Annotated in this window: 37 protein-coding genes (1 of these 37 running past the window's edge); 4 read left to right on the top strand and 33 right to left on the bottom strand. The window is 38.3% G+C overall.

The features are described from left to right. A protein-coding gene (gene htpG, locus AC1RJ8_RS11755; protein ID WP_492954188.1) for a molecular chaperone HtpG crosses the window boundary here: on the top strand, window positions 1-338 show its 3' portion. 1,549 nt of this gene lie to the left of the window's left edge; 338 of the gene's 1,887 nt are visible here — the last part of the coding sequence; its start codon lies off the left edge, out of view; its stop codon occupies window positions 336-338. Between the two features lie 146 nt (window positions 339-484). Here htpG and AC1RJ8_RS11750 read toward each other — a convergent pair whose 3' ends face one another. Both AC1RJ8_RS11750 and AC1RJ8_RS11745 read right to left on the bottom strand, forming a co-directional pair. Continuing rightward, the gene (locus AC1RJ8_RS11750) at window positions 485-979 is read right to left on the bottom strand and encodes a type I restriction enzyme HsdR N-terminal domain-containing protein (protein ID WP_057933126.1); all 495 of its coding nucleotides are present in this window, start codon (window positions 977-979) and stop codon (window positions 485-487) included. A 21-nt stretch (window positions 980-1,000) separates the two neighbouring features. Further along, window positions 1,001-1,375, bottom strand: a complete 375-nt coding sequence (locus AC1RJ8_RS11745; RefSeq protein WP_492954189.1) for a hypothetical protein — start codon at window positions 1,373-1,375, stop codon at window positions 1,001-1,003. A gap of 382 nt (window positions 1,376-1,757) precedes the next feature. Between AC1RJ8_RS11745 and AC1RJ8_RS11740 the strand changes: the two genes are divergently transcribed. Next, a complete protein-coding gene (locus AC1RJ8_RS11740) occupies window positions 1,758-2,501 on the top strand; it encodes a LytR/AlgR family response regulator transcription factor (RefSeq protein ID WP_492954190.1) in 744 nt (247 codons plus the stop codon). 10 nt (window positions 2,502-2,511) lie between these two features. On the opposite strand, the gene AC1RJ8_RS11735 is transcribed toward AC1RJ8_RS11740, so the two are convergent. Then, window positions 2,512-2,658, bottom strand: coding sequence for a hypothetical protein (locus AC1RJ8_RS11735; protein ID WP_492954191.1), 147 nt, complete (start codon window positions 2,656-2,658; stop codon window positions 2,512-2,514). Window positions 2,659-2,801: 143 nt separating this feature from the next. Between AC1RJ8_RS11735 and AC1RJ8_RS11730 the strand changes: the two genes are divergently transcribed. Then, window positions 2,802-3,917 (top strand): sensor histidine kinase, encoded by a 1,116-nt coding sequence (locus tag AC1RJ8_RS11730; protein ID WP_492954192.1) that lies wholly within the window; start codon window positions 2,802-2,804, stop codon window positions 3,915-3,917. Here the strand turns inward: AC1RJ8_RS11730 and AC1RJ8_RS11725 are convergent. From AC1RJ8_RS11725 to AC1RJ8_RS11710, 4 genes are all read right to left on the bottom strand, one after another. Then, complete coding sequence (locus AC1RJ8_RS11725) at window positions 3,914-6,712, bottom strand: lantibiotic dehydratase (RefSeq protein WP_492954193.1); 2,799 nt, start codon at window positions 6,710-6,712, stop codon at window positions 3,914-3,916. The two genes, AC1RJ8_RS11730 and AC1RJ8_RS11725, sit on opposite strands and share 4 nt — an antisense overlap. Before the next feature lie 334 nt (window positions 6,713-7,046). Beyond that, the gene (locus AC1RJ8_RS11720) at window positions 7,047-9,047 is read right to left on the bottom strand and encodes an OmpA family protein (RefSeq protein ID WP_492954194.1); all 2,001 of its coding nucleotides are present in this window, start codon (window positions 9,045-9,047) and stop codon (window positions 7,047-7,049) included. An 8-nt stretch (window positions 9,048-9,055) separates the two neighbouring features. Continuing rightward, window positions 9,056-10,057, bottom strand: a complete 1,002-nt coding sequence (locus AC1RJ8_RS11715) for a PorP/SprF family type IX secretion system membrane protein (protein ID WP_492954195.1) — start codon at window positions 10,055-10,057, stop codon at window positions 9,056-9,058. Between the two features lie 37 nt (window positions 10,058-10,094). Continuing rightward, window positions 10,095-23,558: an Ig-like domain-containing protein gene (locus tag AC1RJ8_RS11710; RefSeq protein WP_492954196.1), complete on the bottom strand. Its 13,464-nt coding sequence runs from the start codon at window positions 23,556-23,558 to the stop codon at window positions 10,095-10,097. A 241-nt stretch (window positions 23,559-23,799) separates the two neighbouring features. Between AC1RJ8_RS11710 and AC1RJ8_RS11705 the strand changes: the two genes are divergently transcribed. After that, window positions 23,800-26,391: a hypothetical protein gene (locus AC1RJ8_RS11705; RefSeq protein WP_492954197.1), complete on the top strand. Its 2,592-nt coding sequence runs from the start codon at window positions 23,800-23,802 to the stop codon at window positions 26,389-26,391. Between the two features lie 405 nt (window positions 26,392-26,796). On the opposite strand, the gene AC1RJ8_RS11700 is transcribed toward AC1RJ8_RS11705, so the two are convergent. The 26 genes from AC1RJ8_RS11700 to AC1RJ8_RS11575 all read right to left on the bottom strand — a co-directional run bounded on the left by AC1RJ8_RS11700 (window position 26,797) and on the right by AC1RJ8_RS11575 (window position 57,369). Beyond that, window positions 26,797-27,636, bottom strand: a complete 840-nt coding sequence (locus AC1RJ8_RS11700) for an OmpA/MotB family protein (protein WP_492954198.1) — start codon at window positions 27,634-27,636, stop codon at window positions 26,797-26,799. Between the two features lie 107 nt (window positions 27,637-27,743). Further along, window positions 27,744-28,403 (bottom strand): DUF2461 domain-containing protein, encoded by a 660-nt coding sequence (locus AC1RJ8_RS11695; RefSeq protein ID WP_492954199.1) that lies wholly within the window; start codon window positions 28,401-28,403, stop codon window positions 27,744-27,746. A gap of 78 nt (window positions 28,404-28,481) precedes the next feature. Further along, window positions 28,482-28,880 (bottom strand): DUF983 domain-containing protein, encoded by a 399-nt coding sequence (locus AC1RJ8_RS11690; RefSeq protein ID WP_492954200.1) that lies wholly within the window; start codon window positions 28,878-28,880, stop codon window positions 28,482-28,484. Window positions 28,881-28,884: 4 nt separating this feature from the next. Then, on the bottom strand, window positions 28,885-29,157 hold the full coding sequence (locus AC1RJ8_RS11685) for a hypothetical protein (protein ID WP_492954201.1): 273 nt from the start codon (window positions 29,155-29,157) through the stop codon (window positions 28,885-28,887). 202 nt (window positions 29,158-29,359) lie between these two features. Continuing rightward, window positions 29,360-30,706 (bottom strand): DUF4302 domain-containing protein, encoded by a 1,347-nt coding sequence (locus AC1RJ8_RS11680; protein ID WP_492954202.1) that lies wholly within the window; start codon window positions 30,704-30,706, stop codon window positions 29,360-29,362. Window positions 30,707-30,717: 11 nt separating this feature from the next. Next, window positions 30,718-32,100, bottom strand: a complete 1,383-nt coding sequence (locus AC1RJ8_RS11675; RefSeq protein WP_492954203.1) for a substrate import-associated zinc metallohydrolase lipoprotein — start codon at window positions 32,098-32,100, stop codon at window positions 30,718-30,720. Between the two features lie 8 nt (window positions 32,101-32,108). Then, window positions 32,109-33,572: a RagB/SusD family nutrient uptake outer membrane protein gene (locus AC1RJ8_RS11670; RefSeq protein WP_492954204.1), complete on the bottom strand. Its 1,464-nt coding sequence runs from the start codon at window positions 33,570-33,572 to the stop codon at window positions 32,109-32,111. A gap of 11 nt (window positions 33,573-33,583) precedes the next feature. Continuing rightward, on the bottom strand, window positions 33,584-37,210 hold the full coding sequence (locus AC1RJ8_RS11665) for a SusC/RagA family TonB-linked outer membrane protein (RefSeq protein WP_492954205.1): 3,627 nt from the start codon (window positions 37,208-37,210) through the stop codon (window positions 33,584-33,586). Between the two features lie 342 nt (window positions 37,211-37,552). Continuing rightward, a complete protein-coding gene (locus tag AC1RJ8_RS11660; protein ID WP_492954206.1) occupies window positions 37,553-38,713 on the bottom strand; it encodes a FecR family protein in 1,161 nt (386 codons plus the stop codon). Between the two features lie 62 nt (window positions 38,714-38,775). Then, entirely contained in the window at window positions 38,776-39,375 is a 600-nt protein-coding gene (locus AC1RJ8_RS11655; protein ID WP_492954207.1) for an RNA polymerase sigma-70 factor, read from the bottom strand. A 224-nt stretch (window positions 39,376-39,599) separates the two neighbouring features. Continuing rightward, a complete protein-coding gene (locus AC1RJ8_RS11650; RefSeq protein ID WP_492954208.1) occupies window positions 39,600-40,142 on the bottom strand; it encodes a DUF420 domain-containing protein in 543 nt (180 codons plus the stop codon). Between the two features lie 88 nt (window positions 40,143-40,230). Beyond that, a complete protein-coding gene (locus tag AC1RJ8_RS11645) occupies window positions 40,231-40,926 on the bottom strand; it encodes an SCO family protein (RefSeq protein ID WP_492954209.1) in 696 nt (231 codons plus the stop codon). Then, window positions 40,926-41,279 carry a cytochrome C oxidase subunit IV family protein gene (locus AC1RJ8_RS11640; protein ID WP_215130619.1) on the bottom strand — a complete coding sequence of 118 codons (354 nt, stop codon included), beginning with the start codon at window positions 41,277-41,279 and terminating at the stop codon, window positions 40,926-40,928. The genes AC1RJ8_RS11645 and AC1RJ8_RS11640 overlap by 1 nt, the downstream gene beginning before the upstream one ends. Window positions 41,280-41,304: 25 nt before the next feature. Further along, window positions 41,305-42,018: a cytochrome c oxidase subunit 3 gene (locus AC1RJ8_RS11635; protein WP_492954210.1), complete on the bottom strand. Its 714-nt coding sequence runs from the start codon at window positions 42,016-42,018 to the stop codon at window positions 41,305-41,307. A 31-nt stretch (window positions 42,019-42,049) separates the two neighbouring features. Continuing rightward, window positions 42,050-42,616, bottom strand: a complete 567-nt coding sequence (locus tag AC1RJ8_RS11630; RefSeq protein WP_492954211.1) for a cytochrome c oxidase subunit 3 — start codon at window positions 42,614-42,616, stop codon at window positions 42,050-42,052. Between the two features lie 15 nt (window positions 42,617-42,631). Further along, window positions 42,632-43,540, bottom strand: a complete 909-nt coding sequence (gene cyoE, locus AC1RJ8_RS11625; RefSeq protein ID WP_492954212.1) for a heme o synthase — start codon at window positions 43,538-43,540, stop codon at window positions 42,632-42,634. A 12-nt stretch (window positions 43,541-43,552) separates the two neighbouring features. Beyond that, window positions 43,553-44,611 carry a COX15/CtaA family protein gene (locus AC1RJ8_RS11620; RefSeq protein WP_492954213.1) on the bottom strand — a complete coding sequence of 353 codons (1,059 nt, stop codon included), beginning with the start codon at window positions 44,609-44,611 and terminating at the stop codon, window positions 43,553-43,555. Window positions 44,612-44,693: 82 nt separating this feature from the next. Beyond that, entirely contained in the window at window positions 44,694-46,574 is a 1,881-nt protein-coding gene (locus AC1RJ8_RS11615) for a cytochrome c oxidase subunit I (RefSeq protein ID WP_492954214.1), read from the bottom strand. Between the two features lie 23 nt (window positions 46,575-46,597). Next, a complete protein-coding gene (locus AC1RJ8_RS11610) occupies window positions 46,598-47,830 on the bottom strand; it encodes a cytochrome c oxidase subunit II (RefSeq protein ID WP_492954215.1) in 1,233 nt (410 codons plus the stop codon). Between the two features lie 69 nt (window positions 47,831-47,899). Next, complete coding sequence (locus AC1RJ8_RS11605) at window positions 47,900-49,123, bottom strand: quinol:cytochrome C oxidoreductase (RefSeq protein WP_492954216.1); 1,224 nt, start codon at window positions 49,121-49,123, stop codon at window positions 47,900-47,902. 15 nt (window positions 49,124-49,138) lie between these two features. Beyond that, window positions 49,139-49,744 carry a c-type cytochrome gene (locus AC1RJ8_RS11600; protein ID WP_057931704.1) on the bottom strand — a complete coding sequence of 202 codons (606 nt, stop codon included), beginning with the start codon at window positions 49,742-49,744 and terminating at the stop codon, window positions 49,139-49,141. Further along, the gene (locus AC1RJ8_RS11595) at window positions 49,716-50,252 is read right to left on the bottom strand and encodes a DUF3341 domain-containing protein (RefSeq protein WP_029275887.1); all 537 of its coding nucleotides are present in this window, start codon (window positions 50,250-50,252) and stop codon (window positions 49,716-49,718) included. The genes AC1RJ8_RS11600 and AC1RJ8_RS11595 overlap by 29 nt, the downstream gene beginning before the upstream one ends. A gap of 2 nt (window positions 50,253-50,254) precedes the next feature. Further along, a complete protein-coding gene (gene nrfD, locus AC1RJ8_RS11590; protein WP_057931705.1) occupies window positions 50,255-51,727 on the bottom strand; it encodes an NrfD/PsrC family molybdoenzyme membrane anchor subunit in 1,473 nt (490 codons plus the stop codon). Window positions 51,728-51,753: 26 nt separating this feature from the next. Further along, window positions 51,754-54,786: a TAT-variant-translocated molybdopterin oxidoreductase gene (locus AC1RJ8_RS11585; protein WP_492954217.1), complete on the bottom strand. Its 3,033-nt coding sequence runs from the start codon at window positions 54,784-54,786 to the stop codon at window positions 51,754-51,756. A gap of 48 nt (window positions 54,787-54,834) precedes the next feature. Next, entirely contained in the window at window positions 54,835-56,133 is a 1,299-nt protein-coding gene (locus AC1RJ8_RS11580) for a c-type cytochrome (RefSeq protein WP_492954218.1), read from the bottom strand. A 255-nt stretch (window positions 56,134-56,388) separates the two neighbouring features. Beyond that, a complete protein-coding gene (locus AC1RJ8_RS11575; protein WP_086547898.1) occupies window positions 56,389-57,369 on the bottom strand; it encodes a deoxyhypusine synthase family protein in 981 nt (326 codons plus the stop codon). Window positions 57,370-57,671 lie beyond the last annotated feature (302 nt).

Below are 57,671 nucleotides of genomic sequence, written 5' to 3'. Positions count from 1 at the left end.
TTTTTGAAAAAGCCATTACCAAACCAGGGATGCATATAGAAATTGTGGCTTTACACCCTGAAGAATTACCAGTTACCATTACCATGGACGAATTTATGCGCCGTATGAAAGATATGGCTGCAATGGGTGGCGGAATGGGCTTTTATGGCCAAATGCCAGACAATTATAAGGTTGCCATTAATGGAAACCATAAATTGGTAAGTAAGATTTTAAAAGCTGAAGGAGAAGAGCAAAGCAACCTGGCCAAACAAGCGGTAGATTTAGCACTATTAGCACAAGGTATGTTAACTGGTGCAGAATTAACAGCTTTTGTAAGCAGAAGTGTAGAATTAATTTAATTGCGAAACCCTGCTATAGTTTAAAGGGAGAAACCGAATCGGTTTCTCCCTTTTTCTTTTGCAAAAAAGACATAAAAAAAGTCCTGATCAGATCAAGACTTTTAGGTAAAAATTTTCGGGAACTCTTAGATTAAAATTAATATTGTTTAGCTTGCTATTGGCGCCTGCTTTTGATCTACATTGAAGTAATCTTTATGGTCTTCGATCATTTTAGCAATCGTAGCCGCTTTAGTATCAGTTATTTTAAATTCGAATAATGGTTCTTGATTTTTCTTTGATCTTACCATTTTCTCTGTGTAAAAACGGTATACCAAACCATTGGTTAATAAACCATATTTAGCTTTTGTTTTACGGAAATACTTAGATAAGCGTGAATCATGAATATCTAAATTTTCAGCATGGTGTTTACATTCCACCAAAATTGTTGGTTCGCCATCTTTCATAATGGTGTAATCAACTTTTTTACTTTTTTTAACTCCGAAGTCTAGAACAGCTTCAGATTGAACCTCAGAAGGATCAAATCCTAAAATTTGGATAAAAGGCATAACTAACGCATTCCTTGTTAAATCCTCAGATTGAACTTGTGGAAGCATTTTCTTAATTCTTACGGCAAACTGCCCGATTTCGTCTTTCAATTCCATAATGGTATCTGTTATAGGTAGTTAGTTTTTTAAATTGTATTGGTTAAATACCGAATTTGCAGTGATAATAATTTGATCTAAACTTTGTTTATCAAAAAAATTCCTGTTCAACATATCAATCATATAAGTTAATTTATTGATATCAGTAGCTCGCATGGTAAACTGAAAATTTTTCATACCATCCTTTATTGCTTGCTGAACGTAGTTACGTACAACCAGAAAAGATTTTCTGAATGCGTATTCGCCATCTAATTGGCCCTTAACAAGGTTTTTTCCATCAAGATTGCTATATTCATTTTGCATTCTCTGGTACATATCTGCATTGATTCCTTGATTTTTTAAAATCCCCTTGTAGTAGATTTTATTAAGTAAATACTCGTATTCGTTGTGTTTCATGTGGAGGCTTGGTAGATGTAGGGGAATGTTTCTTTTGCTTTCGGTATTTTTTTGTTTTTAGTTTTTAATATTTTTTTAACCCAGTATTGTATGGCCTGTTTTTAATTTTATTATCTACAGGCTACACAAGATTGGGCAGGCAGATGTTTTTTACAATTAGGAGCTTTCACTGCTAATTATTTTGTTTTTGGCAAACAGTATAAAGATTATAAAAAGAAGGTGCCTAGATAATTTTTTTACATCAACTACCCAGAATATTACACGAAACCTATGTTTTTTTTAGACGAAACCTGGAATAAGTTTTTCGGGTGCATTTGTTAAAATTCAATTCATTTTTATTTAACTTGCGTTCAAATCAAATAAAACAAACATATTTATACTCATGAATCTAAAATGCGTTGTTATAGACGACGAGCAACACGCAATTGAAGTGTTAACTGACCACATTGCGGAAATGCCTGGTTTAACCGTTTTTAAAACTTTTACCAGTCCTGTCCAGGCACTTACTGAAATCAGTATTGAGGACGAAATTGATTTATTGTTTATGGATATTGATATGCCAGGAATCAATGGATTGGAACTGGCGAAAAATATCAGAGAAAAAGCAAAATATTTGATTTTCACTACTGCTCATCCTGATTATGCCCTGCAGGCATTTGATGTACAATCAGATCAGTACTTATTAAAACCTATTTCCTTTGCAAAATTTGCATTAGGTATTGATAGGATTTTAAAAAAGGAAGCAAATAATGCCAAAGTGAGTACGAAAGAAGCTGATCAGGTGGCGGCCCTTTATATTAAAGGCGACCATAAATATGCTTTTTCTAACATCGCCATTGATGAAATACTTTATATCAAAGCGCTACAGAATTATATACAGATTATCACTAAATCGGAAACCCACACTACCTATCTTACACTTAAGGAAATTGAAAAAGCCTTAGAAAACCACCCATTTATACGGGTTAATAAATCGAATATTGTTGCTAAAGCGGCAATTAAAAAAGTAGATGGAAATATAATCCGTTTGGTAAATAACGAGATGATCCAAATTGGCGAAGGTTATAAAGAAGCTTTCTTCGCCTATGTACAGAGCAGTTTGTTAAAATCCAACAGAAACCAGTAGGATGATAATATTAAAGTCCAAATATCCAGGTACCGTTTGTTACTACAGTTTGGCTCTGATCACCAGTTGGGTTGGTTGAAAAATTATTTTGACCTTTAATGTTTTTATAAACGAAAACAGTTTTTTTTGCAAGTTTAGTCGTGTTTTGAGCTTTCATGAGAATAATATTTATGTGTGATTATTATTGTTGTTATTAATTAATGTAAAGGTGCAACTCGAAACACAACCCTACTAGTTTTTTACACAAAACCCCATTTTTAGAAGATAAAAACCCGATTTTAATAGATAACCAGCAATAAAATGACCTTTTCCAACCTCAAAAAATTCCTACAAGATTATAAACTTCATCTCTTTATTTGGGGTATTTATATCATTTATGAGGTATTTATACTTGGTTTGGTATCGAGGTCTTTCAGGCCAACGGGTGTTTACATTATCATCTATGTTAGCAATATAACAGTATTTTATGTTCACGCTTTTTTTCTTAAAAAACTTTTAAATAATAAAAATTCAAAGTTAAAATCGGTAAAGATTTCGTTACTTATCATTCTGATTATCTGCGCCTATACTTTATTTAACTATTACTCTGGATTAGCATTTATCAAATTAGGGATTTTTAAGGTAACTAGACCGGTTTCATTCGACCGTGAGTTTTTCTTTAGCTGTACGTATCGCTCTTTATACTATATCGGTTTTGCAACGGGTTATGTTTATCTAATCAAATCATTTCAAGATCAGAAGAAAGTAGAAGCCTTAGAACGACAAAACCTGGTTACCCAAATAGAAAAACAGGCATTGGAGAATGATCTTGTTCAATCGCAAAACAATTACCTGCGGAGTCAGATCAATCCACACTTTCTTTTTAATACTTTAAACTTTATTTATAACGACGCCCGCAAAAAGGCACCGATGGCAGCCGATGCAATTATGAATCTGGCCGAAATGATGCGTTATGCACTAAAACGTCCCGAAGCATCAGAGATGGTTCCACTAAGTGAAGAAATTGAGCAAATTGAACACCTGATCAATCTTCATAAACTCCGAACGGCTAACACCATTAATCTGGAACTTGAGGTAACGGGCGATATGTTCGGATTAAGATTTCCACCGCTGATTTTATTAACTCTGGTTGAAAACATCTTTAAACATGGAAATGTTTCGCACTCTACTCAACAGGCCCTTATTAAAATTGCTTATCAGAATAACACCCTCAATATCACCACCATAAACATGATTAATGATAATAAGGGCAAACAGACAGAAAGCCATCATGTGGGGATTGACAATATTGGCAAGCGCCTTAGTAATTTTTATGGCAATGATTATGTATTCAAGTACTACAAAGACCCGCTTAACCGCTATATTACAGAAATAGAGGTAACTGTTGTTAATCCCTTGGCCAGGTTAAACCGTTAAGCTTTCATTGCATTTTGACGCTGGATATCTTTTAGCAGAAAATAATACATCACCATTTCATGGGTCCGCTGATCTTTGCTGAAAAGCCTATTTACGTGCATGTGCATCAGATCGGTTAACCGCTTTAGTGCATTTTCTCGAGCACATTGTTTAAGAATTTTGATAAACGAATCTGAAAACCTATCGAACTCCTGCTCCTGTGCTGTTGTTAACGCCGTCCATTCCGTTTTACGAAACTCCTGATAGTGACTGTTTAATTGTTTAAAATCTGCAGCATCTAATCGATGTTCCTCATTAAAGGTGTCAGACATTAGGCTCACGGTCTTATTGATAGCCGGCTTATCTATAATGTTTGATCCGATGATCTTAGCCATCAAAAGGCTACACAATTTGTATTTGTTGAAATCATCAGTCTGCGTTTCTAAAAGCGATAATACAAATTCACTATCTACAGCAAAATGTTTTTCAACATCTTCGATCATGTTGCTGCCATAACGCTCTAACTCACGTTTATAAGTTTTAATCTGCACATCAGACACCAAACCTGAATTTAAAAATAATTCCAGATCATCCATAAGTTTTGATGTTAACAGCTGCCCATCACCTGGATTGTTTAGTTGAACCCTAAACCTGATGTGGTTTCCATTTTCATTGTAGCGGATAAAAAACCACGATTTGACCTGATCGGTATGAGTGGATATGAAGGGTGCAATTACTGCTGTCAAAATCTGATCACCGCGTTGCTGGTGGCAATAAATTTCGAAATAGAGCCATTCTTTACCCGGCAGGAAAAATCGCGTTACTTCAGCATTTGCTGATGTTTTAGCCAAACCACGATAAATTTGTTCGCCATGACCTATACTTAAAACAAATTGAGCTAAATAGGGTTTAGTGGCTTCATCAACCACGATACTGTTTTGAGGCAATAACACTTCTTCGATGTAAGTACTTCCATGTTTTTGCAGGTATTGCAGAAAAGCATTTATATCGTCGTCGTTTTGTAGTGCAAAGCATAATGTTTGATCGGATATACCTGTTTTAAAGTACTCGCTAACACCTAAATTGCTCAGGTATGACTTACAGTTAGCAACGGATAGTGACTTTTGACCGGCACCTAAAAGGGCTTCTTTTTTAACCCTCCATTTATTGCTGCTTAAAACTATATTTTGATATTGTAACCTTGGATAATAATCCAAATCAGGGAAAATGGTATCAAGTGGGAAGGAAAGATTTGTTTGTAAGCCTTGATGTTGCAAATCGCACAGCAACCTAAATACAGAAAGATCTGAACGGATGTAGTTGTAAGCAGAAGCCATTCTCGGTACAAGCCGTTTATTTAAATGTTTAGAGCGAAGAATAATCTCTGTGCCCCGAATTGAAATCTGTATATCATTTAAGGCAAGTGGCGATGCTGAGGTATCAAAATTTAAGATTGATAATTGATGTCCATAAATCAGTTTTCGCCTGTTTACATTATCTACATTGGCCTCTACCATGTAGGCCACATCAAAAAACAGCACTTCAGGATTTGCTTGTTGTTCTGCACCAGCAATTTCTTTAGCGTACTGCGTTACATCATTGGCTGCCATTGTAAATCTTCCGCTTAATGCATTTGAGGTAGCTCCCCCTATCTGTTCGATAAAAATCAAATCGTCACGAATAGACATTACCATGCTAAATGAATTGGGTAAGGCTGCTAATTTCTGATTTGGCGTTAAGGTAAGTTTGTTCAGATAAATGGTTTTACCTTTTTCGAAGTTTTGTTCCGTCAGAAAGGTTTTTAATGCCGTTTTAATATTTTCTACCTCCGCTTTTTTTGGCGGCTTTGTATTGAAGCGTGTAATAAACTCGCTGTTCTGACCAGCTTGCTCCAGCTCATCGTAGCCTACACCCATTTCCGGATCTAGTGCCAATAATAGTGGTACTTCCTGATCTTCGAATTTCTTTTTAAACCTGATCTGAAACTGACTAAGGGCATCACGATCTTTTGCGGGCATTACACTATGGAGCATATTGATCAAACCTGGAATAGCCTGAAGCAAACGTTCATTAATACCGCCCGATAAAGCCGTGCGTTGCGCTATAAGATATTTTGGCAACTCAGCCGTAGCGGTGAGCCCTAAACGTTCAAAATAATCTTCCCCTATAATATTGGGATCGTAGTTGGTAAAAACAAGCTGCAAATCGTGCATATCCTGCAGCAAGCCAAACAGGTTTTCGGTTTCAGCATCATTTAATTTTAATTTTTTTACCAGATCGTTAAGCCTAATTGGCGTTAAACAAGCATCCAATATTTGCTTTACAAAGTCATCTTGATCTAATTCAGCAAGTTCAAAAACGCCATCGGTACAGGCTATATAACGGATGCTGTTAGGTGTTAAATAATAACTGCTATTACTAAATATGAGGCAGTTCTTTCGCAGCACTTCTGCCAATGGCAATTGGATATTATTCTTATAAGGCCAATCAACCAGTTCGCGTACCTTTTGGCTTTCTTCAACTACGATTTTGCTTTCTGATGATTTAATAGCATCACTTAACAAACTAAAACAAGCAAAAGTGCCGTAAGGGGTTGACCGGAATTTCGCACGGTTAAAATATTTCCAGACCGTAAAGTAAACTTTAGGTGGAAGATCTTTTAATTCATTTGCCTTTACTTCTTTTATGGTTTCGTAAAAAGCTGCCGAAGATATGGATATGGCAAGTTTTAATTCCTCCCAACAATCTACAAGTTCAGATTGATATGAAAATTTAGGTGTTCTAAAAATTACAGTTGGTTGGATATTAAGCTTCATTGAATTTAAGTGATGGGTGAAAATTACAAAGATTAATTTAGATTATCAGTTTTCCGCTGGGAGTTTTCAGTTAACAAATCAGTTTCTGGTTCTGTGTTTATCATCTAAAATCAGCGGGAATAAAAGCAAAAAGGTTCCTACAAAGGCAACCATCTAGCGAAAGTATTAAGATTTCCGCCTAAGCGGAAATGACGAACCATATAATCTTTTGCTCATTTAATGGGTTAAAAACCCGCGGTACATAGGTTCGGATTACAAATCTGGACCAACCTAATATAAACTAAAAAGCCATCTTCTTTTTAGGAAGATGGCTTACCGGGATGTTAATTGAATTTTATTTTTTGGTTACTTTAAATTCTGTTCTTCTGTTTTTTGCTCTTCCTTCCGGATTATCTTTTTTCTTGCGTTTAACTATAATTTCGTTTGGTGCAATCGGCATTGATTCTCCATAACCTTTAGAAGTCATTCTGGCAGCGGCAATTCCTTTACTTTCTAAATAATCGGTACAAGATTTTGCTCTTCTGTTCGATAGATCTAAGTTGTACTCATCGGTTCCGATATTATCCGTATGAGAACCCAACTCGATTTCCATTTCTGGATTATCTTCCATGATCGGAATCAAGAAGTCTAATACTTTTTTAGAAGGCTCGGTAAGTTCGGCACTGTTAAATTCATAATAAACGTTATCCAAAGCCATTGGGATACCCAATTTGAAAGGACTTAAGCAATAATCTTTATAAATCAAGGTATCTGCTTTTGCCAATTCTTCGTAAGAATAGTTTTTAGTAATTGCGAAATAATTATCTTTCGCAAAAAGTAATTTGATTGGTCTTTTCGAATCTACTTTAAACTTATATACACCATCAGTGCCAGTTGTAATTTTCTGAGCACCTTCTGCATTGGTAAGGGTTACATTTGCACCTGCTAAAGGCAATTTAGTTTTACAGTCAGTTAAAATACCAGCAATAGAGAAGTATTCTTTTTTCACTTCGAATACCTCTAAACAGCATGATGATTCGCGATCAGAACTGATATATCCTTTTGTTCCCTTATCATCTGTTGCAGTGAAATAAAGATCATCTTTTGATGAGTTAAATGGATAACCTACATTTTTTGGCTTGGTCCAATCTACAAGATCACCTTCTGATTCAAAGAAATCGAGACCACCAAAACCTATTCTACCATCGGTACTAAACAATAACTTTTTGGTTAATGGGTTGTAGTATGGTGCACGTTCATCATCTTCAGTATTAATGGTAGGGCCAAAGTTTACGGCCTGCCCTAAAGATCCATCTTCGCGAACGGTACAATACCAAAGATCGTACTTACCATAACCACCGCTCCTATCGGATGAGAAAAGCAGGAATTTACCATCGCTGGTTATAAATGGTTGAGTTGAATTAAAATCTTTACTGTTTACCTGTAAGCCAACCGGTAGTGGGTCTGCCCATTTATCACCTGTTTTTTTAGAAGAATAAATAGCATATTTTTCTTTATCCTTCCAAGCTGTAAAGTACACTGTATTTCCATCAGGACTAAAAGTAGCCGCAGCAACTTCTATGTTTTTAGGGAAACTGATATCGATTTTTTTCACTGCAATATCAGCCGAAGTTAATTCGCCCTTCGCTGCATAAATATTATTAAGGAATGGATTGCTTTTAGTTGATACCTGAACTTCTCCAGCATCTGTTTTAACCATGTCTTTTTTACTGCCTACAGCAACCGGACGGGATGAAGTAAAATACAACTCGTTGTTGATTTTAACTGGAGCATAATTAGAGCCTAAACCATTTACGTTCCCAGGTACTTTTTTTACTTGTACCATGCGTGGAAAACGCATTTCTTCAATTGCAAACTTACACGACTCAATTTCCTTCTGGGCATCCTTTACCAAAGCATCACCAGGATTTTTTTGGATAAACTGCTGAAAAGCATCGATAGCCATGTTAAATTTTTTATTTGCCCTTAAGCTTTCTGCATAATAAAACAGGGCCTTTCTAAAACGTGTATTGGTAAAGTTGATCGCTATGGCATAATATTTTTCAGCCTCGTTAAATTCCCTATACAACCTACTAGATTCTGCAAGGTTATAAATCGATCCTTCATAATCGTCTATCACTTTATCATCAGTAGCTGATTTCCTTTCCATACCGTATGGTAAAATGGCCTGGGTACTGTCGCCAGTAATTTTTAAGGCTTTTTTATAAAAAGTAGATGCCGCGTAGTAATCCTTATTTTCGAAATAAGTATCTGCAACCTTTTTATAATTCACCACATACTGTGCGTTTGCAAAACCGCCAAATGCCACTAACAAAAAGAGTAATATTTTTTTCATTTGATTAATTATAAACGTGGACAAAAGAAGTTTGGACCAATAAGACCGTTACGGCCAATTAAGGAAATCGAAAGCTCTAAACCACCGTTACTGTTAGAAGCGCGGTTGAAAGTAGAGGTATTAATATCATAACTTAACCCGAAAACCATATTCTTTAACTGTAGGCCAACAAAGGCAATTGCAGCATCTTTATTACGGTAGTTACCACCAAACAAAATGTTTGCTGATGGATTAACGTTAAGCTGTGCATAAGCACCTACCGATACCTCGTTTGTATTACCCTGGTACATAAACAATGCATTGGGTACGATATCCAATAACTCTGAAGCCTTGATGCGCGCACCGCCATGTGCAGTAAAACGAACGGGGATACGTGAATTTGAACCAGAGAAACGATCCATAGGACGGGTTAAGTGTGCTGCACTTGCGCCTAAGAAAATGTTTACACTTTTGTTGGGATTACCATCAAAATACATGATACCTGCATTTACATCAGGAACCAAAGAGGATTGAGATGAAAGTGTTTCGCCGCTCATCATACCACCATCATAACCTGAAATTGGATTAAACTGGTTACCAAACCTGGCCTGAGAGAAATCGAAACTGCGGTTAATTACTCCAGCTTGTAAACCAAAGCTTACCATCTGTAAGCCTTCCATACCAAACCTTAAACGGTAGGAACCCGATACAAGTGCTGATAGATAATTAAAATCTAACTCCCCTGCCCTTTGGTTTAAAATGGTTGCACCAAATGCAAAGTTCTTTTTCGGAGCCATATCGAACGATGCTCCACCTGTTAAGAAAGAACTGTTTAGTGCACTCCATTGTTGTTTAAAGTTTACAGTTGCACGATAATCGCCGTCTATTACCCCGGTTAAGGCCGGGTTAAGATATAACGGGTTTGCATAATATTGTGAAAAATGCGGATCAGTTTGTGCAAAGGACTTAGCTGTACACAGCAGCAATCCTAACACTGCAACATATATTTTTAAAGCCGATAGTATTTTCATGGTCTTTGATTTTATCTGTTTATTATTAATCCTCTTCTTATCTAATCAGCGTTACTGTACCTTTTCTTAATGATGTTGTTCCATTGGTGAATGTAATGTCAACCATGTACACATAAACTCCGGTCGGTTGATTTACCCCTTTGAAAGTTCCATCCCATCCATTTGCAACATTATCTGATTGGAATATCAATTGACCCCATTGTGTGAAAATGCTCATTCTGGCGCTTGATATGGTATTACCATAGATTAAGAAGGTATCATTCTTACCGTCGTTATTCGGTGTAAATGCATTTGGTATGTAAACCTGATCTCCAAAAGGATTAGCTGCTTTACCAGTTACCGGAGTAGAATTTGCACTGGTTTGGCACTCAATCTGACCTCTGGCTCGTACAATAATGGTTACACTTTGATCTGGTTTTAAGCCTGCTACCAAGTAAGTTGTTCCGGTTGATCCGCCTGTTGGGTTTACCCATGTTAAGCCGTTATCTTGAGAAACTTCGTAGGCGGTAGCACCTGCAACAGCAGCCCATGCAAAGGTTACACTATTTGGTGTTGTGCTTTGTACCACTACTACTGGTTTTCCTAATACTGGCAGTACATTAACCGTAACACCCGTTCTTGTTGGACTTGCACAACCACCTACTGCTATTGCTTCTACATAATAGATTGTGGTAGTAGTTAAGTTTGGTGTAGTAAAGGTTATACCTTCTGCCAATACAGACCCACCAGAGCTAGCTGCATACCATCTGTAAACTAATCCTGTTACCGGGTTATTAACCGTTAGTATGGTTGAGCTACCTGCGCAAAGTGTTCCATTTGCTGCTGTTACTGATGCTGGTGCAACTGGCACTGGTAGTGCAATTACATTTACCGGTGTTCTAGATGATGAAATACAAGTTCCGTTTGCTCCCTCAACATAGTAAGTGATGTTTGCATTAACTGCAGGTGTTGTAAAGTTTACGCCTGTTCCTGCTAACGTTCCGCCTATTGCTGCAGTGTACCAATTGTATGTTACACCGGTTTGAGGATTTGTTACCGTTAATACAGCCGGACTTCCTGTACAAACATTAACAGATGTTGCTGCTACTGTTGGCACTGTAGGTTTCGCATTTACAGTTACGGTTACTTTAACACGGCCACCGTTGTTGTTACAACCTCCTGTACCGATTGCTAAGATGTAGTAATCTGTTGTTGCAGCTAAGGCTGTTACATTGAATATTGTACCAGTGAATAATAAATTACCACCAGTTGCTGCATTGTACCATTCGTAAGTAACACCTGCCTGTGCATTGGTTACTGTTAGGGTGGCTCCATCACCCGCACATATGCCTCCATTCGGAACAGATACCACTGGGTTGTTTGGTGATGCATTTACGGTAATGGCTACTGCCCTCGCTGTTGCTGCGGTATTTTCACATTTATTATCGCCTTTAACCGTTACATAATAAGTTGCACTTGCAGTTAATACCGGTGTAGTAAACACTGGGCCAGTAAACACTACGGTATTTAAAGTAGCATCACTGTACCAGGTAAATATTGGGTTCGTAACCGTTGTGCTTGTTGCGGCCAATGTTGCTGCAGTACTTGCACAAACTGAAGTTGATCCGTTTACGGTAATATCTGTTGCCACAGCAATTGGATTAACTGTAACCGTTACTGTTTTCGCATTGGCTGCAGTGTTTTCACATTTATTGGTTCCTTTAACAGTTACATAATAAGTTTTGGTAGCTGTTAATACCGGTGTGGTAAATATTGGTCCGGTGAAAGCAACACTGGTTAACGAAGCATCGTCGTACCAGGTAAATACCGGATTAGTTACTGTTGTTGAGCTTGCATTAATTACCGCAGTTCCAGAACCACATACCCTCGCAGGTGTAGATAGGGTAATGTCGGCCGCTGTTGCAACTGCATTTACATTAACGGTTACCACTTTAGCATTTGCGGCAGAACTTTCGCATCTGTTATCGCCTTTTACGGTTAGGTAATATTTAGTTGTTGCGGTTAATGCCGGTGTGTTAAAGGTTGCTCCAGTAAATACTGGCGTTGTTAAAGCTGCATCGCTGTACCAGGTAAATATTGGATTGGTTACTGTTGTGGTACTGGCAACTAAGCTGGCTGACGATCCTGCACAAATGGTGGCATCTGTTGCAGTAACATCAGTTGCCGAAGCTACCGAGTTAACAACAATGTTAACAGATTTAGCTGTAGCAGCGCTACTTTCGCACTTGTTATCGCCTTTTACAGTTACGTAATAAGTAGTGTTGGTCGTTAATGTTGGTGTGGTAAATACAGCACCTACAAAAGCTACATCAGTTAAGGTTGCGTTGGTATACCAGGTAAATACCGGGTTAGTAACTGTTGTACTACTTGCCGTTAATACTGCATTAGATCCTCCACAAATATTTGTTGATCCATTTACAACAATATCACTTGCAACCGCAATCGGGTTAACTTTAATGGTTACTGCTGCTGCATTTGCTGCAGTGTTTTCACATTTGTTAGCACCTTTTACGGTTACATAATAAGTAGTAGTGCTGGTTAATACCGGTGTGGTAAATATTGGTCCGGTAAAGGCAACACTTGTTAATGAAGCATCATTGTACCAGGTAAATATTGGACTGGTTACTGTTGTTGAACTTGCATTGATTACTGCTGTGCCCGATCCACATACTAGTGTTGGTGTTGATAAGGTAATATCTGCAGCTGTTGCACCTTGATTAACATTAACTGTTACCACTTTTGCAGTGATACCTGAGTTTTCACATTTGTTATCACCCTTAACTGTAACATAATACTTAGTTGTCGCCGTTAATACCGGGGTAACGAATGAGGTACCTACATATGCTACCGAAGTTAAAGCAGCATCGTTGTACCAGGTAAATGTTGGGTTGGTTACGGTTGTTGTACTTGCTACTAAGGTAGTACCAGATCCTGAGCATATTGTTGCATCAGTAGCGGTTATGTCGGCAGCAGTAGCAACCGGGTTAACAGTTATTGTAATTACCCTAGCTGTACCAGGTGCATTTTCACATTTATTATCACCTTTTACGGTTACATAATAAGTAGTAGTGCTGGTTAAAGCCGGCGTCGTATATGTTGCACCAATGAAACTTACATTGGTTAAAGCAGCATCGCTGTACCAGGTAAATACAGGGTTAGTTACTGTTGGCGATGTTGCACTTAATACTGCCGATGATCCTGCGCAAGCAGTTGTGCTTCCACTAAGAATAATATCGGTAGTTGTTGCCAAAGGATTAACGGTTATTGTTACCGCTTTAGCATCTGCAGCGCTGTTTTCACATTTATTGGCGCCTTTAACGCTTACATAATAAGTAGTGGTGGCAGTTAATCCAGTTACTGTGAAAGTTGGACCTGTAAATACTACACTTGTTAATGATGCATCGCTATACCAGGTAAATACCGGTTGAGTAACGGTAGTACTCGAAGCCATTAACATTACGGTAGAACCTGAACAGATTTGAGCATTGCTTACCGCAATATCTGCAGAAGTTGCAAACTCTTTAACGGTTACGGTAACAACCTTAGCATTTGCAGCCAAATTCTCACATTTATTATCACCTTTTACGGTTACATAATAAGTGGTGGTTGCATTAAGCGCAGGTGTAGTAAAGCTAGCACCTACATAAGCCACTGTTGTTAAAGTAGCATCGCTGTACCAGGTAAATACAGGATTGATTACTGTTGTTGTTGAAGCAGACAGTGCAGCTGTAGATCCTTTACATATTGATGCAATTCCGTTAATGGCAAGGTCTGAATCAGTAGCTGCAGGATTAACCGTAATGGTAATCGATTTTGCAGTAGCTGCTGTATTCTCACATTTATTATCGCCTTTAACCGTTACATAATAGGTGGTGGTTGAAGTAAGTACTGGCGTAACGAAGTTTGCACCAGTAAATGCTACTGTAGTTAAAGCCGCATCACTGTACCAGGTAAATACCGGGTTGGTTACAGTTGTGCTTGTTGCATTTAAAGTAACTGAAGAGCCACCGCAAACTGTGCTTGTTCCAGCTAAGTTAATATCAGCTGGAGTAGCAACAGGATTTACCGTTACGGTAACCTCTTTTGCATTACCTGCTGTATTTGCACATTTATTTGTTCCGCTAACGGTAACATAGTATTTGGTAGTTGCGGTAATGGCTGGCGTATTAAATACTGCACCAACAAAAGCAACCTGTGTTAAAGCAGCATCAGTATACCAGGTAAATACCGGACTGGTTACTGTTGTACTGGCTGCAGTAAGCACCGCTGTACCAGAAGCACATAATGATGTTGTTCCGGTTACTGTTACATCCGCAGCAACTGCTGATGGATTAACAGTAATAGAAACCTTGGTACGTGTTGAGTTTGAACAACCCGCTCCACTTATGGCTTCCACATAGTAATCATGTGGTCCTACTGCAAGCGATGCAGGCGTAGTAAAGCTACTGTTGTTAGTTACCAACATGTTGCCGCCTGTAGCAGCATCGTACCAGTTATAAGTAATACCTGCAACAGCCTGTACACTTAAGGTAGCTGGTGAGCCGATACAAGTTGTAGCTGGATTTGTAGTTGATGGAATCGGTGCTACTGCCGGAGGTAAAATAGTTACCGTTACTTTGGTTCCTAAAGTCTCGCAACCATTAGCTGTTGCCGTTACCGAATAGGTATAAGTACCCGCAGTTAAAGTTGGATCTGTTGTGAAAGTTGCTCCATCTTTTCCGGCCTGATAAGTTGTGCCTAAGTACCACTTGTACACTACACCTGCTTGAGGGTTCTGCACGCTCAATGTAGCAGATGAACCTTGACAAGCACTTGCTGTAGCTGCAGTAACTGTTGGCGTGGTGATTACACGTTGTGCATAATCTAAATTAACAGATGTTAATGCTCCTAAAAGACCTGAGCTTAATCTCAATTCTGCCCCATCAAATTTACTTGTTGGAACGAAGGTTAATATAGCCGATGTACCTCCTGATAATAATTTTAAGCTGATTAATGGGTTAGATATAGAAACCGCATCGTTATTGCTGGTTGTACCCTGGAAAGTAGTTACCGTTAAGTTGTTTAACACGCCTACCGAAAGCAATGCACCAGGAGTGGTAATTTTCACTCTTAAAGTATCGCCTACGTTTGATAGTCCTGTAAAGCCAACCTGGTGATAAACAGATGCACCAAGCAATCCTACTGGTATAACCAAACTAGATCCTGTATTGATATCGTTATCAACCGCAAAAGTTGGGTTGAAAACACCAGCCAATACAGCTACTCCCGTTACACCGCTTGCAACTGTTGTTGTAGCCGCTCCACAAGGTGTGGTTATCGGTGTACCGTTAGGAATTACAGTAACGGTTACAGTTGCCCTGCTTGTTGCAGTACAGCCACCAGGAATAGTAGCTTCCACATAATATGTAGTGGTTGCACTTAATTGCGGTGTTACGTAAGTTTCGCCAGTAAATACTGGAACTACACCATTTGCAGTAGTGTACCAGTTAATGGTTGCTCCTGCTGTACTCGACGTTGCTTTTAATACGGCAACAGAACCTTCACTGATGGTTACTGATGGTGGTGTAATTACCGGAACATCAATAGTTCCCATTATAATTTTAGCCTCAGTTCTTGCTGATGAGCTACCACAGCTATTTACTGCTGCTACAAAATAACTGGTATTTGCAGTAATTAAAGGTGTTGTAAAGTTATCACCTGTAAATACTAAGTTTCCACCTGTTGCAGCATCGTACCAGTTATAGGTTGTGCCTACAATTGGATTTTTAACCTGGAAAGTAACAGATGTATTCGGACAAGTATTAACAGATGCTGATAATAAGTCTGGCGTTACCGGTGCAGGGTTTGTAGTTACATTAACTACTGTTTTATAGCTTACACAACCAGTTGCAGAAACCGCTGCAACATAGAATTTAGTATCGCCTGTTAAAACTGGGGTAGTAAATATGATACCGTCTTTACCGGTTAAGTATGTACCTGTAGCATCGTACCATCTGTAGGTTAAGCTTGCTGACGGGTTGCTTACTTCAAGCTGTGCAGTTTGGCCCACGCAAGCCGTAACATTTGCTGATGCTACAGTAGGTGCGACTAAAATGCGTTGCGCATAATTTAAGTTAATAGATGTTAAAGCACCTAATAAACCAGAGTTTAACCTTACTTCTACTCCATCGAAAACATTCGTTGGCACAAAAGTGATTAAGGCCTGGGTATTACCGCTTAGCAATTGAATATTGATTAAGTTATCATTTAACAATCTCGAATCACCATTGCTACTGGTTCCAACATAAGTAGTAATGGAAGCGTTTCCTAATAACGAAAGTGATAGTAGTTTTCCTGGAGATGATACTAAAACACGTACCGTATCGCCAACTTTAGATAATGATCCAAAACCAACTCTTTGATAAACTGATGCACCAAGCGCCCCTACTGGCATTACCAATGAAGATGCGGTTTGTGTATCGTTATCAATAGCTAATGTTGGGTTAAACACGCCCGATAATAAAGCTACACCAGTAACACCACCAACTTGTGTTGTTGCTGCCTCGCAAGGTACTGGGTTTGGAGATCCATTTCCATCAACGGTGATGGTAACTTGTACGCGGCTTGCAGAAGTACAACCGTTGGTTGAAACCGATTCTACATAATAGGTTGTAGTTGCCAATAGTGGCGGTGTAACATAAGTTGCACCAACATAAACTGGTGTGGTTGAAGTGTTAGAAGTATACCAGTTGAAAGTATTGGTTGCATCTGCCGAGCTAGCTGTTAAAATTGCAGTTTGCCCTGCACTCACTGTTGATGAACTTGCAGTTACTACTGGTAAAGCCGGACGAGGATTTACGGATACTGCTGCCGCAGCCCGTGTAGTGCTTGTACAGTTTCCTTGAGATGCTTCTACATAATAAGTAGTTGCTGCTGTTAATGCCGGAGTTGGGAATACCGCGCCAGTGAATACTAAGTTTCCACCGGTTGCAGCATCGTACCATTTATAAGTTACCGCAGCATCTGGATTGGCAACCGATAAAGTTGCTGATGATCCTTCACAAACATTAGCAATTGTGGCCAATACTGGTGTTGGTAATGCTGGTGTAACGGTTACAGTTACCGGAACTCTTGTTACGTTCGGACAACCGCCTTTGCTTACCTGAATATAATAAGTAGTGGTAGCAGTTAAAGCTGGCGTGGTAAATGTTTCGCCAGTGGCCAATTGTGTACCACCAGTTGCAGCATCGTACCAGGCTAATGTTGTACCACCATTTGCTGTTGCAGTTAATGTTGCAGTACTTCCGGAGCAAATGGTTTGTGCGCCCGCTGTTACTGTTGGATTAGGGTAAATTACTGTTGCACCATAAACATCTAAACTGGTTAAAGCCGTAACTAATGCGCCGAAGCTTACCTGTACCCTATCGTAAGCGCCACCTGCTAATATAGTTGCAGTGAAGCGGTTACCTGATAACAGCTGGAGATTTAATAGTCCACCGTTTAATTGTACTGTTTTTACAACTGTAGTACCATTTAATACAGTAACAGTTACATTGTTTAATAAACCAACATCGGCTAAACCGGTTGGTAATGCTAAGTCTAAACGAAGACTATCCGTAGCTGTTCCAGCGTTAGGGAAAATTAATTGTTGGTAACCTGAGCCACCTACACCTACTGCAAGAGATATCCTGGTGAAGTTAGAAGGATCAGCATCAGTAGAATTTCCTGCGCCAGTTATACCGCACAATAAACAAATTCCGTTTATACCAGAGTTTTGTGAATTGGCAGCGTTACATGCAGTACCACCACCGTTATTTAATACGGTAACGGTTACTGGTACGCGGCTTGCACTTTTACATCCGCTGGCATTTGTAGTTTCTACATAATAAGTAGTAGTAGCCGATAATGTTGGCGTAGTAAATGAAGTACCTGCCCCTACCTGTGTTCCACCTGTAACAGCATCATACCATTGAATGGTATTTCCTGCATCAGCTGTTGCTAATAAAGTTGTAGACTGCCCGGCGTTAATTACCTGGCTGTTTGTGGTTACCGTTGCAGCAGTCGCTGGTGGGTTAACCGAAACATTAACTGCAGTTCTCGAACTTACTGCCGTTCCAGATACCGCCTCAACATAAAATACTGTTGGAGCAGTTACCGCAGGTGTTACAAAAACACCTGTATTATTGGTAACTAGCGGTGTACTTCCGGTAGAAGCATACCAGTTATAAGTTACGCCAGCTTGCAAATTGCTTACGCTTAATGTAGCTGGGCTTCCGGCACAAACTGTAGCTGCAGCAACCACTGGCGCATCAACCGTTACAGTTAAGCTATAGGCTGTTGTCGCTTTATTTCCATTTGCATCGGTTGCAGTTAAAGAGATGGTAAAAGTTCCACCTAAAGTTGGTGTTCCTGTAATTTCTCTTGTTGCGGTATTAAAACTTAATCCCGGAGGAAGGTTTGTTGCTAAATAAGTATATGGAGCTGTTCCGCCTGTTACCGCTGGTAAGGTTTGCGTTGGGTAAGGTGTACCCACAATACCGTTTGGTAGTGTTGCACCTGGTAATGATAAAACACCAATTACTTTAAGTGCATAAGTATTACTTGCGGTTCTGCCTTCACTATCTGTTGCAGTTACACTGATCGAATAATTTCCGGCCTGTGTAGGTGTTCCCGAAACTTCTCTTGTTGCTGGATTAAAAGTTAATCCGGCTGGAAGGTTACTTGCTACGTAAGTATATGGACCAACACCACCGGTTGCCGAAGGCAAGGTTTGTGTGGCATAAACTGTTCCTTCAGTTCCATCAGGCAAGGTTGCTGCTGGTAACAATAAAGGATCAACCACTACAATTGTATAGCTATTGGTTGCTGTTTTTCCATCAGCGTCGGTTACCGTTACCGGTACTGTAAAAGTTCCGGATTGTGTAGGTGTTCCTGAAATTGCTCTTGTAGCCGGATCAAAAGTTAATCCCGGAGGAAGACCAGTTGCCGCATAAGTATAAGGTGTTGATCCGCCTGTTGCAGATGGAATAGTTTGTGTTGGATAAACTGTTCCTGTTGTTCCGTTGGCTAAAGTTGCTGCTGGTAAAACCAGTGGATCAGTTACTTTAAGTGTGTAGTTAGAGGTAATGGTATTGCCATTAGCATCTGTTACTGTAACTGGAATGGTAAATGTCCCAATTTGAGTTGGCGTACCGGTAATTTCTCTCGTTGTTGGATTAAAGGTTAATCCTGGAGGAACACCCGTAGCCGAATAAGTATAAGGACCTGTTCCACCTGTTGCAGCTGGAATTCCGTTTGTAGTATAAGGCGTACCTGTTACACCGTTAGGCAATGCTCCAGGAGCCAAAGCCAATGCTGGCGTTACGGTTAAAGTAAAAGTTGAAGTTGTGCTACAGCCTTTGGTATCGGTTGCCACCACATCGAATGTTGGGTTACCGGTTGCAGTTGGTGTTCCACTTACCAAACCACTTGGCGATAAAGTTAAACCAGCTGGCAAAGTACTACCTGCAGCTAAAGTATAAGTATAACCAGGTGTACCGCCAGTAGCAACCGGAAGTTGTTTACTGTAAGGAGATGCAATGGTTGCATTGGTTAAAGTTGTACCTGCAAATACAATTGCCGGGTTAACGGTAATAACCACCGGAACTCTTGTTGTATTTGAACAAGTTCCTTTGCTTACCTGAACATAATAAGTCGTTGTTGCTGTTAAGGCCGGAGTTGTAAAGTTTGCACCTGTACCAACTTGGTTTCCTCCTGTTGGTGCATCGAACCAGGCTAAAGTAGTACCACCATTTGCAGTTGCACTTAATGTTGCAGTGTTACCTGAACAAATAGATTGGGCACCAGCAATAAATGTTGGATTAGGATAAACTACAGTTGCACCGTAAATGTCTAAGCTGGTTAAAGCCGAAACTAATGCACCAAAGCTTACCTGAACCCTATCGTATGCACCGCCTGCCAAAACAGTTGCTGCAAAACGGTTACCAGATAAAAGTTGAAGATTTAATAATCCACCGTTTAATTGTACTGTTCTTACAACTGTAGTACCATTTAATACGGTTACGGTTACGTTGTTTAAAAGACCAACATCGGCTAAACCAGTTGGCAAAGCTAAATCTAAACGGATGCTATCAGTAGCAACACCTGTAGATGGGAAAATTAATTGTTGGTAACCTGTTGCCGCAACACCTACCGCTAGAGAAATTCTAGTGAAGTTGTTGGCATCAGCATCGGTTGAATTACCTGCGCCATTTACAGCACATAATAAACAAATACCGTTAATACCTGTATTCTGACTATTCGCTGCATTACAAGCTGTTGCACCGCCCCCGTTAATTACGGTTACAGTTACCGGAACGCGACTTGCACTTTTACAGCCATTGCTGCTTGTAGTTTCTATATAATAAATTTTGGTTGCAGTTAAAACTGGGGTAGTGAACGAAGTCCCAGTTCCAACCTGTGTTCCTGCTGAAGGTGCGTCAAACCAGGCGATGGTATTTCCAGCATCAGCGGTTGCGGTTAATGTTGTGGTTTGGCCAGCGTTGATTACCTGGTTATTGGTTGTAACCGTAGCCAAAGTTGCTGGCGGGTTAACCGAAACCGAAACCGATGTTCTCGAACTGATTGCTGTTCCGGAAACGGCCTCAACATAAAATACTGTTGCCGAATTTACAACTGGTGTTACAAAAGTGCCGTTGTTACCGGTTACCAATGGTGTACTTCCAGTAGAAGCATACCAGTTATAAGTTACACCTGGCTGAAGGTTGCTAACGGTTAAAGTTGCAGTACTTCCGGAACATACCGTAGCAGAAGCTACAACCGGCGCATTTACTGTTACAGTTATTGCGTACGTGGTAGTTGCTTTATTATTGTTAGCATCTGTAGCAGTTAAAGAAATATTATAGCTACCACCTTGTGTTGGGGTTCCGGTAATTTCCCTTGTAGTTGGGTTGAACGATAATCCCGGAGGAAGGTTCGTAGCTACATAGGTATATGGCGAAGTACCGCCAGTTACCGCAGGTAACGTTTGTGGTAAGTATGAAGTACCAACAATTCCGTTCGGTAAAGTTTTGGTAGGCAAGCTTAACGTTCCAATTATTTTAATTGGATAAGTGTTGCTCGCTGTTTGACCTTGACTATCGGTAACTGTTAGGGTTATTGCATAATTACCTGCCTGAGTTGGTGTACCGGTAACTTCTCTTGTTGTTGGATTAAATGTTAATCCTGCAGGCAGATCAGTAGCTACATAAGTATAAGGACCAACACCACCTGTTGCAGCTGGCAGAACCTGGGTAGCATAAGCTACATTTTCTGTTCCATCTGGCAAGGTTGCCGCTGGCAATGCCAATGGACTATTTACAGTAATGCTATAATTTGTAGTTGCCGTTTTTCCATCTGCATCGGTTACCGTAACTGGTACGGTATAAGTTCCTGGTGTTGTTGGTGTACCAGCAATGGCTCTGGTTGACGGATTAAAAGTTAAACCCGGAGGCAGGCCTGTTGCCGAGTAAGTATAAGGTGTTGTTCCACCAGTTGCACTCGGAATAATCTGTGTAGGATAAGCCACTCCAGTTGTACCATTGGCTAAAGTAGCTGCAGGTAATAACAATGGATCGGTAATCTTGATCGTGTAGTTCGAAACAATGGTGTTTCCATTCGCATCAACTACAGTAACTGGAATAGAATATGTTCCAGGTTGTGTTGGTGTTCCGGTAATTTCTCTTGTTGTCGGATTAAAAGCTAAGCCTGGAGGCACACCCGTTGCACTATAAGTATATGGTCCTGTTCCACCAGTAGCTGCCGGAATAGTCTGCGTTGGATAAACCGTTCCTGTTACACCATCAGGCAATGCGCCTGGAGTAAGTACCAATGCTGCCGTAACAGTTAAATTATAAGTTGCAGTTGCTTTACAGCCTTTACTGTCTGTGGCCACAACATCGAAAGTTGAATTACCCGCTACAGTTGGTGTTCCGGTAATTGCACCAGCTGATGATAAAGTTAAGCCGGCTGGCAATGTACTTCCTGCGGCTAAAGCATAAGTATAACCTGCCGTTCCGCCTGTAGCTGCCGTTAACTGTTTAGAATACGCAAAACCTGGTGTAGCATTCGTTAATGTTGCCCCATTAAAAATAATTTGTGGGTTTACTGTAATTACAACAGGAATCCTTGTCGATTCGGCTGTACAGCCTAATCTTCTGGCAGCAACATAATAAGTTTTAGTAGCCGTTAATGCCGGTGTAGTAAAAGTACCATTAAAAGCAACCGTACTTATTGGTGCTCCACCTTCTATGGCTTCATACCATAGCAGCTCGTTGGTATTTGGCGTAGTTGCCGTTAACGCAACTGTACTATTATAACACGCATCAATTGCAGTGCTTGCTGGTGTTGGCCTGCCCGCAGAGCGGATTACCCCATAAACATTAAGCGTTTGTGTAAGGTTTAAAGTAACTACCGAACCTAGTGTTACCTTCACCCTGTCGTATACTACATTTGCACCTGGTGAAAAAGGAATCGATATCGGCTGTCCACTATTTAAAAGACCCAATAAATCTAAATTTAACGTAGTCGGAACTGATCCTGTATATACCAGGGTGCCGCCATTATATGCGGTTATCGAAATGTTCTGTAAAACTCCTGCTGTTAGCAACGCAGGGGTAGTAGCAAATCTCAGGTTAATATCGTCACCTGGATTTGATGGTGTTGCAAAATAAAAATTTTGGCTAATGGATGAACCAACGCCAAGTATGCCTAAACTAAGCTGAGAAAAATTATTTGGATCCGAATCAATTGCCCTTTCACTATTGGTTACACCTGAGCTACCCAATTGCAAGGCATCGAGCGTAATACCGGTTCCTTCGTACCCTGTAGTAAAAGCCTGTGCACAAGGATCAGTACCTGAAGTATAAAAAGAGTAATAAACCTTTGTACTATTAGTCGTTCCAAGCAAAAGTGCATTGGTTACATCTTTTAGAAACACCCTATCGTAAGCCTGCGTAGGGGTTATCGCTATGTAAAAGAAACCATTTGCATCTTTTACTAAGCGTAAATTATCTGAAGAAAATCCGTCTACACTATTACCACCCGTTGGCGGTACTGCTGTAGTACCATTTCTGGCACCTACCTGAAAAGAATGGTTTCCGAGAACTACTGTGCCACCTACATTAGCCAATAAAGTACCTAAACTACCGCCTAATAACCTGTTCAGGATATCTCCATCAAACTCTATTCTGAGATAAGATGTAACTCCCGCAGCAACCGAAGCCGGATATTTAAGTTCCAGCTCGCCACTATACGAACCTATGCCAACAGCAATTCCACCGTATGAATTTACAGTAGCAAAGTTATTGTTGTTTAATGTTGCATTTGTTGCATTATCAACACGATCCGATTTAGTGACAGTATTTGCAAATATTTTAGTTTGCGAATACGATTTGGCTGAGAAGAGCGTTAATACAATGATGATTGCAATACAAGCATTGCGAATTATCCCTGTTCGGGACGAGAAAGTACGAGTTTTCATCATGTCAGGCGTTATTTTAGGAGACTTACTATGTGCTAATGCTAATGTTTGGTAAAATATTCTGCAGGCATTATATAATTATGACAAATCTAAATCTAGAATAGTATCCTATCCTATCCATTGCTATTCATTTTTATGCAATCCATTTCATTCATTTTATTCATACAGGGCTTTCTTCGTGAATAGATTTCCTCAATTGTGAAATTATGATGACATTAGCGGTAGTCATCCCATCTGTTAATTAATGAATGCTAACGATCTCCTTATCGAACTCAGGAAGTTTGTCCTTATAAAATCTGGTTTGAGAAATATCGACCCAGCTCATTGTAAGATTATTTCTGAGTATGTATTTCAAGAAACCAAAAACTACGTAAGTGAAACAACCATCAAACGATTTTTTGGCTTTGCGAACACTTTACATAAATTCTCTTTATTTACTTTAAATAGCTTATCGCAATACATAGGCTATAATGATTGGGACTCATTTTGCAAGGACAAGGAAAACCAAACGACCTCCGTTCAAAGTATCTGGCAAGATTTAAAGCTAAAAGCGCATGCTGTTACAGAGGTATCGTTAATTGCAAATAAAAATAATTCGGGTGTTCCGTTCAGTACTACTGCCAACAGAAGTTTTTTTTACCCTGATTTTGATTATTTCTTAAAAAACAACTACCAGTTTACAACCATAAGTGCCCAACCTGGCCAGGGAAAATCGATACTACTTGCACACATGATAGAGTATTTTTTCTTATCAGAAAATGCCCTCTACAAAAACGACATCGTTTTATTGGTTAACTCTACCAGTATTAATACTATTATTCAAACTGGAAATACTTTAAAAGACTGGTTTTTAAAAGAATTTAAATTTGGGAGCCTTACCGAATTAATCAGTTTTTTTAAAAAAAATCCCGAAAAGAGAGAAGGCCGTTTCATTGTTATTGTTGATGGTATTGATGAACATTTAGCAAGAAGTAATTATTTTAAAACCTTTATCGACTTTTTATATAGTATTGAAGAAAACAACTTTGTTAAGCTTGCGTTTGGCCTGCGAACGAATAGTTGGATTAATCTTCAGCCTGCTATTTACGGTTCTGCATCTTTAACTAAAGCCTGGTATACGGGCTTATTTTATGATGAGGAAACCCTAAGCAATGTACCATCGTTAAATGTTGATGAGGTACTCTATACCTTAAGCCATATAGAAAGCAAAATTATCAACCGGGCAGATGTAAGCCCTCCCCTATTAACTCAGTTTAAAACACCATTCTGGTTACAGGTTTATTTCAAGCTCAAAGACGAGAACCACCACCTTGAGCTGAGCAACCCTTTGTTACGTTATGAATTAATTAACTATTTCTTAGAGAAACGCGTATTTCTGGCAAAAAAAAGCACAGAAAAAGTATTTCTCCTTAAAAAAATAAGCGATAGCATTTCGGAAGGGAATAAAAAATTAAGGGTTTCTAAAGAAAAAATCCTAAGTTATATCAACTGTTATCCCGAGGCGTACGAAGAACTTTTACATGCCGGGATCATCATCGAAGAAAAAAGGTTAAGTACAGCCATCCCTACAGAAATTGTACGCTTTTTAAACGACGACATTTATACCTATTTCCTATTTATACAGATTACTGATAAGTTTGATTACAGGCCTTGCAAATCATTTTTCGAGCATATATTAAACAGTTTCCCTGGCCAAACCCCTCTGAGAGACTATATACTTAACTGGGCCATTAGGTTCTGCATCACCAGAAATGAGATCGCAGCCTTAAAAAACATTTTCAGGCTGCCATTTACCAACAGTGAAAAAAACAGTGCTTTCGATTTTATCTGTTATGTGTCTAAATACGAACTTGGCAAACCCAATTCTAATTTCAATAAGTTAAGCATTGGTGTTGATTTTATCGATATTATGGCTACAGGGCGAACCATGAGCAACCTGTATAAGGAAACCATCAAAACCATTTCGGAGAACGTACTCAACGAAGACATTCAGATTATGCTCCATGTAATAGAATGCAACGTTAATCTTATTGATGTGGATAAAGTAGCTTTAGCCAATACCATGCAGCTGCTAAAGCGGAACTACAAAAGATTAAATGAGCTGTTCCCAATTAATCCTTATGATTTAATTCTTTATTTCTACAATAACCTGGTTAATAAACCTAACGAGAGTAAAACCCTAGAAGATAAAATAATAAAACTTTGCCAGGAGATAGATCAGAGTAAACCACAGAAAAACGAAGAAATTACTTCTGCCGAAATACTCTCTTACCGACTGGTATTGATTACCTTGTTTTCTCAAAAAAGCTATGCCGAATGCCACCGCTTTATCATGGCTATTCTGACTAAGTATCCCAATATTTTTTATGTAAGATATTCCGTTTTCTCTCCTTTTTTACTGCTTCATTTAGGTCAAACCTATATCAAGCTCAACTATTTTAAAAAAGCGCAGCGCATTATGCAATTCGTTGATAAAATCATCAGCAGCGATTACACCTATTATACCAATTTTATTTTGGCCAGCTTTAGTGTATTTAAAGCCAACTTTTATAATGCTACACATAATTACGAACAAGCGCTTATAGAAACTAATATCGGCTTGGGTATTACGGGAAAGAATGATTTTAAGATGTTCGAGATTGCCCTGTTATTAAGTAAGATCGATACCCTAAAACATACCGAAGAATCAGAAGAAGTATCAAACGTAATTAAAGAACTGTTAAACTTTTTAACGGTACATAAACTCTCTATGCCCGATTATTCTAACCTAAGCAGTCATGAGTTCGAGCATACCTTTAAGATTTTAAAATCTTACCGCCGGCACCAAAACCTATAAAAGCCCTTCAACTATTTTAAGGCTTTTTCTAAATGCAGGCCATCATTTCCTTAAGTCTAAAGTATTTTTTTTTATTTGGAGCGCAGCGCCTGTACAAAACAATAAGTTTCTTCCCGTTTTCCGCTTTTACGCTTCGCTTCCTCGTACCTCGTTGCTGCAGGGTAACGCTGCAACCGGGGCTAAATGGCTAGAACAGTTTTTCATTTTTGGGGTTACCGGGTGCACAAACCTTTGTTCCTAAACCCGATTACAGCGAACATACCGATTCTTCATCGGTATAAAGCGTAAAGCGGGACTGCAAACCTCCAAGAGCCACAAGCCACTCATTTCCTAATTATAAAGAAATTATTCTTAAATGTCTTAAATATCGGTTGATGAGAACACCAACCGATAGCGTATTATACCTTATTTAATCAAGTTATAAAGTTCATCCAGCTTAGGCGAAAGTACAATTTCTATTCTTCTGTTTTTGCTTCTTCCATCTGCATTTGCGTTGGTACCCAAAGGTTGAAATTCGCCTTTACCTGTAGCCGTCATCCTTACACTTTCTACCTTCTCATTCTCTGTTAAATAACGTACTACAGAGGTAGCCCTTAACACACTTAAATCCCAGTTATCTTTAATCTGTCCCAGGTTATTTATTTTCTGGTTATCGGTATGACCTTCAACAGCAATGTTTATCTCCGGTTGTTGTTTTAATACGTTGGCCAATTGGGTAAGGGCCTGTTTTCCTTTTTCATCAATAATAATACTTCCCGAAGGGAACAATAGTTTATCCGTTAGCGAAACATAAACTTTACCATTTTTAATTTCTACGGTTAAACCACTTTTGGTAAAGCCCAATAAAGCCTGTTGAAGTTTTTCTTTCAATGCATTGGTTGCTTCATCACGTTTACGCAAAACTTCTTCTACTTCTTTTAAGCGTTTTTCGCGGGCAGCTAAATCTCCAGATAGTTTGGTAATTTCTGATGACGAATTATTTTTAAGCTTTTTATAGCTCGCATCCATTTCATTGTAATTGTTCTGCAGATCGCGAAGTTCTTCAGCCATTAAGGTCGTATCCTTTTTAAGCTTACTTACTTCTTTTTCTAAGTTTTCGATCTTAATTAAGCCCTCATTAAAAGCAGTATACAACGAATCTTTAGTACCTAATAAGGCTTTGTACTTTTTAGGCGAAAGAACAACACAAGAGCTTAGGGAAGAAATAAACAGGAGAACGGCAAATGCAAGAAAGGTATTTTTCATATTTATTGTCAAGATTTGAGTATCAAGTATCAAGACCTTTTATAGTTTGAACATTGACTATCGGTTATTGATTATTTTGGGTATTGGTCATTGAAAATTAACAGTGGTTATTGCTCAATGGCATTCCGTAAAAATGCAACTAATGGTTGTACTGTTTTAAAAGAACTTATCAACTTATTAACGAGGTTTGGTTTTAAAAATTCTTCATCATCGATTTTTGTGGTGGCCTCGAAGCTTTTCAATTTTAAAAATTCGATATTTGGATCTGCCGGATCATAACCCTTGGGTGCATTTTTAAGGGCATTATCAACCCCCAGTTTAAAATTTTTCTTAAAGGCTGCATTGTTAATAATTTCTTTAAAATCGCCAATATTATAATCAATCTCTTGTCTGATCAATTTTAAATGTGGTGCATCCGGCATCCAGTATCCACCGGCAATAAAGCTTTTCCCCGGCTGAATATGCAGATAATAACCGGGTTCATTCCCTCCTTTTTTGGTAGAGAACCATATGCCGAAGTTATTCTTATAAGGGTCTTTATTTTTGCTGAAGCGCACATCGCGATAAATGCGTAAAAGGCACTTCTTTGGATCCATCTCTGCCGGAAGGGTCGGGTCTATTTTGGCAAGTTCTGGAATAATACTGGCTACGAGATTGAGTACATCGGCCTTTGCATTTTCGTAAACTTCTTTGTTGGCGGCAAACCATTCGCGGTTGTTATTCTCCGCTACATCTTTTATAAAACTAAGGGTCTCTTTTTTTAACATACAGCATTACATGGGTTAACTGGTTAATCGCTGAATTTAACAATAACCAGTTTATACGATTTAAACGATTAACCAATACTACTTATCGTAATAGGGTTTATACTTAATGTTCGGCGATAAAATATGAAGCAGTATAATTCTCGAATAGCGATAGTTAAACGGATACAGGATAAAACAACCTGCAAAAATAACCGTCAGGTAATGCCAGAAAGTTGCATCAGTAAGCGGGCCGAAAATTAAATAGGTGATAAAACTGGCGAACAGCATTTCGATTACATTCATCGCATAACTTACATACATGGCTGCATAAAAGTAACCAGGTTCAATTTCTATGCGTTGTGCACAATGCCCGCAGATTTCTTTGGTATGCTGAATGTTCCAGCCATACATACTGCCTGTAAAAATATCTCCCCTGCGGCAATGCGGACACTTACAATGTACAATGGCATAAAGTTTTGAGGTAGTTTGCTCAGACATGCTTTTAATTGAGATTAAAAGGTTCTTTTTTCATGTTGAGATGAATATTCTTTTTGCGGTATTTTTTATACCAAACCACGCCAACAATAACAGCCATTAAATAAGGAAGAGATAAAAGATATAACACTCCGGTATTTAAGCCTGCTGTTTGCGTATTCCCGTTTTTAACACCTTGCTCGGCATTAATGGTACACATAGAACATTGGGCATTAACATTGGGACTTACCGCAAATGTACATACCAGTAGAAACAGGATAAAAATTGCTTTCTTCTTCATTCGCTACAAATATAAGCATAAACGCTTGGAGGGGTTTAAAAATTATGTCATAAAAAAACCCTTGCTTTTTAGGGCAAGGGTTACGGGAGAGAAAGATTAAAATTAGATTCTAATTATTTATAGCTTTCAGTATATAAAAGAACTAATAAAAAACGCTGCCTTTAACGTCCCAAAAAATGGTTTTTTTAAATATATCGGAGCATTATTGCAAAACAAACGTCATTACAATTGATGGATCTTCAACGCTTGTCATTTTACCATAAACATTTGCACCATCAACATAATAATCGAAAGTCACACTATTTGCCAATAAAAAAGCATGTAGTCTTGAAAGTGAATTTGTTACATATCCTCCAGATGCAGCTGCAAATTGAGTAAATTTGTATACCCCGTTTGCATCAACTGTGTAATTGTACACAATAGTAGTTATCCAACCAGAGCTTCCACCATTTTGACTACTAAAGCCATTTAAGTTTAACCTCTTGTTTGCAATGTTCCAAGCAAAATTGATTCGACCATAGTTAAAACTATATCCAGTTACGGCAGGTGTTAAGCCATTATGAAAATAATTTAGAATAGTGGCACCATTGGTACTTGTTCCAGGGTATATGGTTTTATATTCGGACAGCATACCTCCGTATTTACTACCCCATAGCCTATAAAGCGGAACTATAGGCGCTGCAGAATTTTTAATAATATATTCTTTTCCGGTAGAATCATATAAAACTAAGGTTGTTGCGTCCTTCCAGGCAAGACGGATAAAAGTAATGCCTTGCCATACTAGACCTCCATTTAGAATTTCAGCCCCAGTTAAGCTAAAAGCAAACTTTTGACCACTAGAAAAAACCGTAGACCCATCAGCTAAAACACCTGTTAGATCTATCCTTTTACCAGATAAAACGCTATTGGAAACATTTGGAGAAACACCAACTTTTAGCGTACTAGCACCAACAACGACTTCAATATATGGGTTCGCATAAGTATTGAAATAATCTTTAATTTTATCAATAGCAGTTTTTAATCCGGCACTTTCATAAGCAGCTCTTTGGGCAGCAGTGGCCTTGATCATTTTTAATGGCTGGCGGTATCTTTTACCTATAAAAACAATACTATCTCCTGAAATTCTATCGTAAATAAAATCAACATCACTCTTAAAACCTGTTTTAGCGATTCCCCCAAAAGTTGAAGGATCTGGATCGTTCAACATGGTGATGTAGTTAAATGTATCAAAAACTAAATCTACACCTTGATCTTGCTTAATTCGATAATATGAAGCATATTCTGTTTTAGATGATGCATCACTTAAATCAGCGTACATCTTAACGTTTTCGGTAGCATCAAACTTCATAAAGAAGCTATATCCTCCTCCATCAGCAGTTGGTGTAGTAGCAATCCATCCGTTTTCGGCAGAGCTTAAAGTAGTTTTTACTTTTGCAATGGCTTCACCCATCCTAATTTCTGGATCTTGATCAAATTTAGCTACAAATGATGATTTCTTGCAGCCTGCAAATATTAACAGGCAAGTGAATAAAAATAATATTCTTTTCATAACAGTTATATTTATTGCCCTAAAGCACCGTAAAAATAGTTTGTAGGCGTACCACTAACATAAAAACCGCCAAAATTGGTATAAGTACCAGCATTATATCCAGCTGGTAACCAGTCTGCAACAAAGGTATTATTAACAAAATAGTCCAACAAAGGCTGTATTCCTGGTTTAACTGTATTTGCATTTCCTACCCAGCTTGCATCTGTACCTCCGGCTGTACCCGTTGTAAATTTGGTTTCGCCAGTAGTCGTATTAATCGCCATATTTAAAGCATATCTAGCCTCCAGGACTGATCCAGCAGAATTAGAATAATTAACATAAACCGTTGCAGCAGTACCTGACGTAAAATCAAATCTAATGTAATTTAACACCCTATTTGCCCCACCTATTGCAGCGAGTGCTGTTTTAGAATTTTGATAAACAGCTTTGAATTGATCAGAAATACCAAATTGGCTATAGGTTACATCATTATCCAGATTAATCGTCATGCTTTTATACAGGTTCCTGTTTAACCAATAGCCAAAAGAAACTGATGGATCTTTTAAAGTAGTTTTGATATAGTTCTGTACTTCCTTTTGCAGTTTTCTAAAGTCGATTCCGAATGCGGTTGTAAAATAATTTACCACATTTGCCTCTTTTAATTTAAGTCTACTTTTAGCAGTCGCATTGGCAGTATTGGCATAGTTGTCATAATATGATTGACCTGAAACCAATAAAGTTGCGGTTGTTTCGGCATAATCTTCTGTTGGGCTACCACTGGCATAACTACCTAAAAATCCATTATCTTTAGCTGTTTGAGCTGGTGTTAAAGTCCATGGCTGTTTATATGTACCACCAGATATCGCTTCAAAATCAATAGGAATAGCTACAGTTTGATTTAAAATGTGGGTAAATTCGTGATGAATTACATACAATCTGGAAGTTACAAAGCCAGGGGAAAGACTGAAATTGTTAAGTCCGTACAATGTAACCCTTCTACCTCCAGCTGCTGTTCCTGCTATAGCAGAGCCATCGGTTTGATATTTTGCAGAGCCATACAAAACCCATTCTTTAGGATTTGTGCGTTGTACAAAATCCAAACCAGCAATTTTTAGATACGGAGCCATGTAGCCATCTAATACCGTTTGCATCATAGGCTGTACATTTTCAGGCTTAAGCGGTGCTACATCAGCTGCGGCATCTCCATAATAATATCTGTTGAATCTGTATACAACTTTCATGTTATATGGATTTAGAAAGGTTGTATTTAACCATTTATCCAAATCTGTATTAGATTCAGGCATATCTAAATTATACTTGTTGAAATCAACATCTAAATCCTCAGTTTTTCTACATGAGGTAGCAAGAGCCAAAATTACCATTATGGCTAATGAACTTTTAATAAAATTTTTCATAAACATATTTATCTTGGATTTAGTTCTACTCCAGAAAGCTTTACTTCATTAGGTAATTGAAACAATCTACGCGGGTCGCCAGGTTTTAATTCCATGAAGCTCTCTACACCAACATTACTAAATATATTATGTTTAACAGTTAAACCACTACGAACAATATCCATCCACCTTATACCTTCTTCCAAAAATTCTGCTTTTTTTGAGTCTAAAATGGTTTGTATCAATCCCTGTTTAGGATCGTCGATACTATAAAATGCTTTTATTTTAGCTAAGGTGACTACATCGGTAGCAGCATTGTAATTTCTAATTCTAACCTTCATAAAATCGTTTATATCTTTTAAGGCCGCTTCATTATTACCCAATTGGGCATAAGCCTCAGCCCTGTTCATTAAGGTTTCATCAGCGGTAAGTAACGGAACAACCAAGTATGGGAAACCTATACCTGGCCCTGTGTAGAAGAAATAGTATAAATACTTTAGCGTATTATAGTTTCCGGCACTCCATTGGTAAACCTTATTTGCCAGTATTTTGCCAGTAACGTTAGGAGAAGTATACATCCTAACCAGCTTATTGCCAATACCATGATTTGGTGTATTTACATAAGTATAAGTACTATAAGCATTACCTAGCATAATTGCTGTTCTTTGCTCGGTTTTAGTATAGTTGGCTCTAAAATCGTTGTTTGTCATTTCGTACAAGGTCGTAGAAACCGGTCTCATATTATTAACAAAATCGTTTCCAGAAACGGTTAAATTGGCATGATCAATTACTTTTTGCCAATCGCCAAGAAACAGATAAAAACGTGAGGCGAACGCATGTGCAGCTGAAGGCGTGAAATGGTACTTAGGAACCGTATAAGCACTTGCAGATAATAAAGGCAATCCCTCTTCAAGATCCTTTTTAATTTTATCATAAGTTTCTTTAACTGTTCCTCTCGAATATTGCTTAATCGGCTCAGTTTCTGGCACAGTAACATAAGGTACACCAGGAGAACTGTTAGCCCCTCCTATTTCGTAAGGTTTTGCAAAAAATACAGCTAACATAAAGTGAGCATAGGCACGTGCTACCAATGCTTCTCCCTTATACGGCAATACGGCATTACCAAAGTTCCCGTTCTCGATGGCCTGTAATGCCTGGTTGGCCGCAGCAATAGCTTCATAGCATCCATTCCAGTAGGACCCTGGGCTATTTGTATCGGTTCCTGAAAGGTCTTCCCAGTAATACGGCTTATCCCATTGATCGTTCAAAGTCCCTACACCTTTTTCCTTTTCTTCGGTATTATCCGAGGCAGCCTCTGCAAAAGTGATATAATGAGCAGAAGGGTATGCTGTTGCAGTTAATTGCGCTACTTTAGCAACAGTTGTTATCTCTGTTCTATTATCAGGTACTTCATCTAAAAATTTCTTACAAGATTGTAACGATACGAGCAACATTACACTTGATAATATGGTAATTGATTTTATTAGTTTCATAGTCTTTTAAATTAAAATCCAACTCTTAATGATAATGTAAACTGTGTTGGAACCGGTAATGCAACACCCCCTGTAGAAAAGAATTCAGGATCTTCACCGTTAAGTCTCTTATCGGCATAAAGAACCGCCACATTGTCGCAAGCAACAATAAGGGACGCATTTGTCATTTTAAACTTTGAAGTGATTTTCTTAGGAATATCATAACTAGCAGTAATTCTAGAAAGTTTAATATAATCTCCACTTACAACACGTTCTGTAGAATAGTTATAAAGGTTATAAGGATATACTGGATTAGTTGTAGAACCTGTAGAACTTACAATCGCTGCTGCAGAAACTGGATCGAGCAAGGCAGGGATGTTTGTAATTTTTTCGTCTCCTGGCATAATCCATCTATTTAACACATCGCGACTTAAAGTTGTCATATCAGAATAAGAAGCAGAGATAGATGGCGCTAAACGTAGTGCATTTCCTGCAGAGAATTTAAATAGAGCAGATAAAGAGAAGTTTTTGTACCTGAACTGATTAAAAAAGCCTCCTGTTGTTGTCGGATCTGTTGGACCTTCATATTTTAAGATATCAATATCATCATCTTGTAGGCCAATATACGTTGTGGCAGTACTATTTGCACCATAGAAAGTTGGATAACCATATTGTGGATTTAAACCAGCAAACTGAACCGAAAACAATCCTCTTTGCGGGTACCCTAAAACTGCCCCCCCTGTTGCAGAAACTGCTCTCCAAATATTAGGAAGTGCATCTAGCTCTGTAATTTTTGTTTTATTAAATGCAAAGTTAAAATTGGTTGCCCATTTAAAATCACCAGCATTAATTGGCGAACCCGATATAGTGAATTCGATACCTTTACTAGACATTGCCGCATAGTTGGCGGTTTTGGTGAATTCGCCTCCAATACCAGAAGTATTCAAGTTACCCAATAGATCGTGAATATTACGATTATATAGGTCGACAGATAAATTTACTTTGTTTTTAAAGAATCTTAAATCTAAACCTATATTGGCATCGTACGATTTTTCCCAGGTTAACTCCGTATTTTGAAGCGTTGAAATATAGGTTTGAACTTCCTGATCTTTTAAAAACTGTCTTCTAGATATTTGATCATAAAAAACGGGAAGCGAGTTGGTAGCACTACCAATGCTGGCAGTTAAACCATACGATCCTCTTAAAACGGCTGAAGTTACGATATCATTTTTAGGCCAGAAACTTTCTTGATCAGCATTCCAAGAACCAGATACATTCCAGGTTGGTAACCATCTTGCATTCCTGCTCCTACCCATTTTATTAGATCCATCGTAACGTGTGGTAGCATTAAAACTATAACGACCTTTGTACGAGTAAGCTGCCCTTAGCATGTAGGCAATATAGCGTTCGTAGTTGTTACCCATTCCAAAATAAGCCTTACCTGCTTCACCGGCTTGCTTAAAATATAAGTAACTTGGATTTACTAAGCCGCCATTTTCATATTGATAGCCAACTCCATTAAAATATTCATTCTGCCTATCAATATACCTAACCTCCATTGAACCAAAAACATTAACGAGATGTTTATCATTAAAGTTCTTATCGTATACAAGATCGTGTCTGAAATAATAGTTTGTTAGGTTGTCGCCGGCAGTATTGTAAAATCCACCTGTTGGCAGCAGGCTTGTGGGCAAACCAGTAGGATTAGCTGAATCTATGTATAAATACTGATTATCACCATCGCGTGTGGCATCACCACCAGACCTAAATGCCTGAGCTTGATTAGATTGCTCTAACACATAACTCTGTCTTTCTGATTTCGAAAACCTATAAGCGGCATTGATAGAGTAAGTTAAAGAAGGAATAATTTTATACTTTACCCCTCCTTGTACTTTAATATCAAGCATCTGGAGTTTTGTGTAATTATTTTCAAGCTCATTTAAAATATTAAATGGAGCGTAATTTCTAACAAAATACTCTAGGTTCCCATTCTCATCATATGGCGTTATAAGGCGGCTTGTATTACGCGCATAATTATATGGATTCACATCAAATTCACGATAGTAGCTGCCATATACCGGATCTGATTTACGATCAGAATTACCACTGGGTGTTCTTTGATTACGAACGGAAGCTGTAGTAAGCAATTCAAAGCTTAATTTACTGCTGGGTGCAAAATTTGCCCTGAAGTTTCCGGTAAAGCGATCTACATTGCTACCAATGGTTTGACCTTTATCATTCAAATATGATGTTGAGGCATAGGTTTGGAACTTTTCTGTACCTGAGGTTACACTCATAGAATGCTCTTGCTTCAATGAATTCTTGTAAAGAATATCGAACCAGTCTGTATTAGCATTCGCATATCTGGTTAAAAAATTTGAAACACTTGATTTATCATATTTTAAAGCAAAGGTTTTTGTTGCCGGATCATAATTATAAAGCTCATTGTACATTTTATGAAAGATACCTCCATTTTGACCACTTGAAGATCCTGGGATTTGATAAGCTCCTTTATTAAAATACTCAATCAAAACAGCCATTTGCTCGTCTGAGTTCAAAATGTCTGTTCCTTCGTAAGTTGGTTTTGAGTAAGTTGTAAAGTTCCCAGTATAACTAATTTTGGGGGCACCTTCTGTTTGTCTACCCTTTTTAGTGGTTACAACAATAACACCGTTCATGGCTCTTGCGCCGTACATAGCTGTAGCAGCTGCATCTTTCAAGATATTGAAACTTTCAATATCATCAGCATTTAATCCTGCAACTGATGATCCTAATAATGTATTCGCATCACCACTTGATAAAGCTTCATTTGAAATATTAACCACATCTTCCAAAATAATGCCATCTATAACCCAGAGAGGTTTATTGTCTCCAGACAGAGAGGTTGCGCCACGTACCCTGATTTTTGGTGCTGCACCAAATGTACCTGATACGTTTTGTAAGGTAACACCCGCTACCTGTCCTTCCAACATACGGCTGATATCAGATACTCCTAATCTTTCTACATCAGATACTTTTAACTGAGTGGCTGCACCTGTAAATAATTTTCTGTCCAGCTGCTGATAACCAGTAGAAACAACATTTACCTCTTTTAACTGGGCAGCATCTTCTTCTAAGGTTACATTGATAACGGTTTTTCCACCAATGGGAACTTCGAGTGTTTTGTAACCTATAAAGCTAAAGGTTAAAACGCCACCCTCTTTTACTGAAATGCTATAATCGCCCGATCCATTGGTTGATACCGCGTTGGCAACCCCTTTTTCTCTTACGCTTACACCTGGCAAAGCACTTCCACTTTTATCTCTTACTTTACCAGTAATTTTTACCGCAACAAAATAACCAATTACTTTATCGAAAATACTCTTCTCTTTTGGTTTGATTAAAATTGTTTTGTCTTCAATAGTATAGGTTAAATCCCGACCAGAAATAATCTTGGTCATTACTTCTTCTATAGTCGCATTATTAAAGTTTGCATTTAAAGTAGTAGTACTTTTAATGGTGTTGGTTGATAACAATACATCATAACCAGATTGCTGTCTGATTTCCCTAAACATTTTTTCTAATGTTACATTTTTCTCTTTTAATGTAACCAGCTGGCCAAATGAAGCTGCACTTACCTGCATTAGCGAGGCAAGTAATATGACCGTAACTAACTTCATAATTAATAGCAATTTAGGTATGTAGCGTCGATGCGTACATAAAATTCTAATATAAATTTTGTACATTTAATAGTCTGTTTTTGTGCGAAGCGCAATAAAGTTTAGACGCCAAAAAGCGTTTCGCGGTTATCCAAGAAATAATTGATTTTAATCGATTCCGGCTTACGGAATAGCTAAACAGATAATAAAGGGGGTGTTGCAAGCACTCCTTTTTTATTTATTCAACGTTGAATCGTCAGGAGTTTTGTCGAGGTTTATTCATCATTTGTTAAGTTTTAGGTTAAGTTGATTAATTAGTTATTTTTAGAGATAAAGGTTAGTTACTTCTTCATCTTTTCTCGTTTATTCCTTATAGACAATAACTTTATTGCCTTTAATATCGAAACGCACCTCTCCGGTCTGCTCAAATTTTCTTAATACTTTCGAAATTTTTTCAAAACGGCTTACCGTTCCATAGTACATTACCTCTTTTGCATCCTGATCGGCATATTCTATTTCAACATTATACCAACGGGCAACTTTGCGTAAAATGCTCTCTTGCCTTTCGTTATTAAACATAAAATAGCCTTTTTTCCATGCGATTGATTCATCAACATCTACTTCTTTTATATCCATGCCCGAAACAGATACCAAAGATTGCTCCCCAGGTTTAAGCACCTCACTCTCATTGGTAATATTATGCGAAACACGTACACTTCCTTCCAGCAAAGTGGTTTTAGTTACCCTTTCATCTTTATAACTATTAATGTTAAAGTGCGTACCCAATACCTCAACAGACTGCTTATCGGTTTCTACAATAAAAGGATGTGCTGCATTTTTAGCTACTTCAAAATAAGCCTCCCCATCCAATTTCACCAAGCGCTGTTTAGCGGTTCCAATATTTAACGAATACTGAATTGAAGATGCTGCATTTAGCCAAACCATAGAACCGTCGGGCAACTGGATTTGCCACTCGCCACCATTTGGGGTCGAAATGGTATTTAATCTAGCATCATTTACATTTTCTGATCCTGCTACATTATACACCAATTGGCCATCAGCAGTTTTGGTGATAGAGAAACCAGCTTCTTTGGCAATATCACCATTCATCGCATCCGAAAGTGAAATTTTCTTTCCATCGGCCAGGGTGAGAATGGCTTTGTTTTTTCCCGGCGCCACATCAGTAGCAAAAACATGTTCTTTCTTTTTTTGTAAAGAGAGGTAAGCAGCGAACGAAAACACAATAAAAACAACTGCGGCGGCAGCCCATTTTAAGGTCTTCATTAAAATACGCTTAGGCGACCGGCTTGGTTTATCTACCGCTAGAATTTTATTTAGAACAGGATTCCATTTTTCCTCAACAACATTAACCGCATATTCTTCTTCTGCGATAATCATTTTCACAATTTCGTCAGAAAGTAATGATGTGCTGTTTTCTGCTAAAACTAAAAGTTCTTCCCTTTCAGCCTGGCTTAGTGCTTTTGCTGTAAACTGTTGTAATAAGTAATGTATACGTTCTTCCATAAAGATTCTGATACTAAGAAGCAGTAAAAGAAAATTAGGACTATCGGGATATTAATTTTTTTCTATTTTATTTTCAAAAAGAAGCAAAACATTGGGAAAAAGAATACAATCCCATGTTGATCCAGGTGTATACGTATCGATTTAAGGGCAATTACCAGCGCATTTTTAACCGTATTAGGCGAGATATTGAGTATTTCTGCAATTTCAGGTATAGTTTTACCATCGCGTCGGCTCAATTGATATATATTTTTGCGTTGATCAGGTAATTTTTCAACAGCAATGGCAATAATTTTTGTCACCTCGTTTAAATTGATAGTTTCTACGGTATTGTTATGGCTATTTTGTTGCTTGGCCATAAATGCATCAACAACTCTATCTTCTTTTAATTTTTTACGCAGGTAACTTAAACATTCATTAGAAACATATTTATATAGATAGGCTTTCACATTATCAACTGCTGCTAATTTATCGCGATTTAGCCAAACCCTTAAAAAAGAATCTTGAATAATTTCTTCAGCGGCATCTTCAGATTTAGTGAACTTAGTGGCAAAAATGTGGAGTACAGGAAGATATTTGAAGAACAAAACAGAAAAAGCCTGTTCATCCCCCTCCACGATTTTTTCTATAAGCACATGTTCCTTATCTGCGTTGCTTAGCGTCATAAAATTAGTTCATCACAATTTGCTATGTCTTCCATTATTCTGAGACGTAATAATAAATAGATTATCATTAAAAGAGAAGAAAGATTTAAACTAAAACATTTTAGTATCATAATAAACTTCTTTACCAAATATACTGATTAAGAAATTTTAGCCGGTAAAAAATTAATTAAAAATAAAACCCCTACTTTTTAGGGTAGGGGTCAAAAAGTTAAGCCAGGACAACCTTAGTATTGATAATACGGTGATATCATCAGGTAAACAACTACACCCGTTATGGCTACATACAGCCATAGTGGAAAAGTAATCCTGGCAATTTTTTTATGACGATCGAAACGCTCGGCCAATGCCCTTACATAAGTAACCAATACTAACGGAATAATGGCTATCGACAATAGGATATGCGTTAACAAGATAAAGAAGTAGGCATATTTGATAGCCCCCTCACCACCAAATTTAGTAGATGGCGTAGTCATATGATAAGCGATGTACATGACCAAAAACAATAAAGAACAGCCGATAGCGGTTTTCATCAGGTTTTGGTGTAATTGTATTTTACCATTTTTTATAGCCCATACTGCAACAACCAGCAGTACAGCTGTTATGCCGTTAATGGTAGCATATATCGGCGGTAAAAAAGGCAAGGTAGGTGCATCAATGCCTAAATCTTTTAGTTTTACTACGAATAAAAAAGCTACAGCTACAGGTATAAGGATAGAAAGAATAATGATCCACTTGCTATACTTTTTCTCAATCGGCGAATTTTCCATGAGTTTTTTAAATCTCTTTTATATTATTATTTTGTATCAACTTAGGGCTTCAAACGGTCCCCCCCAAAAACCCTAAACACTTAGCCAGTTACCTGCCGTCTTTAAGGTTCCTTAAATACTCGGCAATAAGTACTTTTACCTCATCTTCCAACTTAGCATTAGCTCCAGCGTCATCGGCTTCATAAATACCACGTATGCGGTGTAGATTATCAATAAGCACTATTTTATTGCTAAAAATAAAATTGGTTTTCTCTTTCGTTTCATCTGCAACTACATCAAGTAATAAACCTTTTCTGATTAACGGATAAGTTTGAATGGTATCGCCTATCAGAAAATCCCATTTTCCAGCTTTTGCCTTAAACTGTTGGGCAAAATCTTTTATTCTACCTTTATCAAGCGGATCAACAGACAGACTTAAAAACTTAACCAAAGGTTTTTGCTCATACCCATCAGCTAGTTTCTTAATGTATTTATTTGTTTCCTGGTTGTTGGCACCGGTATAAAATAAATTTAGTACCACAATCTTGTCCTGTAACGATTTCCAGGTAACGGTATCGTTATGCTGGTTTACGAGTTTAAAATCAGGAACCTGATGATAAATGGTATCTGGGATTTTCTTTCCTTTTACACTGTGGAAAGTTGATGCAACTACTTTTTCACCAAAGATGGGCAAACTCTTATACCTATTCTTGGCGAAGTGCGGCAATAAGTAAAAAAACAAAAATCCCGGTATAGCTAAAATGCTTACCAGGATTATTACCTTTTTTATAGGACTTCTTTTCATTAATGGTTCATCATGTGGATGTTTAAAAACCCACCCTCTATCAGCATTAGAACAATAAAGTAAATAATGAAAATGAATGATACTGTTAATGCAAGTTGTAAACCTAGCTTTTCATATTTTAAGTGCATAAAATAAGCTACAATATAAAATGCTTTTAACAGGGTTAATGCGATATAAATGTAATTACCGATGTGCTGGGTCATATATCCTTTAGGGATTAATACCAGTGCTATGATAAATTCAATTACGGTGATTAATAAAAGGATACCGAAAACTTTCCAGATTTTACCTTTTGATAAACCTGCATGATCCCCGTGCCCGTGCTCTTCTGTTGTATGTGTATGCTCTGACATAAAAATATTTTTATAATATGATAAATTAAACCAAATAGAAGAATGTAAATACGAACACCCAAACTAAATCTACAAAGTGCCAGTATAAACCAACTTTCTCTACCATTAGATAATGTCCTTTTTTCTCAAAAGTTCCATTAATTGTCATGATTAAGATGATAATGTTAATGATTACTCCACTAAATACGTGGAAACCGTGGAAACCAGTAATGGTAAAAAATAAGTTTGCAAATTGCTGTGCTGCAACTAATGATACATCTTCTGGCTTAAGGAAGAAATGTTTTAATTCTTCAGCTGAAGGAATATGTCCCCACCAGAAACCATCGTGGTGTAAGTGAGTCCACTCTATTGCCTGACAGCCCAAGAACATGAAACCACCAATGATGGTTGCAATCATCCAGCCGATAACTTCTTTTTTAGAACGTCTGTGACCTGCCTCTACCGCTAAAACCATGGTTACCGAACTCATGATTAAGATAAAGGTCATGATACCTACGAAAACTAATGGAGCGCCATGTTCTGCAATACCCGGAATAGATTGAAAAACCTTATCTGGAGCTGGCCATGTTAATTTAGAAAAACGCTGAGCGCCGTAGTAGATCAATAAAGATGAAAAGGTAAAAGCATCTGACAAAAGGAAAAACCACATCATGATTTTACCATATTCTACCGACCACGGAGAACGACCACCATTCCATGGTCCGGTTTTAACTTGATCTAATTGTGATACTGCATTCATTTGGAAATAGTATAATAGTTTGTTAACAAATTTAACGGTTCAAAAGTAAAAAAACATACAGATATATCCATAATATATCTATAAAATGCCAAAAAATAGAAGCAATTTCCATTCTATACTGGACTTTGGCAACAGGAAGGCTTTTATAGCTTCCTGCTAAAGCATTAATAATAAGGCCAACACCACCAATAATGTGTAATAAGTGCATGCCAGATACCACATAGATAAATGATATTGCTGCGTTATTTCCTACCAGGGTTGCTCCGGTTCTAACCATACTTCCCCAGGCATTAAACTGCATTACACCAAAAGCGATGGCTAATATTACAGTAATCCACAGCATATTGCGCTGCAAGCTAAAGTTCAGTTTCCTTAAAGCCTTCGATGCAAGCATCAAGGTAATGCTACTTGCAATAATTACTAAGCTAGAGTAAATAAAAGCATCAGGTAAAACCAAGCCATGCCCCTTTCCCTTCGAGGCGGCAAATACCAGATAATAACTGGTAAAACCACCAAACATAATTGTTGATGATACGACAAATAACCAAACAATAAATTTCCTTGGTTTAGGGTCAAACGTATCCTGCATCTTTTCCATTGTTAGCACCATAAATTATTTTGCTATAAAATTTAATAATAAGCCCAACTGTACCGCCGGGATGTAAAAAAACGAACAGAACATTACTTTCTTGGCATCGGCCAATTCTCTGCTCATTAAAAGTTTAAAAGCCAGCCAGCTAAAAATAAGTCCGGCGATTAAAGATAAACCTGCAATGTAATACCCTCCAAAACCATATAGTGTTGGCAGTAAACTTACAGGAATTAAAACCAGCGTGCTTAAAAAGGTAAGCAGTGCCGATGTTTTATCTCTTTTCTTGGTTGGCAATAATCTAAAACCAGCTTTCTTATAGTCATCATCCAAAACCCAGGCAATTGCCCAAAAATGTGGAAACTGCCATACAAATTGAACTAAAAACAGAATGCCTGCAATGTAATAATCAATTTCGTGGAACATTTCTGCTTTTAAGCTGCCAAATGCTGCCAAATACCCAATAAGCGGTGGTAATGCACCTGGAATGGCACCTACAAAAACTGCTATTGGCGATTTTCTCTTCAATGGTGTATAGGCAAAAGCATATAACAAAATCGAAAATACAGAGAGTAAACCAGTTTCTAAATTTAGTTTACCGAGCAACCAGGTACCTAAAAATGCCATGAAAACACCTAAAATCAATCCTTGTCCGGTAGTCATTCTACCAGCTGGCATAGGGCGATCCTTAGTTCTAGACATTAACTTATCTAAGTCCTTTTCAATAATTTCGTTAAAACAGTTTGCAGCAGCGGTTACTAAAAAACCACCAGCAATCAATATTAGCCAGTTTCCCCAATCGATACTAGGGATATGGCCTCTACCCACCTGCATTTTCTGCCCGATCAAAAAAGAGATCGATGCCGAAAACACTACCGTAAACGATAGCCTGAATTTGATAAGTTTAGAAAAATCTGAAATATATTGTTTCAATTTTCTTAAATATTATTGTTTATATGTACTTGTTCGGTAAACCAATAAGTACAGGTAAAACTGTAAACTAAATAACAACGTAGAGAATAAAATATGTAATGCCTGCGCTGCCGGTGGGAAAGCTATATATGCTAATGCAAAACCACTTAATAACTGTATGAGGAGCGTTATTAATATAAACCTTGCGGTTAACAAGGGCGCAGCCTTACCACTAAAACGGTCTATAACCATTTTATATACTACTGCATTGGCAATTACTACGAGTATAGCTAAATCGCGGTGATAAGAGAATACTTCTCCTACTTTCGAAATCCATGTATTCTTGCTTCCGTAAGAAAGTGACTTTGCTATCACATCTACCGCTTCTCTAACGTCGGTTCCTAGAACAATCTGAACGATACTGATTACGAGGGTAAAAAACAAAAATCCTTTTAACCATGCTATTCGGTACATAATTACCGAAGGCACTTTATTCAATTGCTTCGCATAATTGTAGGTATAAATAGATATCGCTAAAATAACCAATGCCAACAACATGTGTACAGTTACTACCCATTGCGCCAGGTTGGTAGAAACCACTATCGAACCTAACCAACCCTGGTATCCCACAACAAAAAGATTCAGGATACTGAGCACAATAATTCGTTTAGCTGTTTTGCGGTAAGCAAATGAATACACAGCTGTTAAAAACAGGAATATACCCGCTGCGACCCCAGCCAATCTGTTCAGGTATTCGGTCCAGGTTTTAGTTGGATTAAACGCTTCAGGTATGGTAATACTCTTATCATGCCTAATGCTGTCAGCCAAGGCTACTTTGCCCATGCTTTCCAGATATTTGGCAAACTTTTCATTCTTCTTTAACCTACCTGCTACATATTTCTCTTTATAATTGGCAGGAAGTTGCGATACATCAGTTGGCGGAATGTAACGATCGAAACATTTAGGCCAATCCGGACAACCCATGCCCGATCCGGTACTGCGCACAATACCACCGGCAAGTATAACCAATAGCGTAACTATGATGGTTATCAGATTAATTCTAATGAAACGTTGTTCTGATCTGCTGACCATATATCTATTAAGATGAAAAGGGTATCCGGATAAGCAGAAACTTAATCAGATACCCCTTTTAAAATTTTATTTTAAGCTTAAACTAGCCCTTGTTTTCTGCAACAGGGTTAGCTAGTTCCCAATCTTGCTGTATTTTTTCTGCTTCAGCATTTCCTTCAAAATCGTGAGGCAGGTTAGAGCTCATGGTTTGAGAGAAAGGAACAGTTTGAGGAATAAAATCGGCATCGTGACCTGGTTTGCTATAATCATATGGCCATCTGTAAACGGTAGGAATTTCTCCCGGCCAGTTACCGTGTAGATGTTCTACCGGAGCAGTCCACTCTAATGTATTCGATTCCCAAGGGTTTTGAGGAGATACTTTTCCTTTAAAGATTGAATAAAAGAAGTTAAACAAGAACGCTACCTGAGCTAGTGCTGCCATAATAGCTGCCCATGTTACAAATACGTTAACCGTTAACCATTTCTTCATAAATTCAAATTCGGTAAATGCATAGTAACGACGAGGTACACCATCTAAACCTAAGAAGTGAAGCGGGAAGAATACCAGGTAAGCTGCAATGAAAGTTAACCAGAAGTGTAGATAACCTAATTTAGCGTTCATCATTCTACCGAACATTTTAGGGAACCAGTGATACACACCCGCAAGCATACCAAAGATTGCTGCAGATCCCATTACCAAGTGGAAGTGGGCAACAACAAAGTAGGTATCGTGTAAGTTAATATCTAATGAAGCATTTCCTAAGAATATACCGGTTAAACCACCAGAGATAAAAAATGAAACTAAACCGATAGCAAATAACATTGCTGGAGTGAAACGGATGTTACCACGCCATAATGTAGCTAAATAGTTAAAGGTTTTTACTGCCGATGGTACCGCGATGATTAACGTTGTAATCATAAACACACCACCCAACAATGGATTCATACCGGTAACAAACATATGGTGACCCCATACGATGAATGATAATACGGTAATTCCAATTAACGAGTAAACCATTGCATGGTAACCAAAGATTGGTTTACGTGAGTTTACTGAGATTACTTCTGATGAAATACCTAAGGCTGGCATAATTACGATATATACCTCAGGGTGACCTAAGAACCAGAATAAGTGTTGCCACAAAATTGGCGAACCACCTTCATTTGGTAAAATATCGGTACCCATAACGATATCTGATAAGTAGAAACTTGTACCGAAACTACGGTCGAACACCATTAACACTACCCCAGCTACAAGAACAGGGAAAGATAAGATACCTAAAATAGCGGTCAAAAAGAAAGCCCAGATGGTTAATGGCATTTTCCAAAGGTCCATACCTTTAGTACGCATGTTTAAGATTGTACTTACGTAGTTAATACCACCCATTAGCGATGATGCCACGAAAAGTACCATACTTACCAACCATAAGGTCATACCTAAACCAGAACCTGGCATTGCTTTCGCTACAACCGATAATGGCGGATAAACCGTCCAACCACCAGATGCAGGTCCTGTTTGGATAAAGAATGAAGACATCATGATCACACAGGCCATAAAGAAGAACCAGTATGAAAGCATGTTCAAGAATGGCGAGGCCATATCTCTTGCTCCAATTTGAAGTGGAATAAGTAAGTTACTAAATGTACCACTTAAACCTGCTGTTAGTACAAAGAATACCATGATGGTACCGTGGATGGTTACCAAAGCCAGGTAAAAATCGGGTTTAATACGACCACCTTCAGCCCATTTACCTAAAAATGTTTCTAAGAAAGGAAAATTCTGATCTGGCCAGGCCAATTGAATACGGAATAAAATTGATAAGCCCATTGCTATTACCGCCATAATAATACCGGTAATCAAAAATTGCTTAGCAATCATTTTATGATCCATACTAAAGATGTACTTTGAAATCAAAGTCTCTTTATGATGCCCATGATCAGCGTGATCGTGATTGTGTTCGTCGTGTAATGCTATTGTTGACATAATTCGTTCGCTCCTGCTTAATATTATTTATTTAAAGCCATTTGGTTAGTTTTCACAGCTGCTGAATCTTTAGCTGCTGAATCTGCTACTGATTTTACAGGTGCAGGTGCCACTGGCAAATTAAATTGTTTTCTTAAATCGTCGTTTAAGTATGTTTTTTGTTCAGCTATCCAAGTTTTGTACTCAGCCTCAGAAACAACACGTACAACTTTTTGCATGTTGTAGTGACCTGATCCACAAATCTTAGCACATAAGAAAAGGTACTTAAAGTTAGGATCGTTAGTTTCTTGCTGCATTTCTGCAGTAGTTTTTGTAGGCGTAAACTCAAATATAGTTCTCATACCTGGTACGGTATTTAACTGTACCCTGAAGTGTGGCATGTAAAAACTGTGAATTACATCTTTACTGGTTAAGATCAATTTAACTGGTTTACCAACAGGAAGAACCATTTCATCAGCCATCTCATCATCGCGGGAGTTGATATCTTTGAAATCGATACCCAATGTATTGGTAGCAGTAGTTAACTTGTAGTTTTTGTTACCTACTATTCCATCAGCTCCAGGGTAACGGATAGACCATTTAAACTGCTCAGAAGTAACTTCTATCTGTAATGGTTTGTGGTTTGGATCTTCAACTTTGAAGAAAATAGATCTCCAGGTTAAAAAACCCATTAATACCAAAACAGTTAATACTAAAGCCGGAACAATTGTCCAGATTTTTTCGATGGTATTATTGTGTGGATAGTAGTAAGCTTTTCTTTTAGCCGAGTATTTATAGATATAAGAAAATCCGAATAATAAGATGTGGGTAACTACAAATACAATCGTGGTAATGATTAATGTTAAATTAAACATTTCATCAATTTTCTTTCCATGCTCTGATGCCGCATCAGGAAGCAACATTGCCCCATGTACTGTATATTCCCAATATACACCATATAACCCGATCACTAAAAACAGCGCAAATAAACTTGCGTGTACCCTGTTCCAGTTAATACCAACAGGTTTACCTTGTGCTTCGCGGCTTAATTCATATACTTTTATGGCTTTACCAATAATTGCAATGAATAAGCATACGGCAAGGAAAACCAGAATATAAAATATTACCGATTTATAAACCTCGCCCATATCAACTTTCGGTGCCGCGGCAGCACCTGCTGCTGCATCTTGCGCAAATACGCTAGTGTTTGCAAAAACAGTAATCAATACTGCTAAAGCTGCGGTCGTTTTATTCGTTATAAACTTTCTTAAACTCATTTTCTTAAAAGTAGTACGCTGTACTGCTAATTATAATAATAATTAAATATTTGCTTTATCCTATCACCACTACAGTTGATGATGCAAACTTTCTTGTAATAATGGGTGATTCTTTGCAATTAAAGGTTTCTTGCTTAACGATGTTAAAACCGTAAAGGTAAACAATCCTACGAAACCTACTGCAGTACCAATTTCAATGATACCGAAACCATTATGTCCTTCTTCTACCGCTCCTGGCATAATCATTTGGTAGTAATCTACCCAGTGACCTAAAAGCACCACAATAGAAACGAACAACAATTTCGCATCTGTTCTTTTGTTATCTCTGTCCATTAATAATAATACTGGCGCTAAGAAGTTCATGGCCAGGTTTAAGAAAAACCAGAACTTGTAATACTCAAAGCGTTTGTAGAAATATACAGTCTCTTCAGGCATGTTTGCATAGTAGATCAATAAGAATTGAGCAAACCATACATAAGTCCAGAAGATAGAGAAACCGAAGATAAACTGACCTAAATTGTGTAAGTGGCTATTGTTAACCCATTGCATATAACCAGCTCTTCTTAATAAGATAAGAATAATGGCGATAGTAGCTAAACTGCTTACCCACATAGCGGCGAAGTTATACCAGCCGAACATGGTTGAGAACCAGTGTGCCTCTAATGACATTACCGTATCGAAAGCAAAAATCGGCGTTGTAAAACCGTAAATTACCAAGAAGATACAAGCATTTTTAAAGCTTTTTCTGTAAGAATTTAAACCACCTGCTAAATCTTCATTGTAAGAAAACTTAACAAACATGATCGAAAATATACTATAGATACCTAAGAACACCACCTGGCGGCCTAAGAAAAAAGGTACATTTAAGAATACCGACTTACCAGCAATGATAGAATCATAATTAGCACTGTTTGGATCTGTTAATCCATCTGCATGCCAGTGATGGTATAAGTTGTGTGTGTACAAACCTGCCGAAATTACGACAACAAGTATTACAGCTGCAATAGGCAATGTTTTTGCCATAGCTTGTGGTACACGTAAAATTGATGCAGACCAACCTGCCTGAGCTACATATTGAACAGCCAGGAAAAATGTACCCGACATACAAACGCATGCAAAGTAATATGCCATAAGCAACAGGTTAGCAAAAGTACGCTCGTGCATTACTTTATCGCCGGCTAAGAAACCGAACAATACAGCCGCAATACCGATAACGATACCAACAATGCTTAAGGTTTTTACTTTACCTGTAAACTCAAACTGTTCACTAAAATTAATATTGTGAGTTCCCATTTATATTCTGCTTTACTATTGTCCTTTTTGTAATTGTTGAACATACATCACCACTTTCCAACGATCTGTTGGTGAGATTTGCGAAGCATGCGAGCCCATGTTATTTACACCGTATGTAATGGTGTGGTAAATTTTACCTGCAGTAAGATCAACCATGTTACCACCTCTAGACGATGCGCCTGTTTGATAAGCAGGTACACCACTAAATTTCTCAATTTTAACTAAGTGTCCTTGTCCATCGCCTTTTTCTCCGTGGCAAGGGCTACAGAAAACGGTAAATAAGTGTTTACCCTGAGCTAAATTAACAGTATCTACTGGTAAAGGGTTAACCATGCTCACACCTGCTGCTTCATATCCTTCTTTTGTATTAGGATACTCATCATATTCAGTAAAACCTACTGGTTTAGTGTGTGCAGGTGGCAACTGAGCTGTTTTACCATCTTTAAAATTTTTGTTTGGTTGATCTGGATTGTAAGCAATCGGATCATACATGTTTCTGGCATATTCTAAGCCAGTACTGCGTTTATCTTTACAAGCAGAAAAGGTAGCTGCAAAAGCGATAGCTAAAAACGCCGTGTAAACAAATTTATTCTTATTCATAGCTAATGTACTTCCTTTCATTATACTTTATTTCTAAAGCACCTGCATCTTTTAATAATCCATCAATTACAGTATGTTCTACATTGTCTTTTGCATCAACTGCAATAACAAAACGATCATCAGTAGCACGTAAATCCATCACTCTTGGTGCTCTTCCCGGAAATAAGTGAGTAGATGCATAATAAGTTAACACCATACCGAAAGCACAGAATAATACTGTAAGCTCGAACATTATCGGAATAAAATCCGGTAATGCGAATGATGGTTTACCACCTATGTTTACTCTCCAGTCGATTACTGCGCAGAAATAAATCAAAGCGAATGCACAGCAAGTACCGGTAATACCAAAGCAAAATGCTGCGATATCGATTCTAGATCTTTTAATTCCTAATTTGGCTTCTATTCCGTGTATAGGCATCGGTGTATATACATCATGAATGCTGATGTTATTTTCCTGAAGCTTTTCGATGCCGTGCATCATTTCGTCAGGATCGCCAAAGCTGCCTAAAATATATTTGATATCACTCATTGTTATATTTTTGCGTAATCTTCTTGTTTAACACTATCAAATTTTTCTAAAGACTCTACGTATTCTGCAACGTATTCTTTATTCTCATGCCCTTCTTTAATCTGTTTCATTTTGGCTTGCTCACTTGCAGTTTTTAATAATAATTTAACCTCTGCTATAGCGATTGATGGCAATACTCTTAAGAATAATAAGAATAAAGTAAAGAACAAACCAATTGATCCTACGAATACACTAATATCAACCCAGGTTGGATAGAACATTGCCCAACTTGATGGAATATAATCGCGGTGTAATGAAGTAACGATAATTACGAAACGCTCGAACCACATACCCACGTTTACTACGATTGATAAAATCCAGGTAGCTTTAATGCTTAAACGGATCTTTTTGAACCATAACAACTGTGGAGAGATTACGTTACAGGTCATCATCATCCAGTACGACCACCAGTAAGGACCGGTAGACCTGTTGATAAATGCATACTGCTCATACTCAGAACCTGAATACCAGGCAATGAAGAACTCAGTTAAATAAGCCACACCAACGATTGATCCGGTTAAGATGATGATTTTATTCATCGACTCGATATGGAACATGGTGATGTAGTTTTCTAAGCCCAATACTTTACGTGCAACCAATAATAAGGTTAATACCATCGCAAATCCTGAGAAGATCGCCCCTGCTACGAAGTATGGAGGGAAGATGGTCGTGTGCCATCCTGGAATTACCGATGTTGCAAAGTCCATTGATACAATGGTGTGTACCGAAAGTACAAGTGGTGTAGAGATACCTGCTAAGATTAACGACACCGCTTCGAAACGCTGCCATGTTTTAACACTTCCACTCCATCCAAAAGAGAAGATAGAATAGATTTTTCTACGTGTACCCACTGCACGGTCGCGGATGGTAGCGATATCTGGCAATAAACCTGTGTACCAGAATAATAATGATACAGAGAAGTAAGTCGAGATCGCAAACATATCCCACACCAATGGTGAGTTAAAGTTTACCCAAAGTGATCCGAATTGATTTGGTAAAGGTAAAACCCAATAAGCTAACCATGGACGGCCCATGTGCGATACAACATAAGTTGCGGCACAGATTACGGCGAAAATGGTCATCGCCTCTGCCGAACGGTTGATGGAGTTACGCCAGTTCTGACGGAAGAGTAATAGTACTGCCGAAATTAGTGTTCCAGCGTGACCGATACCTACCCACCATACGAAACCGGTGATATCCCAAGCCCAACCAACTGTTTTATTTAAACCCCATGCACCGATACCGTTCCAGAAAGTGTAGCTTACTGCTACTACCCAAAGTAAAGCACCTAATGAGGCAACGATGAAACCAATCCACCAAGCCTTATTCGGCTTGTTCTCTACCGGGCTTAAAATATCATCCGTAATTTTTGCATACGTGATGTTATCTCCGGTAATTAATGGTTCTCTAAGTATTGATTCGTTATGTCCTGACATAATTTGTATTTTCTTTATACTAAAGCTTACGCTTGTACTGTTGTATCTGTATTTCTAATTTTTGTCATGTATCCGATACCCGGTTTCACATTGATTTCTTCTAATACGTAGTAGATACGCTCAGAACGTAATGCTTTTGAAACCTCTGAATTTGGATCGTTTGCATCACCAAATACAATCGCATTTGCTGAACAAGCTTCCTGACAAGCCATTTTAATATCGCCATCTTTTAATGGACGTTTCTCCAGTTTAGCTTGTAATTTGCCACCTTGTATACGTTGAATACACATAGAGCATTTTTCCATTACCCCTCTCGAACGTGTAGTTACATCAGGGTTTAAAACTAATTGGGTAAACTCGTTATTTAAATAGTTATCGAAACGTGAATCGTTCCAGTAGTTAAACCAGTTGAAACGACGTACTTTATACGGACAGTTATTTGCACAGTAACGTGTACCTACGCAACGGTTATAGGCCATGTGATTTAAACCATCACTTGAGTGTACAGTTGCCAATACCGGACAAACGGTTTCGCAAGGTGCGTGATCACAGTGTTGGCACAACATTGGTTGGTGAACCACAGAAACATGATCTAAGTCTTCTAACTTAGCAATTTCTTTCTCTCTGGTTACATCACCATCCTTAGTTTCGTAGCTGTAATAACGGTCGATACGGATCCAGTGCATTTCACGACGACGGCGAACCTCATCACGGCCTACAACAGGAATATTGTTTTCAACGTTACAAGCAACAATACAAGAACCACAACCTGTACAAGCATTCAAATCGATTGCCATAACCCAGTTGTTACCTGGTTTTTCGTATTGATCCCAAAGATCGTAATCTTTATGCTCGCCTTTTTCGTTACCAGCTCCAGGATTTTTTAAGTACTCTTTAAAAGTAGCTTCTTTAATCACTGCACGGCCTTCGAAAGAGTGGTGAGTTTGTGTTTGAGCTAACTCATAGTAACCGCCCGTTGGGGTAATGGTTACCGAAGTAGCATATTGGAAAGTTCCATTTACAAAAGAAACAAAAGGGAAAGCATTTTTACCTACATCGTTACCCGCTTTACCAGTTTTGGTACGGCCATAACCTAATGCGATAGATGCAGTTCCTTGTGCTTGTCCTGGCTGGATCAATACCGGAAGATCTACTGAATATCCGTTGCTCGCTTTAACAGTTACAACATCAAATTCTTTAACTTTTAATTTCTCAGCAAATTTTGGTGCAAGAGCAACATAGTTATCCCAGGTTACTTTAGATACCGGATCAGGTAACTCTTGTAAGAATGCGTTGTTTGCATTTTTACCATCGCGCATCGGGATGCTTTCGTAAACCTGTAACTCTACTTCCTTAGCTAAAGCTTTGCTGCTATTCGCAATCGAAGTAGCAACCTGCGCTAAAGATTGAGTGAATGAATATGCCCCAGCAGTTTTTGCTGTTGCAGTAACCACTCCTTTTTCTAAAACTTCTTCCCATTTCAAACCAACAGCTGGTAACATTTTAGCTTCCCAGTTGCTGCGCACAAACTGATAGTAATCTTTAACCGGAGCATCAGACCAGGTTAATAAACTCTCTTCAGCCTGGCGGCTATTGAAAACAGGGTTGATTGTTGGCTGAACGATAGAATAATATCCTTCGTAAGCGTTTGCATCACCCCATGATTCTAAGTAGTTATGGTTAATTGCAATGGCATCACAAGCGGTTGCAGTTTCATCAGCACGATCAGAGAATGAAATTTTAGCAGGAACCTTAGCTAATGCATCAGTAAACGCTTTTGCATTTGCAGCATCGTAAACTGGGTTGCTGTTTAAGAATAAAACAGCACCAACTTCGCCGCGGTTCATTTCAGCAACTAAGCCATTAAATTCGGCATCGTTACCTGCATATAAATAACAAGGGTTATCCAAATCGATCGTAGTACCGTAACTTCCGATAGCGGCGTTAATGGCATTTACTAAAATCTGAGTAGAAACATCGTTCGAACCACAAACTACAAGGCCTTTACCTTTAGCTTGTACCAATTCTTTAGCTACCAATTTAATTACTTTATCGGCAGTGGTGTTGTTACCTAATGTTCCGCCAGGTAAAGCACTACCTGTAATTGCATTGTATAAAGCAATTAAAGCAGGTCCTTCTTCCGATAATTTAACCGGAACACGGGTATCTGCATTGGTACCTGTTAAGCTCATTCCACTTTCGAACTGAATGTGGCGGCTCATTTTTTTATTTTCTAACGATTTGTAGTTACGGTTAGCGGTATATTGAGCAGTAAACTCTTCTCCGCTAATCCAGGTACCTAAGAAATCGGCACTGAAACTTACAATTAAATCGGCTTTATCAAAGTTGTATTTAGGTAAAACGGCTTTACCGAAACTGTTTTGGTTAGCCTGGATAATACCGGTATAAGAAACCGCATCGTACTGAACCAATTTAGCAGCAGGATATTTTGCAATAAACTGCGCAATAACAGCATTAGTAGACGGGCTGTTTACGGTTGATGATACAATACGGATTTTCTTTCCGCCCGCCTGTGCTTTTGCCAATTCGCCTTTTACAAAGCTGTCGATTTTTGCCCAGGTAGTTTCTTCAGCTTTTCCGTCTTTTACTAAAGCTGGTGCTTTTAGTTTAGATACATCATATAAATCTAAAACCGAAGCCTGCGCTCTCGCATCTGTACCGCAGTTAAATTGACCCGCATTTGGATTTGGTTCAATTTTAATCGGGCGTCCCTCTCTTGTTTTAACTAAAATACTCTGGCCATTAAAGCTCGAAGTATAATAGTTAGGAATACCCGGAGTAACCTCTTCAGGTTTTACCAGGTAAGGAATAGATTTATGAACAGGGGCAGTTTGACAGGCTGCCAAAGTTACTGCACCTAAACCAAAACCTAACGCCTTTAAAAAGTCGCGGCGTGGGGTAACGGTACTTAACCCTGCTTCATTTAAAACATCTTCTATTGGAAGTGGCTCGGCGAATTCGTTTTTGTTATTCTTAACAAAATCGGGTGTATTGTTATACTCCTCTAAGCCTTTCCAGTATTTTTTGTTGCTTTCCATTTAAGCTATATTACTGTTTATTCGAACGTTCTTACTAAACTCTATCTATTAATAGTGGCATTTACCACACTCTAAACCACCCAATAACGCTGGTGTAATTTTCTCGCCTTTTTTAATCTTCTCATGCGCTTCGATAACCTTAGCGTAGAAAGCATTATTTTTCTGACCAGAAATATCTGTTTCCTTATGGCAGTTAATACACCATTTCATGGTTAATGGAGAATATTGGTAAATTTCTTCCATTGTATTAACCGGACCGTGACAGGCGAAACATACAGGTTCTGTTGGTTGTAATCCTTTTGCTTTACGGATTGCATCTTCTGCAACAACTACGTGTTGAGAGTGATTGAAGTAAGCAAAATCAGGAAGGTTGTGTACACGCACCCATTCCATTGGTTTAGCTTTACCCTCATCATATTTCTGTGTTTCAGGATCATAACCTAAAGCATTATAGATTTTTTTGATCTCAGGAGAAATCTCACCATCATATTTATCTCTTGCCTGAACAGCTTTATGGCAGTTCATACAAACGTTTAATGATGGAATAGTTGCATTTTTAGATTTAAATGCGCCGTTGTGGCAATACTGACAATCGATCTGATTGATACCAGCGTGCAACTCGTGAGAGAATTTAATTGGCTGAACTGGTTGGTAACCGGTATGAACACCAGTGTTCCACATGCCCATCCAACCGAATGAACCTAAACAGATGATTAAACACAAGATAAAAAACATTACAAATTTCTTGTTTTTAAACATCTTGCGCACACCAACCTTTAATGGCACATCTTCTTCAATCTCGATACCTTGTTTTTGTAAAATCAGGCGCTCTAACAATTTAGAAGCACGGCCCAAGATTACTAAAATAACAATCGCCAATACAACGATAGCCACAATACCTGCAATTGATAAACCTGAAGTACCGCTTTCTGCAGCACCAGCCTTAGGTGCATTTGGATCAACAGCTGCTTTTGGCTCACCTTCTTTAATGTATTGTAAGATGTCTTTAACTTTTGTTTCATCCAATTCAGGAAAAGAAGTCATTGCTACTTTTCCATTCTCATTGAATAATTTAACAGCCTCTGGATTTCCAGATGCAACCAATCCTTGAGAATTAGGAATCCACTTTAGAAGGAATTCTTCTGAATGGCGATCGCTTACACCGGTTAAGGCTGGACCAACCAATTTAGCATCTAACGCGTGGCACGAAGAACATTTTGCTTTGAAAAGCGTTCTTCCTTCTTTAGCATCCTGCGCATTTACGGTAGAAACCGCTATTACGGAAATTGCTGAAAATACGAATAACGACTTCCAAACGCTTTTTAAAATCATCGAGATATCTCTCATAATGAACACTTTATACTTATTTAATTTACTTTTTGTTGTGAAATTGATGCTGAACTAGGGGTAGCCCCACCAAAACTTGAACAAAAGTATAACTTATTAATAAATCCCATGACATAATAGTGACTGGAAATACAATTTATAATCATTCTAAACAAATGTCGTTTCAAGCCATTCAGGCAATAAAAATGCCCATTTTTGATATGTTATCTCCAATGGGCATACTAGAAACCAATTTGGTTTATTTATTTTTAATGATTATTGTTTTAATATCCAGGCAAACATTAACGGTGCAACAATTGTTGCGTCACTTTCTACAATAAATTTTGGCGTGTGGATATCTAATTTACCCCAGGTAATCTTTTCGTTCGGCACAGCACCAGAATATGAGCCATAAGAAGTGGTCGAATCTGAAATCTGGCAGAAATAACTCCAGAAAGGGATATTCTCCATTTCCATATCCTGATAAAGCATTGGTACCACACAAATAGGAAAATCGCCGGCTATACCACCACCAATCTGAAAGAAACCAATTCCTTTGCCACCGCTGTTTGCAATATACCAGTCGGCCAACCAACCCATATATTCAATACCACTTTTCATTGTAGTTGCTTTCAATTCGCCTTTCATCACATATGAGGCGAAAATGTTACCCATTGTAGAATCTTCCCATCCTGGTACAACAATCGGCAAATTCTTTTCTGCCGCAGCAAGCATCCACGAGTTTTTAGGATCTATTTCATAATATTGCTCCAAATCGCCGCTTAAAAGCATCTTGTACATAAATTCATGCGGAAAATATCTTTCGCCGGCAGTATCTGCATCTTTCCATATTTTATGGATATGTTTCTGCAAACGGCGGAAAGCCTCTTCTTCAGGGATACAGGTATCGGTAACACGGTTATAATGATTCTCTAAAAGGTCCCACTCATCCTGCGGACTTAAATCGCGGTAATTTGGTACACGTTTATAATGTGAGTGTGCTACCAGGTTCATAATATCTTCTTCAAGGTTTGCACCGGTACAAGAAATAATAGCCACTTTATCCTGGCGGATCATCTCGGCAAGTGAAATTCCCAATTCTGCAGTACTCATTGCACCAGCAAGTGTGATCATCATTTTACCACCTTCATCTAAATGCGTTTCGTATCCTTTAGCCGCATCCATCATTGCCGCAGCATTAAAATGGAGGTAATTACGCTCCATAAACTGAGATATTGGTCCTCTTGTATTGCTCATTTCGTTTTGTATTGTTTGCCGCAAAAATAGGTATTTAGGCCGAAAGGTTAAAACGTAAAAGCGTTTAGCGTTTGGAGCATGGTGCTGGTTTAGTCCAGAGTCCTTAGTCTGCAGTCTAAAGCCGATTAAATTATATAAGCAATTCCTCTCGATTGTCATCCTGAGCGGAGTCGAAGGATCTCTTATTTGAAAAGCAATGGCAGCAATTCTTTTAACGTCAGTCCGGCTCATATCTTTATCTTTATAATAAAATAATCAAAAGAGGGAGATAAACTTGTAGTCCCGCAAGGCACGGAAATTAA

The organism is Pedobacter sp. GW822-FHT03F06 (assembly GCF_058801365.1).
The sequence above is the reverse complement of the archived record's forward strand: the minus strand, read 5'-3'. Positions and strand labels throughout refer to the sequence as shown.

Coding starts and splice junctions, on each gene's coding strand:
- AC1RJ8_RS11600 (WP_057931704.1), bottom strand. CDS start 49,744: ATGAAAGGAAGTACATTAGCTATGAATAAGAATAAATTTGTTTACACG.
- AC1RJ8_RS11725 (WP_492954193.1), bottom strand. CDS start 6,712: ATGAAGCTTAATATCCAACCAACTGTAATTTTTAGAACACCTAAATTT.
- nrfD (WP_057931705.1), bottom strand. CDS start 51,727: ATGTCAGGACATAACGAATCAATACTTAGAGAACCATTAATTACCGGA.
- AC1RJ8_RS11660 (WP_492954206.1), bottom strand. CDS start 38,713: ATGGAAGAACGTATACATTACTTATTACAACAGTTTACAGCAAAAGCA.
- AC1RJ8_RS11715 (WP_492954195.1), bottom strand. CDS start 10,057: ATGAAAATACTATCGGCTTTAAAAATATATGTTGCAGTGTTAGGATTG.
- AC1RJ8_RS11680 (WP_492954202.1), bottom strand. CDS start 30,706: ATGAAAAGAATATTATTTTTATTCACTTGCCTGTTAATATTTGCAGGC.
- AC1RJ8_RS11655 (WP_492954207.1), bottom strand. CDS start 39,375: ATGACGCTAAGCAACGCAGATAAGGAACATGTGCTTATAGAAAAAATC.
- AC1RJ8_RS11595 (WP_029275887.1), bottom strand. CDS start 50,252: ATGAGTGATATCAAATATATTTTAGGCAGCTTTGGCGATCCTGACGAA.
- AC1RJ8_RS11705 (WP_492954197.1), top strand. CDS start 23,800: ATGAATGCTAACGATCTCCTTATCGAACTCAGGAAGTTTGTCCTTATA.
- AC1RJ8_RS11630 (WP_492954211.1), bottom strand. CDS start 42,616: ATGGAAAAGATGCAGGATACGTTTGACCCTAAACCAAGGAAATTTATT.
- AC1RJ8_RS11575 (WP_086547898.1), bottom strand. CDS start 57,369: ATGAGCAATACAAGAGGACCAATATCTCAGTTTATGGAGCGTAATTAC.
- AC1RJ8_RS11720 (WP_492954194.1), bottom strand. CDS start 9,047: ATGAAAAAAATATTACTCTTTTTGTTAGTGGCATTTGGCGGTTTTGCA.
- AC1RJ8_RS11750 (WP_057933126.1), bottom strand. CDS start 979: ATGGAATTGAAAGACGAAATCGGGCAGTTTGCCGTAAGAATTAAGAAA.
- AC1RJ8_RS11675 (WP_492954203.1), bottom strand. CDS start 32,100: ATGAAAAATTTTATTAAAAGTTCATTAGCCATAATGGTAATTTTGGCT.
- AC1RJ8_RS11685 (WP_492954201.1), bottom strand. CDS start 29,157: ATGAAGAAGAAAGCAATTTTTATCCTGTTTCTACTGGTATGTACATTT.
- AC1RJ8_RS11640 (WP_215130619.1), bottom strand. CDS start 41,279: ATGTCAGAGCATACACATACAACAGAAGAGCACGGGCACGGGGATCAT.
- AC1RJ8_RS11610 (WP_492954215.1), bottom strand. CDS start 47,830: ATGAGTTTAAGAAAGTTTATAACGAATAAAACGACCGCAGCTTTAGCA.
- AC1RJ8_RS11585 (WP_492954217.1), bottom strand. CDS start 54,786: ATGGAAAGCAACAAAAAATACTGGAAAGGCTTAGAGGAGTATAACAAT.
- AC1RJ8_RS11690 (WP_492954200.1), bottom strand. CDS start 28,880: ATGTCTGAGCAAACTACCTCAAAACTTTATGCCATTGTACATTGTAAG.
- AC1RJ8_RS11635 (WP_492954210.1), bottom strand. CDS start 42,018: ATGAATGCAGTATCACAATTAGATCAAGTTAAAACCGGACCATGGAAT.
- AC1RJ8_RS11700 (WP_492954198.1), bottom strand. CDS start 27,636: ATGAAAAATACCTTTCTTGCATTTGCCGTTCTCCTGTTTATTTCTTCC.
- AC1RJ8_RS11665 (WP_492954205.1), bottom strand. CDS start 37,210: ATGAAGTTAGTTACGGTCATATTACTTGCCTCGCTAATGCAGGTAAGT.
- AC1RJ8_RS11745 (WP_492954189.1), bottom strand. CDS start 1,375: ATGAAACACAACGAATACGAGTATTTACTTAATAAAATCTACTACAAG.
- AC1RJ8_RS11615 (WP_492954214.1), bottom strand. CDS start 46,574: ATGTCAACAATAGCATTACACGACGAACACAATCACGATCACGCTGAT.
- AC1RJ8_RS11650 (WP_492954208.1), bottom strand. CDS start 40,142: ATGGAAAATTCGCCGATTGAGAAAAAGTATAGCAAGTGGATCATTATT.
- AC1RJ8_RS11740 (WP_492954190.1), top strand. CDS start 1,758: ATGAATCTAAAATGCGTTGTTATAGACGACGAGCAACACGCAATTGAA.
- AC1RJ8_RS11735 (WP_492954191.1), bottom strand. CDS start 2,658: ATGAAAGCTCAAAACACGACTAAACTTGCAAAAAAAACTGTTTTCGTT.
- AC1RJ8_RS11605 (WP_492954216.1), bottom strand. CDS start 49,123: ATGGGAACTCACAATATTAATTTTAGTGAACAGTTTGAGTTTACAGGT.
- AC1RJ8_RS11580 (WP_492954218.1), bottom strand. CDS start 56,133: ATGAGAGATATCTCGATGATTTTAAAAAGCGTTTGGAAGTCGTTATTC.
- AC1RJ8_RS11695 (WP_492954199.1), bottom strand. CDS start 28,403: ATGTTAAAAAAAGAGACCCTTAGTTTTATAAAAGATGTAGCGGAGAAT.
- AC1RJ8_RS11730 (WP_492954192.1), top strand. CDS start 2,802: ATGACCTTTTCCAACCTCAAAAAATTCCTACAAGATTATAAACTTCAT.
- AC1RJ8_RS11670 (WP_492954204.1), bottom strand. CDS start 33,572: ATGAAACTAATAAAATCAATTACCATATTATCAAGTGTAATGTTGCTC.
- AC1RJ8_RS11620 (WP_492954213.1), bottom strand. CDS start 44,611: ATGGTCAGCAGATCAGAACAACGTTTCATTAGAATTAATCTGATAACC.
- AC1RJ8_RS11710 (WP_492954196.1), bottom strand. CDS start 23,558: ATGATGAAAACTCGTACTTTCTCGTCCCGAACAGGGATAATTCGCAAT.
- AC1RJ8_RS11645 (WP_492954209.1), bottom strand. CDS start 40,926: ATGAAAAGAAGTCCTATAAAAAAGGTAATAATCCTGGTAAGCATTTTA.